This is a genomic window from Comamonas sp. SY3 (assembly GCF_041730275.1).
In the GTDB taxonomy this organism is placed as follows: Bacteria; Pseudomonadota; Gammaproteobacteria; order Burkholderiales; family Burkholderiaceae_C; genus Comamonas; species Comamonas sediminis.
The window spans coordinates 1-56575 of record NZ_JBGTYN010000016.1; the positions used below are offsets into that span (position 1 = coordinate 1).

Genomic DNA, 56575 nt, shown 5'->3' on the forward strand with positions numbered 1-56575 from the left:
AACCGATGACCTCTTGCATGCCATGCAAGCGCTCTCCCAGCTGAGCTATACCCCCGTATCGGCAAGTTTTACAATTACTTGTTGCTGCTCACCGAAGACTCGAATTATAGGGCGTATTTCAGCGCTTTTGCAGTCTTTCGATAATTTTTTCACGACCGAGTAATGCAAGCACTGCGTCCACCGACGGCGTATGGGCGGTACCCACCGCCAAAACACGCACCGGCATCGCCAGTTGGGGCATCTTCATGCCGTGTGTCTTGAGCACTTGCTTGAAGCCGGCGCTGATCGCTTCCTTGCTCCAATCACCTGCTTGCAGCACCTGCAGCAGCTCGTCGATCACCGGAATGATCTCGGGCGTTACATGGGCAGCCAGGTCTTCCGCACTGGGCTGCACGTCCTTGTAGAACACTTGGGCCCATTGCGCCAGGTCTACCAGGGTGTCGCAGCGGTCTTTGAACAATGCACAGATGCGTGGCAGGCGGCCATCACCGACGGTGATGCTGTCCAGGCCCAGGTTCTTCAGGAACGGGGTCAGCATGGCTGCCAGTTCGTCATCGGGCGTCAGCTTCATGTGCTGGGCATTGACCCAGCGCAGCTTGGCCTCGTCGAACTGGCCCGCGCTGCGGCCCAGGTGGTCGAGGTTGAACCATTCCAGGAACTGCTGGCGCGAGAAGATTTCGTCATCGCCGTGGCTCCAGCCCAGGCGTGCCAGGTAGTTCACCATGGCATCGGCCAGGTAGCCTTCGTCGCGGTACTGGGTGACGGCCTTGGCGCCATTGCGCTTGCTCATCTTCTCGCCTTGCTCATTGAGCACGGTGGGCAGGTGGGCAAACACCGGCACATCGGCGCCCAGCGCTTCGAAGATGTGGATCTGGCGGGGCGTGTTGTTGACATGGTCGTCACCCCGGATCACGTGGGTGATGGCCATGTCCATGTCATCGACGCAGACGCAGAAGTTATAGGTCGGCGTGCCATCGGGACGGGCGATGACCAGGTCATCCAGCTCCGAGTTCTGGAACTCGATGCGGCCCTTGCACTTGTCTTCCCAGGCGACCACGCCAGTCAGCGGCGTCTTGAAGCGCAGCACGGGCTTGACGCCTTCGGGTACCGGCGGCAGCACCTTGCCCTCTTCGGGGCGCCAGGTGCCGTCATAGCGGGGCTTTTCCTTGTTGGCCATCTGCTTTTCACGCAGCGCGTCCAGCTCTTCCATGCTCATGTAGCAAGGGTAGACGGCGCCCTTCTCTTGCAGGGTGGCCAGCACTTCCTTGTAGCGGTCCATGCGCTGCATCTGGTAGAACGGGCCCTCGTTGGGGTCCAGCTGCAGCCAGGCCATGCCTTCCAGAATCACATCGACGGAGGCCTGGTTGGAACGCTCCAGGTCGGTGTCTTCGATGCGCAGGATGAAATCACCCTGGTTGGCGCGTGCGAAGGCCCAGGGGTAGAGGGCCGAGCGGATGTTGCCCAGATGGATAAAGCCTGTCGGCGATGGGGCAAAACGGGTACGTACTTTGGTGCTCATGTCAGGGTATCCAGGCCGCGCAACAGGTCGGCTTTCAAATCATCCAGGTGTTCCAGGCCAACGGAAATGCGGATCAGGCCCTGGCCCACGCCTGCGGACTGGCGCTGCTCTTCAGTGAGGCGGCCATGCGAGGTGCTGGCCGGATGGGTGATCGTGGTCTTCACATCACCCAGGTTGGCCGTGATCGAGCACAGCAAGGTGCTGTCGATCACATGGAAGGCTTGGGCGCGCAGCTGCTCCGCACCCTCACCCACCACATCAAAGGCCAGTACCGCCCCGCCCATGCCGTTTTGCTGGCGCATCGCCAGCGCATGCTGCGGGTGGCTTTCCAAGCCAGGGTAGTACACCCGGGCGACCTTGGGATGCGACTCCAGCCAGCGTGCCAGCTCCAGCGCTGCGGCGCTTTCCGCCCTCACCCGCAGGGCCAGGGTCTCCAGCCCCTTCATCACCACCCAGGCGTTGAACGGAGAAAGGTTCAGTCCCCCGCTGCGCAGGAAGGTGCCCATGACCTTGTCGACCAGCGCGACAGTGCCGCAGACGGCGCCTGCCATCACGCGGCCCTGGCCATCGAGGAACTTGGTGCCCGAATGCACCACCAGATCAGCGCCCAGCTTGGCCGGTTGCTGCAGCACGGGCGTGGCAAAGCTGTTGTCCACCGCGAGCAATGCGCCATGCGCATGGGCGATCTCGGCCAGCGCGGCGATGTCGCACAGGTCGGTCAGCGGGTTGGTCGGCGTCTCGGCAAACAGCATGCGCGTATTGGGCCGGATCGCCGCCTTCCAGGCCTGCACATCGGTTTGCGGCACAAAGCTGGTCTCCACGCCAAAGCGGGCCATCTCGGTACCCAGCAGCTTGATCGTCGATCCGAACATGGACTGCGAGCAGATCACATGGTCGCCCGTCTTCAGCACGGTCAGGGCCACCAGCAAGATGGCGGACATGCCGGTCGAGGTGGCGATCGCACACTCGGTACCTTCCATCGCCGCCAGGCGGCGCTCAAAGCTGGTCACCGTCGGGTTGCCGGTGCGGGTGTAGGTGTAGCCTTCTTCGAGCGCGGCAAAGCGGCGCGCGGCCGTCTCGGCATTGGGTTGCACAAAGCTGCTGGCCAGGTACAGGGCTTCACTGTGTTCGCCCCACTGGCTGCGCTCGATCGCCTCACGGACCGCCAAGGTATCGGGGTGCAGGCCTGGCGGCAATTTCTTTTCAGTCATTCTTCTTCCCTAGCAGTGCGCAGACCGCCATCAAGCCGCATCGGTCACATCGGCATTGCGCAGCGACAGACGCGAGGTATCGAGATCGTCCTCTTCGGTGGTGACACGGCCTTCATTGACCTGCGAGATGCCTTCAGGCGTGATGCCGGTCACATAGATGCCATCGAAACACGAAGCCTCGAAGCCATGCACGCCGGTATTGAGCTTGCCCACGGCGTTCTTCATGCCATCGACGTCCTGGTAGATCAGCGCATCGCAGCCGATGTACTGGCGGATCTCTTCGAGGCTGCGGTCATGGGCCACCAGCTCCTTGGCGGTAGGCATGTCGATGCCGTAGACGTTCGGGAAACGCACCGGTGGCGCAGCGCTGGCCAGATAGACCTTGTTGGCACCGGCGTCGCGCGCCATCTGCACGATTTCCTTGGAGGTCGTACCACGCACGATGGAGTCATCGACCAGCAGCACATTGCGCCCCTGGAACTCGCTGCCGATGGCATTGAGCTTCTGGCGCACCGATTTCTTGCGCGCACCCTGGCCCGGCATGATGAAGGTACGGCCCACATAGCGGTTCTTGACGAAGCCTTCGCGGTAGGGCTTGCCCAGCAGCTGGGCCAGCTGCATGGCGCTGGGGCGGCTCGATTCAGGGATCGGGATCACCGCATCGATTTCGTTGGGCGGCACCATCGAGATCACGCGCTTGGCCAGCGTCTCACCCAGGTTCAGACGTGCCTGGTAGACCGACATGCCATCGAGCACCGAATCCGGGCGGGCCAGGTAGACAAACTCGAAGATGCAGGGGTGCAGGCTGGGGTTTTCGGCGCACTGCTCAAAAGTCAGCGAGCCATCGTCGCCGATGAACACGGCTTCGCCCGGCGCAATATCACGGTCGAGCTGCTGCATCGTGCCTTCCAGCGCCACCGATTCGCTGGCCACCATGACCGTGCCATCGGCGCCACGGCCAATGCACAGCGGGCGGATGCCATTCGGATCGCGGAAAGCCACCACGCCGTGACCGGCAATCAGTGCGATCACGGCATAGGAGCCCTGCACACGCTTGTGCACCGCACGGATGGCGTTGAACACATCCTGCTTTTGCAGCGGGATGCCATGCGTGGCGCGCTCGAGCTCATGGGCGAACACGTTGAGCAACACTTCCGAATCGCTCTCGGTATTGGTGTGGCGGTGGTCGGTGGAGAACAGCTCCTTGCGCAGCTGCACGGCATTGGTCAGATTGCCGTTGTGCACCAGCACGATGCCAAACGGTGCATTGACGTAGAAAGGCTGGGCTTCCTCTTCGCTGTAGGCATTGCCTGCGGTGGGGTAGCGCACCTGGCCCAGGCCGACATTGCCCGGCAATGCCCGCATATTGCGGGTACGGAACACATCCTTGACCATGCCTTTGGCCTTGTGCATGAAGAACTTGCGCCCCTGCTGGGTTGCAATGCCTGCTGCATCCTGTCCACGGTGTTGCAGCAGCAACAGCGCGTCATAGATCAATTGATTGACCGGCGTGCTACTGACGACTCCGACGATTCCACACATATTGAGCGTTCCAAAAACGTTAACGCGGCTCAGCCGCGATGCGTGCACCAGCCTCGGTGAGCTGGTCCACCAGTGAAGACCAATGTCTTCCCATTTCCTGCGGCATCCATGGCCGCAACACTGACACTGCCGACACCAGATGCGGTGCGAAGACTGAAGTGTTCCAGATTTGCGATTCCCGCATCGATGTCAGCATGAAAACCAGAGCGATCAACACAAGTAGTAACACCCCACGCAAGGCACCGAAAAGCGCGCCCAGCGTGCGGTCAAAGGGCCGCAAACCCACTATCTGAACCAGCTTGCCGATGATGCGGATCACCAGACCCAAGCTGAAGATGGCGGCAACAAAGACGATCACAAGGCCTGCAGCTATGCGCACGCCCTCGTCCATCTCCTGCATCGGCAACCACATGCCGACCTGTGCGCCCCACAGCCGTGCGGCAAAAAATGCCAGCACCCAGCTGATCAGCGACAGCACCTCGAACACCAGACCGCGCAACGCACCGATCAGCACCGATCCCACCAGAATCAAGACAAACACCCAGTCCAGTGCCGACATGTCAATGCTCCGTCCAAAAGGACCCGGGCGCGGCGGCCAAGGCCGGCACCCGGCAAAGGGTGCTGGGCGATGGCCAGGCGCGGTAGAAAAGTGTCACAACGGAACGCAGAGGCCAGCAGCGCCAGCCTTACAGCGGCAGCAGCGCAGCTGGCAGGCCCTGGGCACGCACCTTGGCTGCGGCACTGTCGGCCTCTTCCTTGCTGTTGAAAGGACCCACGCGCACACGGATGCGGGTGCCCGATGCCGTCTTCACCGACTGGGTAAACGCGGGCACGCCGGCCATCTGCAGCTTGGCACGCACCTCGGCAGCCTTGCTCTCTTCGGCAAACGCGCCCACCTGGATCGCGTAGCGGCTGGTGGCTGCTGCCGGCTTGGCTGCGGGCGCAGCCGCTGGTGCTGCTGCAGGCGCGCTGGCGGTTCGGCCCTCCATCATCGCACGCACCCGGTCGGCCTCGTCATCGCGCTTGGGCTTGGCGGGTTCTGCCGGCTTGGGCTTGGGCTCTTCCTTGGGCTTGGCCTCAGGTTTGGGCTCGGGCTTGGGAGCCGGCTTGGGCTCTGGCTTGGGTTCTGGTTTGGCTGCAGGCTCTGGCTTCGCTGCTGGCTCGGGTTTGGCAGCCGCCGCAGGCTTGTCAGCGGGCTTGCTGGCAGCAGCGGTGGCAGCTGCTGCTGCCGCAGCGGCAGTAGCGCCCGCTGCTGCCGGAGCCGTGGCGGCCTGGCTGGCCGCATTGCTTCTCGCACCAACGATTTCCTCGCCCGCATCCAGGCCATTGTCATTGCCCGAATGGCTGCCATGCGGCGCTGCAGCGTTCGACGCGGGCGGCACAGCCAGCGCAGCGACACGCTCGCGGTCCGGAATCTCAATCGAGGCATTGACCGGCACAGGGCGTGGCTGCGTGTCAAACAGCATCGGAAAACCGATGATGGCCGCCAGCACCAGCACCGTGGCACCGATCAGGCGATGGCGCGCGCGGCGCCGCATGGCCTCCACGCTTTCGGCAGGATTGCTGCGCGGCGCACGAATGACGCGCGGGCTCTCCGCTTCCTGTTGCTTTTTACCGGGCCATCGAAGATTGAAAATTGCCATGGACGATTGGAGGTCGAGCTTGAAAAATGCGGCTGCGGAGCGCCCCACCTGGGGCCGCCATCAGTTCAGGTGCTTGGCATCGAGCCGTGGCACCCCATCCTTCAACACCCCGCCTACCGTGTAGAACGAGCCGAAAACGACGATTCTATCAGCGGGCCCCGCCGCTTCGACAGCCGCCTGGAATGCGGCCATCGGGTCAGGGTAACAAGCTGTAGCCACTTCGCGGCGCTGGTCCGACAGCAGGTGCACCGCATTCCATTTGGACTGCAGATCCACCGCCTTCTCGGCGCGGTCGGTGGGCAGGTCGCAGAAATACCAGCGGTCCACCAGGGGGCCAACCTTGCGCAGCATCGGCGTCAGGTCCTTGTCATGCATCGCGCCAAAGACGGCATGGGTGGTGGGGAAGTAGCCCATCGCATCGAGGTTGGCGGTCAGCGCAGCGATCGCATGCGGATTGTGCGCCACATCCAGCACCAGGGCCGGCTGGCCGGGCACGATCTGGAAGCGGCCTGGCAGCTCGACCATCGCCAGGCCATTGCGCACGGCCTGTGCGGTGACCGGCAGCACCTGGCGCAGCGCCTCATAGGCGGCCAACACGCCGGAGGCATTGACCAGCTGGTTGGCCCCGCGCAGCGCCGGGTAGGCCATGCCTGCATAGCGGCGGCCCCGCCCTGCCCAGCTCCACTGCTGCTTGTCGCCTTCATAGTTGAAATCGCGGCCAAAGCGCCACAGGTCTGCGCCAATGCTTTGCGCATAGTCGATCACGCTTTGCGGCGGCACCGGGTCGCTGACGATGGCCGGTTTGCCCGGGCGCATGATGCCGGCTTTTTCGCGGCCAATCGATTCGCGGTCAGGGCCCAGCAGGTCCATATGGTCCAGATCGATGCTGGTGATGATCGCGCAGTCCGTGTCGATCATATTGGTGGCGTCGAGCCGGCCGCCCAGGCCGACCTCCAGAATCGCCACATCCAGCCTGGCCTGGCTCAGCAGGCGCAGGATCGCCAAGGTGGTGAACTCGAAATAGCTCAGCGAGATCTCGGGCGCCTGCAGGCGGACCGCTTCGACCGCCTCGAAATGCGGCAGCAGATCGGCCGCGGAGACAATCTCGCCATGCACACGGCAGCGCTCTTCGAAATGCACCAGGTGCGGCGAGGTGAACACGCCAGGGCGGTAGCCGGCCTCCAGCGCCACCGCTTCCAGCATGGCGCAGGTCGACCCCTTGCCGTTGGTGCCCGCCACCGTGATCACCGGGCAGGCAAAGCGCAGCGCCAGGCGCTCGGCCACCGCCTTGACGCGGGTCAGCCCCATGTCAATGGTTTTAGGATGAATCTGCTCGCAGTGGCTCAGCCACTGGTCCAAGGTATCGAAACGGGTTTGCATGGGACCAGATTGTCGCGTAATTGCGGCTGTGTCATCATTGTTGCCCATGAGTAACCACACCATCGCCGTCTACGGCATTCCCAACTGCAGCACCGTCAAAAAAGCCCGCACCTGGCTCGATGCGCACGGCGTTGCTTACCAGTTCCACGATTTCAAGAAAGCCGGCGTACCGGCCAGCCATTTGCCCGACTGGATCGCGAAGGCCAGCTGGGAAAAATTGGTCAACCGCCAAGGCACCACCTGGCGCAAGCTGGAACCTGCGGTGCAGCAGACCGTGGCAGATGCCGAAAGCGCCAGTGCGCTGATGATTGCCAATCCCAGCGTCATCAAGCGCCCCGTGGTGGAATGGGGCGATGGCTCCGTCACCGTGGGCTTTGATGAGGCGGTCTGGAGCAGCAAGATCGCGTAGCGGATGCAGATGGGGACTGTGGCCGCGTTGACGGGCGCTTTACGCTGCGACATGGCGCAGATACACAGCAGGGGCAGCATCTGCGCATGCTGAACTAAATGCCTGCGGCGCAGTCTTAGATATTTGTGCATGTGGTGTAAAGCGTGTCGCCGAGTCCTGGCACTCGCGCGTTGAGCACCCAGCTACTTATTGCTTTTTTGGAGGCATTCATGCCACATCTGCTCTCGGCCCGCCTGCTTGTGCTGGCTGCCCTGTCCACCATGGCGGCAGCCAGCCCGTCGGTCTGGGCCCAAAATTACGCGCCTTCGCCTGATCCCTTCTTGCCCCAGCAAGCGCCTGGCGCTCAGCCACCGCTGCCTGCGGGCGAGCAGCCTTATGGCCGCGTGCTGTCGGTCACGCCAGCCTACCGCCAGGTCAATACGCCGCAAACCGTCTGCAATGACCAGCAGGTGTATGCGGGCCAACGCACCTCCGGCGTTGGCGCCATCACCGGCGCCGTCGTTGGCGGCCTGCTGGGCAATGGCATTGGCCATGGCTTTGGCCGCGCTGCGGCCACCGGCGCGGGCGTGATCGCCGGCTCGGCCATTGGCAACCAGCTCGAAGGCGGCACCCCCAGCTACCAAACGGTACGTCAATGCGCCAACCAGTACACCACGCAAAACCAGCCCGATGGCTACAACGTGGAGTATGAATACGCAGGCCGCCGCTACAGCACCCGCACGGACACGGCGCCTGGCGAATGGCTGCCGCTGAGCGTGCAGCCGGCCGCAGCAGCCTACGACAACCCGCCGCCCCAGGACTATGGCTATGCGGCACCGGAGCGCGGCGTCGTCGTCAGCAGCCAGCCGGTCTACCAGCAGCCGGTGTATGTGGCGCCGCCTCCTGTCTATGTGGCACCGGCGCCTGTCTACTACGCGCCACCCCCCGTCCTGCTGCAGCCCTCGGTGCAGATTGGCGTGGGCGGCTACTGGGGCGGCCATCGCGGCCACTGGCGCTGAGCGGGCGCGCTGCAGCGCAGCTGCCACCCGGCCCCCCGGCCCGAACTCACCACCCACTACCAGCAGCAGTGCAGACGCCCTGCTGCTTTTTTATGCCTGCCATGCCGCTCAACTGCCCCACCATGTTCCAGAGACGGGCAAAGGCCTCGCCTACAATGGCGGTTTTCCTCCTTTTACCTGTTGTCCTCCATGATCACTGAGAGCATTGACGGCGTACGCCTCACCACCAAGGCCAATGTTTATTTTGATGGCAAGTGCGTCAGCCACAGCTACCAGCTGGCCGATGGCACCAAGCAATCGGTCGGTGTGGTGCTTGCAGCCACCTTGACCTTTGGCACGGCCGCCGCCGAGATCATGGAGTGTGTGGCCGGCGCCTGCGAGTACAAGCTCGACGGCAGCGACGCATGGCAAAAATCCGGCCCTGGCGAGAAGTTCAGCGTTCCGGCCAACAGCAAGTTCGACATCCGCGTGGCCGAGGCCTACCACTACATCTGCCACTACGCCTGATTTTTGGGGGCCGGCGCCGTGCTACCGAGCGCATGCCTCCCACTGCACGGCGCTGGCCGGGCTGACCGCTGAACCAGCCCATACCCGGACAGCACCGCAGCAGCGCCTGTTTTTAGAGAAAAGCCACACCATGGAAACCATCCTGCAACATGTTCCCGTCGGCCAGAAGGTCGGCATCGCCTTTTCCGGCGGCCTCGACACCAGCGCAGCGCTGCGCTGGATGAAGAACAAGGGCGCCCTGCCCTATGCCTACACGGCCAACCTGGGCCAGCCCGATGAGTCCGATTACGACGAAATCCCGCGCAAGGCCATGGAATACGGTGCCGAGAAGGCCCGCCTGATCGACTGCCGCAGTCAGCTGGCCAACGAAGGTATCGCCGCCATCCAGGCCGGCGCCTTCCACATCTCCACCGGTGGCATCACCTACTTCAATACTACGCCGCTGGGCCGTGCCGTGACCGGCACCATGCTGGTGGCCGCGATGAAGGAAGACGACGTCAACATCTGGGGCGATGGCTCGACCTTCAAGGGCAATGACATCGAGCGTTTCTACCGCTACGGCCTGCTCACCAACCCCGCGCTGAAGATCTACAAGCCCTGGCTGGACCAGACCTTCATCGACGAGCTGGGCGGTCGCGCCGAGATGTCGGCCTTCATGACCAAGGAAGGTTTTGGCTACAAGATGAGCGCGGAGAAGGCCTACTCGACCGACTCCAACATGCTGGGCGCCACCCATGAAGCCAAGGACCTGGAGTTCTTGAACAGCGGCATCCGCATCGTCAACCCCATCATGGGCGTGGCGTTCTGGAAGCCCGAAGTCGAAGTCAAGGCCGAGGAAGTCTCCGTCACCTTCGAAGAAGGCCGCCCTGTGGCCCTGAACGGCCAGCGCATCGAAGACCCTGTGGCTTTCTTCCTGGAAGCCAACCGCATCGGCGGCCGCCACGGCCTGGGCATGAGCGACCAGATCGAGAACCGCATCATCGAAGCCAAGAGCCGCGGCATCTACGAAGCCCCCGGCATGGCACTGCTGCACATCGCCTATGAGCGCCTGGTGACCGGCATCCACAACGAAGACACCATCGAGCAATACCGCATCAACGGTCTGCGCCTGGGCCGTCTGCTGTACCAGGGCCGCTGGTTCGATCCACAGGCCATCATGCTGCGCGAAACCGCCCAGCGCTGGGTAGCCCGCGCCATCACCGGCACGGTGACCCTGGAGCTGCGCCGTGGCAATGACTACTCGCTGCTGAACACCGAATCCGCCAACCTGACCTACAAGCCCGAGCGCCTGTCGATGGAAAAGGTCGAGGATGCGCCATTCAGCCCTGCCGACCGCATTGGCCAGCTGACCATGCGCAATCTGGACCTGATGGACACCCGCGACAAGCTGGCCATCTACACCCAGACCGGCCTGCTGACCGCCAGCGGCAGCCACGCGCTGCCGCAGCTGGGCAACGACAAGAAGTAATTCCCCCGGCGGAGTACTTCCCATCAGCAAAACCGCTGTGCGCCTGCCAAGGCCACAGCGGTTTTTTTATCGTCTGAATGCGCGGGGGAAGAACGGCGCTCAGGCCTCGGCCACCAGGTAGACCTTCTTCACAAAGTGATCCACCTCCCAGTGGCCGGTCCAGCCCTCGGGCATGATGAAATGGTCGCCCACGCCAAAGCGGTGCACGGTGCCATCTGGGTCGACCAGGCGGCAGTCGCCTTCGACAATGAAGCAAAACTCGATATAGCCCTGCACATTGGAGCTGAAGTGGCCGGCGCTGGACTGCCAGGTGCCCGAGCTCACCCTGCCGCCCAGGCCCTCAAATACGTTCATCGTCTGGTATTCGGTAGTGCCGCTGATCGGGCGGCTGGGCTTGCCGATGACGGGATTGACCAGGGTCTTGGCGGGCCAATGGATGATGGAGATCTTGGAGTCGGCAGAGGTGGGGTGGGACATGGCGGAAATCGGGGAGCTGGGCAAATGCGCAGGCAGGCATTATCTGGCAGCGCGGCGGCGCAGCGCCTTGCGCCTGATGAAAAGCCCAGGAAAAGGCGGCTCCGTTGGAGCCGCCTCGTTGCATCTGCTGCGCCTGCAGGCCGTTGCGCCTGCAGAGGCCGCCAGGTCGAAGCTCAGTGGAACTGCTCTTCTTCGGTCGAGCCGGTCAGCGCCTTGACGCTGGACGAGCCGCCCTGGATCACCGTGGTCACATCGTCGAAGTAGCCTGCGCCCACTTCCTGCTGGTGCGACACAAAGGTGTAGCCTTGCTCACGGGCAGCGAATTCGGGCTCCTGGATCATCTCCACATAGTGCTTCATGCCTTCGCCACGGGCATAGGCATGGGCAAACTTGAAGGTGTTGTACCAGTTGCTGTGGATGCCGGCCAAGGTGATGAACTGGTACTTGTAGCCCAGCGCTGCCAGCTCGTCCTGGAACTTGGCAATCGTTGCATCGTCAAGGTTCTTCTTCCAGTTGAAGGACGGCGAGCAGTTGTAGCTCAGCAGCTTGCCGGGGCTTGCGGCATGCACCGCCTGGGCGAACTCACGGGCAAAGCCCAGGTCCGGCGTGCCGGTCTCGCACCACACCAGATCGGCATAGGGGGCATAGGCCACGCCACGGCTAATCGCCTGCTCCAGACCGTTCTTGACGCGGTAGAAGCCTTCCTGCGTGCGCTCGCCCACCAGGAAGGGCTTGTCATTGGCATCGTGGTCGCTGGTGATCAGGTTGGCCGCTTCGGCGTCGGTGCGGGCCAGCACGATGGTGGGCACGCCCATCACGTCAGCTGCAAAACGCGCGGCAATCAGCTTCTCGCAGGCTTCATGGGTGGGCACCAGCACCTTGCCGCCCATGTGTCCGCACTTCTTGACGGCTGCGAGCTGGTCCTCGAAGTGCACGCCGGCGGCGCCCGAGGCAATCATGTTCTTCATCAGCTCGAAGGCATTGAGCACGCCGCCAAAGCCCGCTTCTGCATCGGCCACGATCGGCAGGAAGTAGTCGATGAATTCCTTGTCGCCGGGATTCACACCCTTGGCCCACTGGATTTCGTCAGCGCGCTTGAAGGTGTTGTTGATGCGTCGCACCATGGTCGGCACCGAGTCGTAGGCGTAGAGCGATTGGTCGGGATACATGGTCTCGGACGTGTTGCCGTCGGCAGCCACCTGCCAGCCCGACAGGTAGACCGCTTCCAGACCCGCCTTGGCCTGCTGCATGGCCTGGCCGGCGGTGATCGCGCCGAAGGCATTCACATAGCCCTTCTTGGCCCCCCCATTGATCTTGTCCCACAGCACCTGGGCACCGCGCTGGGCCAGGGTGTACTCCGGCTGCACGCTGCCACGCAGACGCACCACATCAGCGGCCGAGTAACCGCGCTTGACGCCCTTCCAGCGGGGGTTTTGCGCCCAATCCAGTTCAAGGGCGGCAATTTGCTGTTCGCGGCTGAGTTGCTGGTTCAGTTTCTGGGACATGGGAAGCTCCTGTGGTCAAGTTGGATGAACTAACGGATCGAAAACCGGTGGACAGATACCGTCTGTCCATGGCTTTAACTGTACGCCCGTGCCAGCGAATTTTTTTGTCTTATGTCTTATATAAGACTAATTTTTTATTATTTAAAATCAACAATATTTCTTACACATTCCGCATTAAGAAAAGACATTTCTCATATTGAGAAATATTGATGCACTGCAATAATCGCATATTTCACAATATGAGAATTCATTTTCACAGAGAGCATGGCCACCGCGTCGGCCCGCTCTGCGCCAACCAGGGGCCAATTGCGGCATGATGCAGCAGGCCCATTGTGCAAAGCGGATGTGACAGCTTTCTTGCGCAGGGGGCCGAGTGACCGGCTCACCGTTTCATCGCCTTGCTCCCCATGCGCATCCATAGCAAACCCCTCGCTTTTTTCTATCTGGCACTCAGCATGTCGCTGGTGGGTGCCTATGTGGCGTTGTCCAAACCCCTGGCAGCCACCTTTCCTGTCTTGCTGCTGGCCTGGCTGCGTTTTGGCATCGGCGGGGTGGCTATGCTCGGGTGGATCAGGCGGCCAGCAGCAGAGCCGCCGTTGCCCGCGCGAGCCAAAGGCCTGCTGTTTCTGGAGTCCTTTTTTGGCAACTTTCTCTTCACGCTGTGCATGATCACGGGGGTGTCGTTGACCAGCGCCGTCACCGCCAGCGTGACGATGGCCACGATCCCCGCAGCCATTGCGCTGCTGAGTTGGCTGGTGCTCAAGGAGCGCATCAGCCTGCGGGTGATGATCGCGATCAGCCTGGCGGTGCTGGGCATTGTGCTGCTGGCTTTTGCCAAACCGGAGGCCAGCGCGCACCCCGGCGCGGCGGCATCGGCAGATCCCGTCAGGCATGGGCTGGGCCAGTTGCTGCTCGTGGGCGCGGTGCTGTGCGAAGCGATCTATGCCGTCATCGGTAAAAAACTGACCAGCAGCCTGAGTCCCAAGCGGATTGCGGCACTGATCAACCTGTGGGGCTTTGTGCTCACCCTGCCTTTCGGGCTGTACCTGGCCTGGCATTTCGACTTTGCGCAGGTACCGGTGGCCACCTGGCTGCTGCTGGTGGGCTACGCGCTGGCGGCCTGCATGGTCACCGTCTGGTTGTGGATGACGGGCCTTCAGGTGGTCCCCGCATCGCAAAGCGCCGTGTTCACCGTGATGCTGCCGCTGTCTACCGCGCTGGTGGGCGTGGTCTTCCTGGGCGAAACCCTCAACGGCCTGCAGATGCTGGCCTTTGCGATTGCCGTCTCCAGTCTGGCCCTGGCGACCTTGCCCCTGCCCCAGCGTGGCAGAGGGCAGACAGTTTTGCAACGCGACGCGGATTGACACCGCTCCGCGAGGCAGTACCATGCGTCGAGGGGCGCAAGCTCCAAACTGACAAGAATCAACGCGCTACGCTGCTTGCTGATAGCTTTGATCCATCAACAAAGGTTAGCAAAGCTAAAACAAGCAACATTTCGAGGCAAAAAAATGCGCCTCTCCCTTGGAAAGCCGATTTTTTGCCGTTAGCATGGCTGTAACCAGCGGAGCACAGCTCTGGCTGGCATAGAGATATTGACACAAGGAAACCAAAACATGGCAACCGCATCCAAGACCGCAGCGCCTGCAAAGAAGCGCACCCCGAACGCAGCTTTCATGAAGCCTCTGACCCCTAGCGCCGAACTGGGCGCTGTGGTGGGCACCGCTCCGCTGCCACGCACCGAGATCATCAGCAAGCTGTGGGTCTACATCAAGGCCCACAACCTGCAAGACGCTGCCAACAAGCGCATGATCAACGCCGATGACAAGCTCAAGAAAGTGTTCGGCAAGCCCCAGGTGTCGATGTTCGAGATGGCGGGTCTGATCGGCAAGCACGTCAAGTAAGCCAGCCCGGTATTTTGCAGCGCCGCTCCTGGCGCCGCACGAAGAACCAGCATCTCCCATGCTGGTTTTTTTACGTCTGTCCGCAGGCATCGCACAGGAGTCCATCGCAGCGTCCCTGACGCTCAGGTATCGGCCCCAGCGGCACTGGCCCGCCAGCGCAGACCACGGCGCGGCAAACACCGCCCCCGCCCATCGCATTCGCGGCTCCGTCACGCGTCTGGAGTTCACCATCTGGCGGCGCCATGCCCCAAGACCCAGGTTACCGAACGGCGCTGCTGCCGATTTGTCACCAGACCTTTCTGAATGAACAGTTTTCACCCGGCCCTCAGAACATTGATCTATAACAATAAATTCGTTCAATGGGGCAAAAAACCATAGGCTATCAGCAGGCTGCCGCACACAGCACCCCTATTGCGGTCAGGAGATTATTGCGAATGCGACAAATTCTTATTTATAATTCCCTTCAATTATTCACTAGCCAGCCACCACGCTGTTCATCTGACCATGATCGTTTGTGTATGCCGCAGAGTCTCGGACAAAGAGATCGCTCGCCACGCGCATGCGGGGATGTCTTTCGATGAGATCCAGTTCGAACTGGGTGTTGGACTGCAATGCGGCTGCTGCGAAGGTTGTGCCCGCGATGTGGTCGAACAGTGCAGCGCGTCGCGTCCGGTTGCAGCCCTGCGCAATGAAGCTGCAGTGCACCCGGTCCAGCTTGCCACCCCCATCCTGGAAAGCAAAGCATGGAACTCTTCGCCGCTGTCTTCGGTAGCCTGATTCTGGTTGCCGCCTCTCTCTGGTGGGTCTTTCGGAAATAAGCCACCAACGCATTGATATGCCGTGCTGCGGCTCCAGGCTGCAGCATTTTTTATTGCCCTTATGCTTTCACCAGACCCTTACAGCCCCGCCAACAAACTGGGGCGCAATATCGTGGTTACGGGTTCGGTGCTGGCAGCGCACGTCGCAGGTCTTTGGGCCTTGCAGGCGGGCCTGCTCAAGAGTGCGGCCATCGAGATGCCCAAGCCCGAGCCGGTCATGGTGCAGCTGATTGCGCCCGAGCCCATGCCCGTGGTTGCGCCGCCGCCTCCTCCGACACCCAAGCCGCCGCCCCCGGCGCCGGCACCACCGCCAAAACCCACGCCCAAGCCCGTGCCCAAACCTGCACCCAAGCCACAGGCGATCAAGGATCCGACGCCTGCGCCCAATGCAGTGACCGGCACGACGGAGGCCCAGCCACCGGCACCGCCCATTGAGGCGCCGCCGCCCGCTCCGCCCTCGCCTCCCCCGGCTCCGCCCGCACCGCCAGCGCCCCCACCTCCACCGGTGATACAGCTGCCGTCGAGCAACGCCGCCTACCTGAACAATCCCGCCCCGCAGTACCCGGCCATCAGCCGCCGCATGGGCGAGACGGGGACAACGATCGTTCGCGCCTACATTGATGAAGAAGGCAAGCCCCAGGAGCTGCAGCTCAAGCAGTCCAGCGGGTATGACCGCCTTGACCAGGCCGCGCTCGATACGGTGCGCAAATGGCGCTTCAAGGCAGGCACCTCCAACGGAACTCCCCGGCCCATGTGGGTCAACGTGCCCATCAAGTGGGAACTCAATTAAATCGTACGGAAATAGGATCAGTTATGGACTCGCAATTCGGCATCGCCCACGTCTGGGCTCAGGGAGATTTCGTGACCAAGACGGTCGCAGTCATTCTGGTGGCCATGTCTCTCGCCTCCTGGATCGTGATCGTCATCAAGGCGCTCGATATCATGCGTTTCAAGAAGTACGCCCGCAATGCCCAGGATTTCTGGCACAGCGCAGACTTCGCCGCCGGCCTGAGCAAGCTTGGCGAGCAAGGTGACAACCCGTTCCGCCAGCTGGCTATTGAAGGCCGCGAAGCCACCGCCCACCACCGCAAAACTGCCGAGCACCTGCATGACTCGCTGGATGTCAGCGACTGGATCACACGCTGCCTGCGCAATGGCATCGATGAGTTCACGGCCCGCGCCCAGTCGGGTCTGGCCGTGCTCGCATCGGTGGGCTCCACCGCTCCCTTCATCGGTCTGTTCGGCACCGTCTGGGGCATCTACCATGCACTGGTCGCCATCGGCATGTCGGGCCAGTCTTCGATCGACAAGGTCGCCGGCCCCATCGGCGAGGCACTGATCATGACCGCACTGGGCCTGGCCGTTGCGATTCCCGCCGTGCTGGGTTACAACGCGCTGGTGCGTGGCAACAAGTCGGTGCTCAACCGCCTCAACAGTTTCGCCCATGACCTGCATGCCTTCTTCGTCACCGGCACGCGCCTGAACGTCGATGCCAGCAAGCCCGGTGCCGTCGTCACGCCGCTGAAGAAAGGTGCCTGATCATGGCTTTTGGAACGCAAGACGATGCCGATGAGGTCATGAATGAGATCAACATGACGCCGCTGGTCGACGTCATGCTGGTGCTGCTCATCATCTTCATCATCACCGTGCCGGTGATGAAGCACTCGGTCAACATCGACCTGCCGCGCGCCGTCAACACGCCCGAAGATGCCAAGCCGGACACCATCCAGCTGGCCATCCTGCCCGACGGCAGCTACAACTGGAATGGCAAGGCCGTGACCGACGCCGAGCTGGAAGCCAACATGCAGACCGAGGCCAGCAAGGAGCCCCAGCCGGAACTGCACATCCGCGGCGCGCGCGATGTGAAGTACGAGAAGGTGGCCCAGGCCATGGCTGCGGCCCAGCGCAGCAACCTCAAGAAGATCGGTTTCATCACCGACCAGGTGGGCGAATAAACAGCGCCCTTCCTCTCCCCCCAAGGGCTCCGGCAGGAGCCCTTTTTGCTGCCCGAACGCCGGCCCGGCGCCGCTCCCGGTTTACCCGCAGTGACACCTCAGCGACGCGACAACGCTGCCGGCCCTGCCTAAACTGGACCGCAGGACAAGCGCCGTGGCGACCTGTACTGGCCGAAGCAGCGGCGGGCAAACCGACCATCACCAGCGCCTCCCCCAACTATCCATAGTGAGGAGACACCGATTGATGCAGACGTCCCGCAACCCGACATTTCCCGCCTCTTTGCGCCGGCGCCACATGCTGCGCCTGGCCGTCGCCAGCGCCGCTGCCAGCGGACTGCCGCTGGCCTCCGTCGCCCATGCGGCCAGCGACAAGGCGGCCTTCCCGACCAAGGCCCTGCGCGTGGTCGTTCCCTTTGCGCCGGGGGGTGCCACCGATGTGCTGGCGCGCAGCGTCAGCGACCGGCTCGGCCAGCAGCTGGGACAGCCGGCCATCGTGGACAACCGCCCAGGCGCGGCGGGTTTGCTCGCCTGCGATGCGGTCGCCAAGGCAGCGGCCGATGGCCATACGCTCACACTGGGCACGACCAGCACCATGCTGTCGAACCAGTTCATGTTCAAAAAGCTCTCCTATGATCCGCAAAAGGACCTGGTGCCCGTCATGCGCATCTGCTGGGCACCCATTGTGCTGGTGACCAATGCCCAGATTCCGGTGCGCAATCTGCAGGAGCTGATGGCCTATATCAGCGCCAACAAAGGCAAGCTCTCGTATGGCAGTTATGGCATTGGCTCGCAGGGCCATCTGGTGCTGGCCAGTTTGAGCAACCTGACCCAGGCCGACATGAGCCACATCGCCTACAAGGGCGAGGCGCCGATGGTGCAGGACCTCGTCGGTGGCCAGTTGATGATGGGTATTGGCAGCATCCTCTCACTCAAGCAGCATATCGACAGCGGCAAGCTGCGCGCGATCAGCTTTACCGGGCCCAACCGCGTGCCCGCGCTGCCCGACGTGCCCACCTTCGCCGAGCAGGGCCACCGGGAAGATGCATTCACGATCTCTGGCTGGCTCGGCATAGCGGCCACTGGTGGCACTCCGGCCCCTGTCGTCGAGCAGCTGGGTGCCGAGGTACGCAAGGCGCTGCTGACCCGCGAGGTGAATGCCCGGGTGTTGGTGGCGGGCTTTGTGCCCTTCACCGACGACAGCCCCGCACGCTTTCAGGCCGATTGGAAGCGGGAGCTGCCGATCTGGAAAAAGCTGCTCGCCGATGCCGGCGTACAGCCCACCTGAGCCCCGCTGCGGCTCCGGCTCCGCACACACCAGGGCGCGCAACCACGGCACAGTGCTTCTGTGCCGTGGTTTTTTGCCTTTTACCACGGCAAATTTCAAATTAACACTGGACTTCACGAATACGAATCGTTATCATTTGCTTCAGTTTTATCCCTGTGAGCACCGCCATGCAAACCATCGCCCGACCCGCCACCCCGCTCGCCGCCGCCAGCAAGAGTGCCAGTGCGTCCCAAGGCCATGCCACGCCATCGGCCGCGCTGGAAAGCAGTACGCTGCTGCAAGGCGCCAAAGCGGTGTCCATCGTTCACAACGGCGCCATCTACCGTCTGCAGACCACCAAGCTCGGCAAGCTGATCCTGACGAAATAGGCCCCAGGCTCTGGCAGCCGCTTGCCGCGCTGCCCGCTTGCGCGCCAGCGCAAGGCTCCGCGCCCGGCAAAAAGCCAACTTCTTGAAGTTGGCTTTTTTATGCCTGTGGGGATGGGGCGCCGGGGGCTTGCTACACACCCAGCGGCAAATCCGCATGCTTGAGGGTGCGCAGCACAAAGCTCGACTGGCTGTGGCGTATGCCTTTGATCTTGTAGAGCTTCTCGCGCAGCAGGCGCTCATAGTCGCGGGTGTCCTTGACGACAACGCGCAGCAGGTAATCGTACTCGCCAGAGACCAGATGCGCCTCCACCACCTCCGGGATAGTGGCCAGCAACTCCCCAAATTTCTCCAGCGTGTTGTCACTGTGGCTGTCGAGCGTGACCATCACCAGCACCGTATCGCCCAGCCCCAGCGCCTGCGGCGACAGCCGCACCGAATAGCCCTGGATGACCCCGGCCTCTTCCATCTTCTTGATGCGGCCCCAGCACGGTGACGCGCTCAGTCCCACCGCCTGGCCAATCTCCTGCAGGCTGGCGCGGCTGTTGTGTTGCAGCTGGCGCAGAATTTTGCGGTCTAGCGTGTCAAGAAGCATGATTTTCTGCCAGAGTGTTAAATATGGAATATTTTTCTATATTAATGGGTTAATAACAGAAAAACAAAATATTTATTGCAATGCAAACCCGCATACTTTCTGCATCGAAACACTTTTACCGAAGCCTCTTTCTGGCAGAGCCTGCTTACCGGCAGCCCCTCTCTCCATCAGCCCCCAGGCGGTTACCGCTGCCATGGGGGCTGTTGCATTGCGCCGCCGGCTCGCCCTTTATGTAACAAAACTATTGCATTTGTGCCTCCGCTCCTATGCATGCCCTGGACCTGCGCCATGGCATAGTGGCGCCCTGGAACAACGACAACAGACCGCCCGCCATGCGTTGAAGAGTTGGGAAATCAGCGCGTGCCAATGGTCAATAAGCAGCTATGTTTAAGCGACTCAACGAACTGTCTGAAAGCCATGGCGCCCTGCGTGCTGGTAAGGGCATGGTGGCCGGCGTCATTGCACTGATCCTGGCCGCCCTGTGCTTTTTGGGCGTGCTGGCTTTTCATTTTCCGCAGTACCTGACCACGCCCGAGCTGCGCCGCAGCTACAACGTCGATGTCATGCGCCAGCTGCTGTTTTGGAGCATGGTGATCGCAGGCGGCCTGTCCGTGGCCCTGATGGTGCTCGGCCGGGTGCGCTGGCTGGCGGCATCCGCCTTTGGCCTGGTGCTGCTGTCGGCGCTGCTCGGTGGCCACAAGGTGCCGGTCGGCAGCTTCGCCACCGATACGCCCTATATCGGTCTGGATTGGTTCATCCTCGATCTGCTGGGCAGCGCGCTGATTTTCATCTTTATCGAGAAGCTGTTTGCGTTGCGCAAGGACCAGCCCGTCTTCCGCCCCGAATGGCAAACCGATTTCCACCACTTTCTGGTCAACCACATGGTGGTGGGCTTTGTGCTGCTGGCCACCAACCTGATGGTGCACCAGTTCTTTGGCTGGGCGGCCAATGACGGCATCCGGGGCTGGGTGGCCAACCTGAACTTCTGGGTCGCGCTGTTCCTGATCATCCTGGTGGCCGATCTGGTGCAGTACTGGACGCACCGCGCCTACCATGAAGTGCCGTTGCTGTGGCGCATCCACGCGGTGCACCACAGCGTCAAGAGCATGGACTGGCTGGCCGGCTCGCGCCAGCACATTCTGGAGCTGCTGATCACCCGAACCCTGGTGCTCGCTCCGATCTACGTGCTGGGATTCAGCAAGGAAGTGATCGATGCCTACATCATCATCGTCGGCTTCCAGGCGGTCTTCAACCACGCCAACGTCAGCGTGCGCCTGGGTCCGCTGCGCTATGTCATCGTTACACCCAACTTCCACCACTGGCACCACAGCCAGGATGCCGAGGCGCTCGACAAGAACTACGCCGCGCATTTTGCATTTCTGGACTACCTGTTTGGCACCGCCGTCAAAAGCGACAAGCTCTGGCCCACCAACTATGGTGTGCTCGGTGACTATGTGCCCAATGGCTTTTTCAAGCAGCTGAAGTTTCCCTTCACCTGGAAAGGCTGAGCGCCGCTTGTGCCGCCGGGATGCCCTGCTCTATCGCTTTGATCAACCATGTCACTTCCTTCTGATTTTCGCGCCCAGGCGATGGTGCTGGCCGCTGGCCGTGGCGAGCGCATGCGGCCCCTGACGGACCACACCCCCAAGCCACTGCTTCCCGTGCAAGGCAAGCCGCTGATGCAGCACAGCATGGAGCAACTGGCCCGCGCCGGCGTCCAGCGCCTGCTCATCAATACCGGCTGGCTGGGCCAGCAGGTAGCCGACGCCTGGCCGGCTGCGCCTGCGCTGGCCCAGTTGGGCGGCGAGCAGTTGCAGATTGTCTATTCCCGCGAGGACCTGGATTTCGGCGGCGGCATCGAGACCAGCGGCGCCATCAGCCGCGCACTGCCGGCGCTCGACGATGCGTTCTGGCTGGTCTCGGGCGATGTCTTCATTCCCGGCTTTCCCTTTGATGAGGCCTTGCGCCAGCGCTTTGCCGACAGCGGCGACCTGGCCCATCTGTGGCTGGTGCCCAATGCACCCCACCACCCCCGGGGAGACTTTGTACTGACGGCCGAAGGCCGGGCCGAGAACCCGGCTGCGGACGACCCGCGCCCGCGCCTGACCTACTGCTCGGTCGCGCTGCTCAAAAGGGACTTGTTCCACGCGCCCTACTGCGATATTCCAGCTGGCAACCCGCAGGGCACGAAGATGCCGCTGGTGCAGCAACTGCGTGCGGCGATGCAGGCGGGCCACTGCAGCGCCAGCCGCTATGACGGCCACTGGGTCGATGTAGGCACGGTGGAGCGCCTGCAAATGCTCAACCCCTGAGCCGCAGGAGCAGCACCAGGGCCCAGGCCGGCCCTGACGCCACGCCCTGGCAGAGAGGCGGGGATTGCAGCCAGCCCCACTACTCTGTCGACACGGTGACAGAGGCGGCGACATTGGCGAATGATCTTACTCGCCAACATGATTTATTTATCAATCACTTAGATATAAATCCACCAAGAAGGGCAAGGCCTGAACGTCCGACATCATAAAAACCCCAATACCGAATCACCCCGGCTTGCCCACAATGCAAGGCGCAAGCGGGCATCCGCAGGCGCCTATAAAACCATTCGGCACAGCCGGGGAGACAAGTCATGCAGATGAAAAAATTGGCCTGGGGTATGGGGTTGGCAATGGGCCTGGTGGCCGCAGGCCCCGTGTTGGCGCAGACGACGATGCGCATCAGCATCTCCGTGGCCCAGAACTCGCACCAGGGCGTGGCCATTGACACCTTTGCCAAAGAGGTTGAGCAGCGCACCGGCGGCCGCTACAAGATCCAGACTTTCTACAACGGCGCGCTGGGCGGCGAGCGCGAATCGATCGAAGCAGTGCAATTGGGCACGCAGGAGCTGGCCTTCAGCTCCAGCGGCCCGGTGCCCAATTTTGTGCCCGAGACCAAGATCCTCGATGTGCCCTTTCTGTTCCGCGACAAGGCGCATGCGCGTGCGGTGCTCGATGGGCCCATCGGCAACGAACTGCTGGCCAAGTTCGACAGCAAGGGCTTCAAGGCACTGGCCTGGGCGGAGAACGGCTTCCGCCATATGACGAACTCCAAGCGCGCGATCAACAGCCCCGACGACACCAAGGGCCTGAAGATGCGCACGATGGAGAACCCGGTGCACATCCAGGCCTACAAGGCGCTGGGCATCATCACCACGCCGATGGCCTTCCCCGAGGTGTTCACCGCACTGCAGCAGGGCACGGTCGATGGCCAGGAGAACCCACTGCCCGTCATCACCTCAGCCAAGTTTGACCAGGTGCAAAAACACCTGAGCCTGACCGGTCACGTGTACTCGCCCTGCATTCTGGTGATGAACAAGGCCGCCTACGACAAGCTCAGCGCCGACGACAAGACCGCCTTTGTGCAAGCCGCCCAGGCCGCCACCAAGGCCAACCGCGCCCGTGTGGACCTGGATGACACCAATGGCGTGGCCGAGCTGCGCGCCAAGGGCATGCAGGTGGTGGAGAACGTCGACAAGGCCAAGTTTGTAGCGACCTTGACGAAGACCAATGCCGACTTCGAGAAGCAGTTCGGCAAGGCCAACCTCGACCGCATCCGCAACTTCCAATAAGTGCTGCACCCGGAAAGCTGCCTGCAGCTTTCCATCGCAGCCTCCCCTCGCCTCCCGCCTCACTGCTGACGCCCACCCGGCGCCAGCAGTTGCTGTGTCAACCCGCGCAAGGACGGTGGCGCCAGGCGGCATTGCATGCGCCTGCCCACCCCGGTCACCATGAAAAACGCATTTCTTGCTTTCGAGCGCTGGACATCAGGCATCGCCATGGCCGGCGCCTGCCTGATGCTGGCCATCGCATCCACACTGGGCATGTTCCAGATCATCACCCGCTTTGTGCTCGAAGAGCCCGCCGAATGGACGGAGGTGCTGATCCGCTTCAGCCTGATCTGGATGGTGTTCCTCGCGATTCCGATGGCTTTCCGCCAAGGCGCGATGGTCAGCGTCGATGTGCTCAAGCGCTGGGCACCGCCGGCGATGCGCCGCCTGCTCAGCGGCTTTGTCTGCATCGCCACGCTGGCGCTGCTGGCCGTGCTGATCTGGTGGGGCTGGGACTATGCCCGCCGTGGCGGCGTGCAGACCATGGCCGGGTTGGAATCGCTGTCCATGTTCTGGGCCTACCTGGCCGTCCCCGTGGGTGCACTGTTTGCCGTGTTTGGCGTCATCGGCAACCTGCTCGAACCCCAAAATACCGAACTGGAGAACGCGCAATGACCGCCGTGATGCTTTCCACGATGGTGCTGTGCTTTGCGCTCACCGTCTCTGTCGCCGTTTCCATCGGCCTGGCCTCGGTCCTGGGCATCCAGGCCAGCAATGCCAACATGCTCATCTCGGTCAAGGAGATGTTTGGTGCGATCAACAAATTCCCGCTCGCGGCCATCCCGTTTTTCATTCTGGCCGGCAACCTGATGGAGACCGGTGGTATCTCGCGCCGCCTGGTCGAGTTTGCCAAGAGCATTGTGGGCGGCGTCCAGGGCGGCCTGCCGATGACCTGCGTGCTGACTTGCATGATCTTTGCCGCCGTCTCCGGCTCCTCGGTGGCCACCACCTTTGCGATTGGCGCCATCTTGATTCCGGCGCTGATCAAGCATGGCTACCCCAAGAGCTATGCGGCCGCGCTGCAAGCGACCAGCGCCGAGCTGGGGGTCATCATTCCGCCATCTATTCCGATGATTCTCTATGGCGTCAGCGCCGAGGTGTCGATTGGTGAGCTGTTCATTGCCGGCTTTGGCCCCGGGCTGCTGATCAGTGCGGCGCTGATGGTCTTTGTCTGGGCCTACTGCAAGTACAAGGGCTGGGGCAAGAACGATGGCGAAGGCCGGCTGGGCTTTGGCAAAGCCTTTCTGCAGGCAGGCTGGGCACTGTTGATGCCGGTGATCATCCTGGGCGGCATTTACGGCGGTGTGTTCACCCCGACCGAGGCCTCGGCCGTGGCCGTGTTCTATGCACTGATCGTGGGCATGCTGATCTACCGCGAGATCCGGATCCGGGACCTGTATGCGATTCTCCGCAAATCGGCGATCTCCTCGTCGATCATCATGTTCATCATTGCCAATGCGGGTCTGTTCGCGTTCCTGATCACCCGCGCCGGTGTGCCCGATGCCATCGGCCACTGGCTGGAACAGGTGCTGCAGAGCCCGGCCATGTTCCTGCTGGGCGTGAACGCGGCGCTGTTCATCATCGGCATGTTCATCGAGACCAGCGCGGCGATCATCGTGCTGGCCCCGATCCTGGCGCCGGTGGCGATGCACTTTGGCATCGACCCGGTGCATTTCGGGCTGATCATGGTGGTGAACCTGGCGCTGGGCATGATCACACCGCCGTTTGGCGTCAACCTGTTTGCCGCCTGCACGGTGGCCCGCATATCGCTGGACCAGATCATCAAACACCTGCTGCCCTTTGTCGGGGTGATCTTGCTGTGCCTGATGGTGATCACCTATGTGCCGGGCATCTCGCTGGGGCTGCGGGATCTGGTCTATCGCTGATCCGGTTTTCCCCGTTTGCATCGCTGAGCCACCGCCCGCCGGTGGCTTTTTTGCGTGTTGGCCAACCCTTTTGCGGGCGCAAGCGGCAAGTTGCCGCTAAAATCGCCGCAGTCAGGAGAGAGTCGCCCCCGTTGTACCCCAACGCGCAGCGCGGCCGCCGAAGGCGCAGGCTACTGCAGATGCAGCTGCTGAACGCTCAGGCAAAAGGACTGGCCCCGCCGCGCAGCTTAGGCCTGCCGGCGTTCCCAGCTGGAGAGAGGTGGCGCCTGGACGCCATCCACCGAAGGAGCAAGCCCCCAGGCCTCACAGCGGCGGGTGAATCTCTCAGGTAAAGCGGACAGCAGGGCAAACAGCATGCAACCGGCAACGGCTGCATGCCTTGATATTTGCCCTGGAGAGTCCATGTCCGCCAACGCATCCGCCCTGCTGTCCACCCCTTTGAACGCGCTGCACATCGCGCTCGGCGCCCGCATGGTGCCCTTTGCCGGCTATTCCATGCCCGTGCAGTACCCGCAGGGCCTGATGGCCGAACACAGGCACACCCGCACGGCAGCGGGCCTCTTTGATGTCTCCCACATGGGCCAGCTGCGCCTGGTCGGCCCCGACGCCGCAGCCGCCTTTGAAACCCTGGTGCCCGTCGATGTGGTGGACCTGGCCATTGGCAAGCAGCGCTATGGCCTGCTGCTCAATGACGACGGCGGCATTGTCGATGACCTGATGTTCTTCCGCGTCTCGGAGCAGGAGCTGTTCGTCATCGTCAACGGCGCCTGCAAGGTGGCCGATATTGCGCTGATCCGCGAACGCATCGGCCAGCGCTGCCAGGTGCTGCCGCTGCCCGACCAGGGCCTGCTGGCATTGCAGGGCCCCCAGGCCGCTACCGCGCTGGCCCGCCTGGCGCCCGGTGTCGATAAGCTGGTGTTCATGACCGGTGGCGATTTTGATGTTGACGGCATCGCCTGCTTCATCACCCGCAGCGGCTATACCGGCGAAGACGGCTTCGAGATTTCGGTGGCCGGCCACGAGGCCGAGGCGCTGGCACGCAAGCTGCTGGCCCAGCCCGAAGTGCAGCCCATTGGCCTGGGCGCGCGCAACTCGCTGCGCCTGGAAGCCGGTCTGTGCCTCTACGGCAGTGACCTCGATGCCACCACCACCCCACCCGAAGCCGGCCTGAACTGGGCCATCCAGAAGGTGCGCCGCACCGGCGGCGCGCGCGCAGGCGGTTTTCCCGGTGCCGACAAGGTGCTCTCTCAGATCGACAACCCCGCCACCCTGACCCGCAAGCGGGTTGGCCTGGTGGCGCAAGAGCGCATTCCGGTGCGCGAGCAGGTCGAGATCCGCAACCTCGATGGCCAGGTCGTCGGCGTGACCACCAGCGGCCTGCTGGCCCCAACCATCGACAAGCCGATTGCCATGGCCTATGTGGAGCCCGCTTTGGCGGCCATCGGCACGCAGCTGCATGCGATGGTGCGCGGCAAAGCAGTGCCCGTCGAGGTGGTGGCCATGCCTTTTGTCCCTCCCCGCTATTTCCGCGGCTAAAGTAGCTGCTGGGTGCGGCTGTCCGCACCCGCCTGAGCACAATTCACGCCTACAAAACTGGAGTATTCCTATGACGATCAAGTTCTCCCGCGACCACGAATGGATCAACAGCGCCGACACCAATGCCGCCATCGTCGGCATCACCGTCCACGCGCAAGACGCGCTGGGCGATGTGGTGTTTGTCGATCTGCCTGAAGTCGGCGCCTCCTTCAACCAGGGCGATGTCGCCGGTGTGGTGGAGTCCGTCAAGGCCGCCGCTGACGTCTTCATGCCCGTGACCGGCGAGATCGTCGAAGTCAACGAAGCATTGCGCAACGACCCGTCGCTGGCCAACTCCGACCCGCTCAACGCCGGCTGGTTCTTCAAGGTCAAGCTCAGCGATGTGGCCCAGCTCGACGCGCTGCTGGACGAGACCGCCTATAACGACTTCGCCGCCAACGCCTGATGGCCCGACCCTGCTACTGGCCTGCCACTGCTGATTGTGTAGGCCACCAGCAGGATTGACAGGCCCAGGAGGCCCCGGCCTCCTCCCCTTTTTTCCTTTTCCTCGCTGCCAGCGCTCTTTGATACCGCGCCAGCCCCAACCCCTCCATTTACACCGATCCGGACCATGCTGATGCCCTCCAAAGAGCCCCTTGCCGCGCTGGAAAACGCCAGTGAATTCATCGCCCGCCACATTGGACCGGACCCCGCCGATGAGGCCCGGATGCTGGCGGCGCTGGACCTGCCCTCGCTCGATGCGCTGATCGACAAGGTGCTGCCCGCCTCCATCGTGCGCAGCAAGCCGATGGACCTGCCCGAGCCGGTGAGCGAGGCGGCTGCGCTGGCCGAGCTCAAGGCCCTGGCCAGCAAGAACCAGGTGCTCAAGAGCTTTATCGGCCAGGGCTACTACGGCACCCTCACGCCCGGCGTGATTCTGCGCAACATCCTCGAGAACCCCGCCTGGTACACCGCCTACACGCCTTACCAGGCCGAAATCTCGCAAGGCCGCATGGAGGCGCTGGTCAACTTCCAGACCATGGTCTGCGACCTGACCGGCATGCCCATCGCCAACGCCTCGATGCTGGACGAAGCCACGGCCGCTGCCGAGGCCATGACCCTGGCCAAGCGCTCGGTCAAGTCCAAGAGCAACCGCATTGTGCTGGCAGGCGATCTGCATCCCCAGACCATTGAAGTCATCCAGACCCGCGCCCAGCCGCTGGGCCTGGAGGTACTGGTGGCCAACAGCCAGGACGCATGGGAATCTGCACTGGCGGGTGAACTGTTTGCCGCCGTCATCCAGTACCCGGCTTCGAGCGGCTGGATCGTGGACTGGAAGGCCGACGTCGATGCCATCCATGCCAAGCAGGCTGCGGCCATCGTGGCGACCGACCTGCTGGCGCTGACCCTGATCACGCCCCCTGGCGAATGGGGTGCCGACATCGTCGTGGGCAACAGCCAGCGCTTTGGCATGCCCATGGGCGCCGGCGGCCCGCACGCCGCCTTCATGGCCTGCCGCGATGACTACAAGCGTTCTCTGCCAGGCCGTCTGGTCGGCGTCAGCGTCGATGTGCATGGCAACCCGGCCTACCGCCTGGCACTGCAAACGCGCGAGCAACACATCCGCCGCGAAAAAGCCACCTCCAACATCTGCACCGCCCAGGTGCTGCCGGCCGTGATCGCCAGCATGTACGCGGTCTACCATGGCCCCGCCGGCCTCAAGCGCATTGCCCAGCGCGTGGCACGCCTCACCGCCATCCTGAGCCGTGGCCTGGCGCAGCTGGGCTTTACCGCCCGCCACCATGACAGCGCCTTCGATACCTTGTCGCTGCACACCAAGGACGCCACCGACGCCATCCTGGCCCGTGCGCTGGCCCAGAGCGTCAACCTGCGCAGGGCCTGGAACGAGTATCTGTGCATCAGCCTGGATGAAACCTCCAGCCGCGCCGATGTGGAACTGCTGTGGAGCATCTTCGCCCAGCCCGGCCAGGCACTGCCCAATATCGAGGCGATGGACGAAGGCAGCACCTCGCTGATCCCCGAAGGCCTGCAGCGCAGCAGCGCCTACCTGACCCACCCGGTGTTCAACACCCACCATTCCGAAACCGCGATGCTGCGCTACATCCGCAGCCTGTCCGACAAGGACCTGGCGCTGGACCGCAGCATGATCCCGCTGGGCAGTTGCACGATGAAGCTCAACGCGACCAGCGAGATGATCCCCATCACCTGGCCCGAGTTTGCCAACATGCACCCCTTTGCCCCGGCCGACCAGCTGCAAGGCTATGCGCTGCTCGATGCCCAGCTGCGCGAATGGCTGTGCCAGGCCACCGGCTACGCCGGCATCAGCCTGCAGCCTAATGCCGGCTCGCAAGGTGAATACGCCGGCCTGCTGGCCATCAAGGCCTACCACGCCTCCAAGGGCGAGTCGCACCGCAATATCTGCCTGATCCCCAGCAGCGCCCACGGCACCAACCCGGCCAGCGCGCAGATGGTGGGACTGCAGGTGGTCGTCACCAAGTGCGATGAGAACGGCAATGTGGACATGGCCGACCTGAAGCTGGCCTGCGAAAAGCACAGCGCCAACCTGGCCTGCATCATGATCACCTACCCCAGCACGCACGGCGTGTTCGAGACCCAGGTGAAGGAGCTGTGCCAGCTGGTGCACAGCCATGGCGGCCGCGTCTATGTGGACGGCGCCAACATGAACGCCCAGGTCGGCCTGGCCGCACCGGGCGAGTTCGGCGGCGATGTCAGCCACCTGAACCTGCACAAGACCTTCTGCATCCCCCACGGCGGTGGCGGCCCTGGTGTCGGCCCCGTCTGCGTGGTCGAGGACCTGGTGCCCTTCCTGCCCGGCCATGCCACCGCTGGCGTGCCCGGCAAGGTGGGCGCGGTCAGCGCCGCGCCGCTGGGCAATGCCGCCGTGCTGCCGATCAGCTGGATGTACATCCGCATGATGGGCGAGCCCGGTCTCAAGCGCGCCACCGAGACGGCGATCCTGAACGCCAACTACATCAGCAAGCGCCTGGAACCTCACTTCCCGACCCTGTACGCCGGTGAGCACGGCCATGTCGCACACGAGTGCATTCTGGACCTGCGCCACTTCAAGGACAGCTGCGGCGTGATGGCTGAAGACGTCGCCAAGCGCCTGATCGACTATGGCTTCCATGCGCCGACCTTGTCGTTCCCGGTGCCCAACACCTTGATGGTGGAGCCCACCGAGAGCGAGAGCCTGTACGAACTGGACCGCTTCATCGATGCAATGATCGCCATCCGTGGCGAGATCGCCGAGATCGAAGCGGGCCGTGCGGCGCAGGATGACAACCTGCTCAAGAACGCGCCCCACACGGCCGAAACCCTGCTGGCCAGCGAGTGGAGCCATGGCTACAGCCGCGAGGCTGCCGCCTACCCCGTGCCTGCGCTGCGCCGCGCCAAGTACTGGAGCCCCGTGGGCCGTGTCGACAACGTCTATGGCGACCGCAACCTGTTTTGCAGCTGCGTGCCGCTGGAGAGCTACGGCACCTCGGCTTAGGTCTTAAGATAGCCTTCGGGCTTCTTCCGAAGCGACCCACCGGGTCGCTTTTTTACGCCTTGGCAACTATCAGCAAAAATCAGCCCGGGACTGCACCCGAGCCCGGAGACTTCTCGGCATGGACACCCTTCTCATCATCGCCATCGGCGCGGCCCTTGCCGGCTTTGTGCAGGGCCTCTCGGGCTTTGGCTACAGCATGACCGCCATGGCCCTGTGGGCCTGGACTCTGGAGCCGACACTGGCGGCGGTGCTCGCCGTGTTTGGCGGTCTGTGCGGGCAGCTCATCCAGGCGTTCAAGGTGCGGCGTGGCTTTGACTGGCGCATGCTCTGGCCCTTCCTGCTGGGGGGGCTGTGCGGCCTGCCGCTGGGCTTGCGGCTGCTGCCGATGCTCGATACCCAGCTGTTCAAGACGGTGCTGGGCGCGATGCTGGTCATCTTCTGCCCGCTGATGGCCTTCTCCCACCGGCTGGGCGGCATCGCGTCCGGGCCGCTGAGCCAGGGGCCTGGGCGCTCGCTGGCCAATGGCCTGGCGGGCCTGGCCGGTGGCGCCATGGCAGCGCTGGGCGGGTTCTCGGGCGTGGTTCCCACGTTGTGGTGCCAGATCACCGGCATGGCCCGGGACACCCAGCGCCAGGTGATCCAGAACTGAAACCTCACGATGCTGGCCGTCACCTTTGCCAGCTATGTGGGCACGGGCCTGGTGAGCCAGCACATGCTGCCGCAGCTGGCGGTCGCACTGCCCGCCATGGTGCTGCCCTCGCTGTGGGGCGCACGGCTCTATGAGCGCATCAGCGATGTGGCCTTCAAACGCGTCGTGCTAGGCCTGCTGACCCTGGCCGGCCTGGCCATGCTGGCCTCCAGCTGGGCTGGAGCTGTTGCATCGAGGTGACAGTCGCACCCGGGTGTCCGGGAGACGCACAGACCCACTCCTATAACAATTGTCAGAGTGTCTCCGTTGCGCTGAGAATCCCCCCCGCCAGCCCCCGATAATCCAGTCGGCCCCTTTCCCGCCCAGGCAGCCCCAATCCCTGCGCACCCGGCCGTGCGCCTGGAACCGGGCACACCTCTGCCCATGCCCGCACCGCACACCCAGACCCTTTTGCCCGCTGAAGGACTGGACTCCAATGGCCCTGCCCTGGAGTCCATGGCTGCGGGTGCGCGCGGGCTCAGTACCTACCTGGTGATGCTGATGCTGGCAGCAGCCCTGCCGATTCTGGCCGCTGGCATCTACACGGTGCAGCATGTCGCGCAGTCCTACCGGGACAGCAGCCTCAACCGCATGCTCGACATCACCAGCAACCTGGGCCAGGCAGCCGAGTCGGACCTGTTGGGCCGGGCAGCGATGCTGCAATCGTTTGCAGCGGACGGCAACTTCTCTTCTGCGCAGAGCCTGGACCGGTGGTTGCACCTGACAGGCATGGGCACGGCCAGCAGCCTGGCGCTGCTGCGCGAAGGCCAGGCCCAGCCGGTCTTGGCGTCCTCCGGAGCGCCAGCGCCCCTGCCGGCCCAGCAAGCGCTGGCCGAGCGGGCCCTGCACAGCAGTGCACCGGTGTTCTCGCAACTCTTCTTTCAGAACGGCATGCCCGCCGTATCGATGGCCGTGCGCGCCGGACCCGCCTCTGCCCAGGTGCTGGTGCTGACCATGCCACCGGCCGAGGCGGTGAGCATCGCCCCCAGCCAGACCAGCGACGGTGTGCTGATCGCCATCACCGATGGTGAAGGCCGGATTCTGGCGCGCTCGGCGCAGGCAGAGCGGTTTATCGGCACCACCGTTCCGGACTGGGCGCGGCTGCAGGCCGTCCATGCCCGCCGCGGCAGCTTCGAAGCCCAGCGTGCCGACGGCGGAGAAGTGATCTTCAGCTTTTACCAATTGCCCAGGACGCCGGGCTGGGTGGTCGTTGCCGGTGAGCCGCTGGAGGACTTCAATGCCCGCTGGCAAACGCCAGTCACCCACATCGTGCTGGCCAGTCTGATGGCGCTGGCCATTGCCGGCCTGCTATGCGCCTGGGTCTCGCGCCAGCTGCTGCGCCCCATCCGGCAGCTGACGGTCAGCACGCGCACCGGCGCCTCCTACGCTGCCGCGACCGGCGGTGGCCAGGTACTGGTGGTGCAGGAATACGAAATCCTGCGCCAGAGTCTCAGCCGTGCGCGTGCGCGTCTGGAATCGGCACTGGCCGCACAAAAGCAGGTGGCAGCCGCGCTGGCCGCCAGCGAGCAGCGGGCCCGCACCTTGGCCCATGCCGGCGCCTCGGTACAGTGGAGCCTGGATGCCAAGGGCCGTGCGCTGTCGATCGTCGGCTGGGAGGCGCTGGGTGGCGCGCCCGATGCACAAGCACTGCAACTGGGCTGGCTGCGCCAGGTCCACCCCGAGGATGCCGAGCAGCTGCAGCGCCAGGCAGCGCAACTGCTGACGGACCATGGCCACACCTTGGATGTGGAGCTGCGTTTGCGCACCCGCGATGGCACCTGGCGCTGGATGCGCGCACGGGGAGCGGCGATCCTGGATCCGCAGCAGCGCATCAGCGAATGGCTGGGCGTGCTGGAAGACGTCGACGACCGCAAGCGTGCGCAGGCCGAAGTGGCCTATCTGGCGCTGCACGACCCGCTCACCGGTCTGCCCAACCGCAGCCTGCTGCAAAAGCCGATCCGCACCCAAGGTGGCACGGCAGGGGCCTTGCTCTACCTGGACCTGGACCGCTTCAAGCAGGTCAACGACACGCTCGGCCACGCCACCGGAGACGCACTGCTCTGCGCAGTGGCAGAGCGCCTGCGCGAGCTGCTGCGTGACACCGACCTGGTGGTGCGCATGGGTGGTGATGAATTCTGCATCGTGCAAAACGCCTCGTCGGCGCAGGCGGCCGCAGGCCTGGCGCAGCGTGTCATTGACCGGCTCAGCGCCGACTATGAGATCGAGGGACAGCGGGTGAGCATCGGCGTGTCCGTGGGCATTGCCTTGTTGACCCAGCCTTCTGACACCCAGGATCCCGACAGCCTGCTGCGCAAGGCGGACATGGCGCTCTACCAGGCCAAGCAGCAGGGCCGGGGCCGCTATGCGTTCTACACCGACGCGCTGGGCAGCGGCAGCCGATAACACGCCCGCCCTCTGCGCGCTGAAACGAAAAAGCCAGCACTGCGGCTGGCTTCTCAGTGCAATGCGCGCAGACTACCGGCCTCGGATATAGGTGTTCACCGCGCGGTTGTGTTCATCCAGGCTCTCGCTGAAGTGGCTGCTGCCATCGCCCCTGGCCACAAAGTACAGCGCCTTGGTGTTTTCCGGCTGGATGGCGGCCATCAGCGAGGCCTTGCCGGGCATCGCGATGGGAGTGGGCGGCAGGCCCACGCGGGTGTAGGTGTTCCAGGGCGTATCGGTCTGCAGATCGCGCTTGCGCAGATTGCCGTCGAATTTCTCACCCAGGCCGTAGATGACGGTGGGATCGGTCTGCAGCAGCATGCCGATGCGCAGCCGGTTGATGAACACCCCTGCCACCATCGCCCGGTCTTCGGCCTTGCCGGTTTCCTTCTCGACAATGCTCGCCAGGGTCAGCAGGTCCTGCGGCGTTTTGAGAGGGCTGTCGGGCGGGTTCAGCGACCAGACCGCTTCGAGCCGCTTGTCCATCGCCAGCATCGCGCGGCGCATCAGCGCCAGATCGCTGCTGCCTTTCGAAAATGCATAGGTGTCCGGGAAAAACCGGCCTTCGGCGGGCAGATCGGGGCGGCCCAGCGCAGCCATGATCTCCTCGGGCGTCATCGCGGCACTGTCGTGGCGCAGATGCTCTTCCCTGGCGATGGCCGCGCGCATCTGGCGCAGGTTCCAGCCCTCGACAATGGTCAGCACGCGCTGGCTGTCTTCGCCGCGCACCAGGCGTGCGAGCAGGCTGCGCGGTGAGGTGCCGGCAGGTATCTCATAGTTGCCGGCGCGGATCTTGCGGTCCTGGCCCGAAAGGCGGAACCACCAGTACAGCAGATCGGGGTTGACCTCGATGCCCACCGCTTGCACCGCCTGGGCCACCGCACGCGGCGAGGTGCCGGGCTCAATCTCCAGCTCTACCGTCTGGCCGCCCTTGCCCAGCACCAGCGGCTGGTTCAACCAGAAATAGGCAGCGCCCGCTGTCGCCAGCACCACCACCACGATCAATGTCAATAAACGCTTCACAACCCTACCGCCTCCGTGCCATGGATCGAGCATCATAATTCACCCCATGACTCAAGCATTACAGGGACACCTTTCGCTGCAGCATTTGGGCGTGATCCGCGCCGAGGGCGCCGATGCTGCCAGCTTTTTGCAGGGCCAGCTCAGCCATGATGTGCAGTTGCTGCCCGTGGGCCAGGCCCGGCTGGCGGCCTTTCTGTCGGCCAAGGGCCGCATGCAGGCCAGCTTCATCGTCATCAAGCGCAGCGCCGAAGAGTTCTGGCTCATCACCAGCCGAGATGTGCTGCCCGCCACGCTCAAGCGCCTGTCGATGTTTGTGCTGCGCGCCAAGTGCAAGCTCAGCGATGCCACCGAGGCCGTGCAACTGCTGGGCCTGGCCGGCGATGCCGTTCCCGCCGAGGCACGCAAGCTGGCGCCCTGGCAAGTGCTGGCGCTGGACGATGCCTCCATCGTGCGGCTTTACGCCGCCGAAGGCGAAAGCCGCGCTTTGCTCGCGGCGCCCGCAGCCAGCGCCCTGCCCGCACAGATCACCGGCAGCCCCACGATCACCGCTGCGGCCTGGCAACTGTCCATCGTGCAAGCCGGCGTGCCGCTGATCACAGCGCCCGTGGTCGATGCCTTTGTGCCGCAGATGCTGAACTTTGAATCGGTCGATGGCGTGAGTTTCAAGAAGGGCTGCTACCCCGGCCAGGAAGTGGTGGCACGCAGCCAGTTCAGAGGTACGCTCAAGCGCCGCATGTACCGCCTGGCCTCGGCTGCGCAGCCCGAGCCCGGCCAGGAGGTCTTTGCCGCCAACGACGACAGCCAGCCGGTGGGCACCGTGGTGCAATCGGCCGCCAGCGCATCGGGCTTTGAGGCGCTGGTGTCGATGCAGATTGCGGCGGCCAGCGCGCCTCTGCACCTGGGAAGCAGCACCGGCGCGGCTTTGCAGCTGCTCAGCCTGCCTTATGCGCTCAAGGAAGACATCTGATTTGTGATCGCTTATGACAGCGGTAACCGTCTGCTTCATCACAAATACGACAATTTCTCAGGCAAAAACGCCGCCACTGCAGCCGTTACAGAATTTTTATGGCATTTGCGCCGTAATTTGCTAAAATTGCGTGACTTTGCGAGCAGGAGCCTTCCAAAAAGCCCTGTGAGCCTGACGGAACAACTACTCAAGCGCATCTTGACCATCACACTTGCCGGGTCTGGGAAACCAGACCCGGCTTTTTATTGGCCAAGTTATCAGGCCTCTGCATAGGGCCATTGGCACTATGCAGGGATCGGTCCGTCAGCGCAGGGTTTTCTGCATCGAGATGTGGGCAATGCCCGCTTCCTCATAAGGCTCGCCCACCACACTGAATCCCGCACGCAGGTAGAAGCTCTCGGCCGTGCGCTGCGCATGCAGCTCGACCTGCCGCTTGCCCTGGCGATCGGCGGCATCCACCAAGGCATCGAGCACCTGGCGGCCCAGGCGGCCACCGCGCAGCGGCTTGGCCACGGCCATGCGGCCAATGCGCATCACATCGGCACGGTGTTCGTTCTGCGCGCTGGGCAACATGCGGCCGGTGGCCACGCACATGTCCAGACCATTGAGCGCCACCGCATGCAACGCGCTGACATCAAAGGCATCGGCCTCGATCTCGGCGGGAATGCCCTGCTCTCGCACAAAGACCTGCATGCGCAGGCGCATCGCCTCCTGGCCCAGCACATTCCAGCTGCCGGTTTTCAGCGTCACCATGTCCTCGCCCGCTTCAAAGCGCTGCACCATGCTGCGGTAAGCCTGGGGCAGTGGCTGGGGCTGCTGCGCAGCATCGGCAAACACATAGACCATGGTCGCCGTGGCCAGCAGCTTGTGGGCGCAATAGATCGCCGCCTCGTACTGCACCGAGGTGTGGCCCAGCTTGGCCACGCGCAGGCCGATGTCGATCACATCATCCAGACGGGCCGAGGCATGGAATTCGAGTTGCGTGGCACGCAGGAACAGCTCGCCACCCAGGCGCTGCATCCCTTCCTCGTAGGGCACGGCCAGCTGGCGCCAGTACTCGGACATCGCAATGTCCACATAGCTCAGGTAGTGGGCGTTGAAGACCACCTTCTGCAGATCGACCTCGGACCAGCGCACGCGCTGGCGGCTGCGGCAGCGAAAATCGGAAAGGCTTCGGGCGGGGGTCTCGAACAGGATCTGGGAAGAGGAGCTCATGGTCTTTTCTGGATTCAACATAGGGGCAATCTGGCGGCGGTCTGGCAGCGGTCCTGCTCAGTCAAACGCAGCCCGCAGCGCCTGGGCCATCTGCGCATGGCAGGCCCGCGCTTCCTTGAGCGCGCGGCCCATTTTCACAAACTCATGGGCCACGCCGGCATAGGTGTGCAGGTCCACCTCGATGCCGGCTGCGCGCAAGCGATCGGCATACATGACGCCCTCATCCACCAGCGAATCGCATTGCGCCAGGTGGATGCTGGCAGGCGCCAGGCCGCGCAGATCCGGCGCCAGCAACGGCGCAAAGCGCCAATCTTCGCGGTCGGCGAGCGAGCGCAGGTAGTTGCTGAACATCCAGCTGATCATCGGCTTGGTCAGGATCGGGCCCTCGCTGTAGCGGGCGTGCGAAGGCGTATCTTGGTGGGCTGCGCAACCGGGATAGATCAGCAGCTGCAAGGCCAGGTCGATACCGGCATCGCGTGCCAGGATCGCGTTGACCGCCGCCAGGGTGCCACCTGCACTGTCGCCCCCCACCGCCACACGGCCGGTATCGGCCCCCAGCGCCATGCCTTCGGCCACCAGCCACTGCAAGGCATCCCAGGCATCGTTGCTGGCGGTGGGAAAGCGGTGCTCGGGCGCCAGGCGGTAGTCCACCGAGACGACCATGCAGCCCGCTTGGTGCGCCAACTCGCGGCACAGCGTGTCATGCGTGTCCACGCTGCCGATCGTGAAACCGCCACCATGGGTGAACAGCAGCACCGGTTGCAGCGGATCCCAGCTGGCGGCATAGAGCCGCGCAGGTATCTGAAAACCATCGCGCGCAGGGATGTGCAGATCCTCGACGCGCGCCAGCGCGGGCTTGGCAATCTCCAGCACCCCGGCGCCGATGCCATAGGCCTGGCGCGCCTGCTCCACCGTCATCTCCCACAGGGGGGTGTGCTGGGCGCGGGCCATGCGCTCGACCACGCTGCGCATCGTGGGGGTCAGCTCTGCGACCACATCGGCAGGCATCGGCAGTTCGGCGGGAAGATGGGCTTTGGAGCGAGGTGAAGCGTCAGACATACATCGTTGCCCGGCCAGCAGGCAAGGGCGCAATTCAGGGACAAGGCCGGCTGATTATCGGCCATCGCCCATTCACGACGGGGCATCTCGGTCACCCATGTTGTAAGGCCCTGCCAACGCGGCAGAGCCCTGCTTCACCGCTGCCCAAGGCTGCCCAGGTTTACTCGAAACGCAGCTCCACCGGCTGCGCCCCCTCCAAGCCCTTGTACTCCACCCGGATCTGCTGGCCGGGCTGCGGCGGCAGCAGCGCCGAATAGGACCCCAGGCTGATCCAGTCGCCCACCTTGAGCCGCTGGCCTTCGGCCTGAAGGGCCTGCGCCAGCCAGACCACGGCGTTGAGCGGCTGGCCCATCAGATCGCCGCCACGCCCGCCCCCCAGCCGCGCGCCGCTCTGGTCGGTGATGTCGACCTGCATGCTCTGCAGCGCATTCAACAGCGCGTAACGCTCGGCCCGGAATTGCGGCACCGCCAGTGCCTGGCCCATCACGCCCATGCGCGCACCCACGTTGATGGCCTCAACGGCCGCGCCATCGAGCTGGGCGGGGTTCTCCACCACCAGGTCAGGCAGCTCCACAAACGGGACGATGCGGTCAATGTGGTTGAGCACCTGCAGCGGCGTTGTCGCGCGGTTGATGGCGCTGCTGGAGACGCGTACCAGCATGTCCGCCTCAAACATCGGCCGCGCGCCAAAGGCGGCGGGCACCGCACTGCGGTTGGGCAGCAAGGCGCCCTCGTACAGCACACCCCATACCGGCTTGTCGGTCTGAAAGCGTTTTTGCATGGCCGCGCTGGTCAGCCCCGCCTTGTAGCCAATGGGCTTCTTGCCCTGGGCTGCCCAGGCGGCATGGAGCTTGTTGCGGCTGCATTTGCCATCGGCCTCGGTCATCGCACCCGCCGACGGCACGGGCTGTTTGGCCTCATAGGCCTGCAGCCACTGCGCGACCTGTGCGTCATCCAGGCAAGCGGCCTGGGCCAGGCTGCTGCAGGCAGCCAGGCAGGCGGCCAGCCAAAGTGGGGAGCGGCGAATACGCAAAGCTGGGTGCATCATCCAAAGTCTCCTGTTCCAAGAACCTGTTCCGAATGCGGTTTTGTAGACCGCCCCGGGCACCAACATACCACCCGCATCGACCGGACTGACTAGGGAAAGCGCGCAGCCTGCGCGGCCCACCGACCCTCCGCCTGCTTTTGCTTGATGCAGGTCATGCCGCCATAGCCACAAAGCAACAGACGCTATAGTATTTGCATAACCACCCGGCGACAGGAGACCCAAGATGCGCAGCGTGTATGAGCCCGCCAATGCCGTGCAAGCCCATGTTCTGCAGGACGTGCTGCGCCAGCACGGCATCGCCAGTTTTGTCAGCGGTGAACATCTGCAAGGCGCAATCGGCGAGCTGCCAGCGGGCAGCCTGCTGCGTTTGTGGGTCGATGAGGCCGACTGGTCCGCTGCTCGCCGCGCGCTGGAGGAGTGGGAGCGTGCCCCGCTGATCGATGACGCCGAACTGGCCCGCGCCGACCCCAGCCTGGGTGAGCAGCCGCCGTCTGCGCCCGCGCACGATGGTCGCTTTGATTCGCGCTTTGACCTGGCCTGCGACCCAGGTGTGCGTGCCGCTTCGCAGCGGGACGGCGAACAAGAAGCCTACAGCGACGCCCGGCGCTGGTATCCCTGCTGGTGGGCCGGCGGCGCGGCGCTGTTGGCGCTGTGTCTGCACTACCTGCTCGGCGGCGTGCCTCAGGCGGATACCACGGGCGATGCGGGTGCTACGGAGCAGACCCGGCAAGCCCCCGATACCGCATCCGCCCACAGTGAACGCGGGCAAGCAGCACCCACAGGCAGCCGATGAACGGCAGCGGTTGCGATGCGCCTCAAGCGGGCTATTCCGGCCTCCGCTGACGTTGCAAAGTATCAAATACCGATACCAATCCGGCGTAAAAACCTAGCAAGCAACCAAATATTGGCATCTGCTGCAGCGCGATGCCGACAATCGCGCCATCGCAAATCGCAGCAAGCCCGCATGCATTCTGGCCACCAATGGCCAAAACGGCAGCGCGCCAATGCGATGATGACGACCGAGGAGAACGAGAGAGATATGACCGCCCCCATTCCAGCGCCCCTGGCCCCTGAGTTCAGCGCCCTGTCCACGCTGCCGGACTTGTTTGCCTACCGTTGCAACAACACCCCCGAGCGCGAAGCCTACCGCTGGTTCGATACCGCGACGAATGCCTGGCAATCCTTCAGCTGGGCCGATATGCAAGCCGAGGTGGCCCTGTGGAGCCAGGCGCTGCACGGCCTGCAGCTGGCGCGTGGCGCACGCATCGCCACCTTGCTGACCCACAGCGTCCATGCCATCTGCATCGACCAGGCCGGTATGGCCCAGGCCTGCGCCACCGTGCCGCTGCATGCCAATGACAACCCCGGCAATATCGCCTTTATCCTGGCCGATGCCGGCGCCTCGCTGCTGCTCATCAACCGCCTGGAGACCTGGGAGCAGATCGTGGCCACCGGCACGCCGCTGCCGGCGCTGCGCTGCGTGGTGATCGACGACCCCGAGCAAGCAGCCATCCCCGTCCAGGCCGGCAGCGATGGCCTGGCGCGCGTGGTGCGCTTGCAGGACTGGCTGGCCGAGGCCGATGGCAGCAGCCCTCGCGCGCAGGCCCAACAGGCACCCCAGGCTGAGGACATGGCTGCCATCGTCTACACCAGCGGCACCACCGGTAAGCCCAAAGGGGTGATGCTCAGCCACCGCAATGTGCTGAGCGACGTCAAAGCCGTGCTGGGCCGTGTGGTGCCCACGCAGGACGATGTCTTTCTGTCCTTTCTGCCGGTGTCGCACACCTTCGAGCGCAGCTGCGGCTACTACCTGCCGATGGCAGTCGCCAGCACGGTGGTCTATGCCCGCTCGGTTGCGCTGCTGGCCGAGGACATGCTCAGCATCCGCCCGACCATCCTTGTGTCGGTGCCCCGCATCTACGAACGCATCTACGCGAAGATCCAGGAAAAGCTGGCCAAGTCGGCCTTCAAGCGCGCGCTGTTTGCGGCCGCCGTGTCCAAAGGCTGGGCCCGCCACTGCGCGGCCCATGGTCTGGTGAACACCGATCCCCCGCAAGGCGGTTGGGCGCGCTGGCTGCCCTGGCCGCTGCTGCAGAAAAAAGTGGCCCAACCCATCCTCGATTTGTTTGGCGGCCGGCTGCGCATCGCGGTGACGGGAGGCGCGGCCATTCCCTCGGTGGTATCGCACAGCTTTTTGGGCCTGGGGCTGAATGTGCTGCAAGGCTTTGGCATGACCGAAACCTCGCCGGTGCTGACCGCCAACTCGTTGCAGCACAACGACCCCTCCACCGTGGGCAAGCCGCTCGACGGTATGGAAGTGCGCATTGGCGAGAACAAGGAGCTGCAGGCACGCGGCCCCAACATCATGATGGGCTACTGGGGCCGTCCGGAAGACACACGCCAGGCCTTCACCGGCGATGGCTGGCTGCGCACCGGTGACCAGGCTGAGCTGGTCGGTGGCGAGGTGCGCATTGTGGGCCGTATCAAGGAGATCATCGTCACCGCTACCGGCGAGAAGGTGCCGCCCTCGGACATCGAGCAGGCGCTTTGCGCCGACCCGCTGTTCGAACAGAGCTTTGTCGTCGGTGAGCACCAGCCCTTTATCGCCTGTGTGGCCGTGGTCAACCGCGAAGAATGGAAGCAAATGGCCGGAAGCCTCGGCCTGGACCCGGACAACAGCGTCAGCCTGCAGGCCAGCGCCGTGCGCAAGATCGCGCTCGAGCGCATTGCTGCGCAATGCCAGGGCCTGGCCAAATATGCGGTGCCGCGTGCGGTCTACCTGGTCACCGAGCCCTGGACCATCGACAACGGCCTGATGACCCCGACCCTGAAGCTGCGCCGCCCCCAGCTGATGCAGAAGTTCGCCATCGAGATCGCAAACCTCTACGCGAAGTAAATCGCAGCGCCGAAATGCAAAACCGCCGATGCCCTCTGCAGGCATTGGCGGTTTTTGTATCTCTGCTGCAGAGGGGTCGGGGTTGCAGAGCTGCTGGTACGGTCCGGCGCTTACTTCTTGGGGAAGTAGTAGTTCAGCAATGCGCCGGCACCATCGACACCTGCCTTGGACGACCATTCACGGGCGAACTTCTCGCCCATCAGATCCAGCGCGCGGCGCAGTTCGTAGGAAGGCTGGCTGATCTTGGTGCCATGCTCGACCAGCACCTTCTGCGCCGCATCGTCGGCATCCTTGGCCAACTGCCAGCCGCGCGCTTCGGCCTGTTTGGCGGCAGTGTCCAGCGCCGTCTTGGCGCTGTCGGACAAGCCCGTCCAGCTCTTCTCGCTCATCAGGATCAGGTTCTTCGGAATCCAGGCGCGCATGTCGATGAAAATGCCCATCGCGTTCCAGGACTGGCTGTCCACGCCGGTGGTACTGGATGTCAGCATCACATCGACCTTGCCTGCCTGGATGGCCTTGGCCAGATCGTTGGCAGGGGTGTCCACCGGGGTTGCGCCCGCCACCTCCGCGATGTACTTGGAGGCAACATTGTTGACGCGGAATTTCTGGCCCTTGACGTCTTCGAGCTTGTTCACCGGCGCGCGCGAGAACAGGCCCTGGCCCGGCCATGGCGCGGTGTAGAGCAGGCGAATGCCTTGCTTTTTCAGCAGCGCCTCGATCGGTTCACGCGTGGCTGCCCACAGGCGCTTGGCATCGTCAAAGCTGCGCACGATAAACGGCAGCGAATCGATCGCGAAAGCCGGGTACTGGTCGCTGAAGTTCGACATGAAGATCTCACCGATCGCCAGATCACCCTTGCTGAGCGCAGGCATCACCTGGTTCATCGGCATCAGCTTGGCGTTGGTGACCACCTCGATCTGCAGCCCGCCCTGGCTCAGGCCATTGGCTTCACGGGCGAACTGTGTCAGGTTGCGGGTGTGGAACAACGCGTCGGTGTAGGCGCCAGCGCATTTGAGCGGCGTGGCAGCCGCTCTGGCCATATGGGGAAGCGACCCAACCAGCCCGGAGCCTGCCGCCAGGCCCATGCGGGCGAGCACTTTGCGCCGGGACGGACTGGCAAGCGTTTCGTTGGTGTTGTGATCTGCCATATGACGATTCCTTGGTATCTGAGCCAGGCATCCCCCATTCCCGGTGGATGCTGCAGGCCGCATGTGTACTGAAAAGCCCCACAAAGAGCAAACGCTGCCCGCAGCCCCATGGCGAGCCATGCGACGCATTCAGCAACCGTGCCATTCGATTTATTTGGTCACTAACGTCACAAATTTTGTGAGGAGGCGACGCAATCTATCTTGGCCTGCGCAACAAAGCAATCACTATTGATCACCGGTGAGACATTGCTTGATGCAAGTCAGTTGTTGCCGCGCCAGAAGTTGGCGATGACTAGCATTTAGTCACAGCACACACTTTCTGAAACTACAAAAATAATAGCTGCTTTCCTCCCCTCCGAGGGACGAAAGCAGCCATTTTTTAGCGGATAGATGTATGCGCCCCACAGCGGGACTTCAACGGCAGCGGCCGCTCTGTGCATCGCCACCCCGGCAGGTTGGCAGCTGCTCGCCTGCCGCGCCGCGAGGCATGCGGCTCAGGCTTCAGGCTGCCAGCGCGGCATTCAGATCCTGGGCGCGGTAGTACTGGCCAAAGCGGTTGGCGATGAAGTCGGACAGCGCGATCGATTCTTGCGCAATGAAGCCCTTCTGTGGCAGCACCCCGCTCGCGACCAGATCGAGCGCGCAGCAGATACCGGCAGCGGTAGTCAGCTGGATGGCAGTGAGTGCATGGCCGGCCACCGTGGTGCCCACAATACGGGCCGAGTAGGACTCCTGCATCAGCCGCTCACCCTTGTAGCCCGTGGCGCTGGCAAAGATCACGATCACATCCTGGCGCGTGGCAGCAATCGCGTTGTCAAAAATCTCGTTGAGCAGTTCGCGCTTGTCGCGCAGCTTGAGCTCGTTGAGCAGGATCTTCAGGATCGCGCAGTGGCCGGGGTAGCGGATGGACTTGTAGTCCACATTGCGCGCCTTGCCGGCCCAGGTTTCCGTCAAGGTGCCCAGGCCGCCGCTGGTGTTGAAGGCTTCGTACTCGATGCCATCCAGCGCAAAGGTCTCCAGCCCTTCGAGGGCATGCACCGTCAAAGGCTGGCCATCGACCAGCGCCTCGCAGGGGTTGATGTACTCGTTGATCAGGCCCTCGGTGCTCCAGGTCAGGTTGTAGCGCAGGCTGCCTTGCGGATAACGGGGCAGCGCACCGACGCGCATCTTCAGGTCATGCAAGGTGTCGAAATGCTTGGCCACGTCGTTGCCCACAATGCCGATAAAGCCAGGAGCCAGGCCGCACTGGGGCATCAGCACGCTGCCGGCCTTGGCGGCAATCTTGCGGATCGCATGGGTGGACTGCACATCTTCGGTCAGGTCAAAGTAATGCACGCCATGTGCAGCGGCAACGCCGGCGACCTCGATCGCCATGTGGAAGGGCAGCGCATTGAGCACCGCGAACTGGCCTTGCACGGCCGGCAGCAGGTCACCGCCCTTGCCGATCTGCACAGTCTCCAGACCCAACGCGGCAGCGGCCTTGAGCTGTGCCTTGGACTGGTCGGCAATGCGCAGCTGGTAGCCGCCCGCCGCCTGCAGCAGCACGGCCATCGCAAAGCCGATTTTGCCGGCGCCCAGGATGGTCACTTTCTTGTCGGCGGCGGCCTTGGTGGAATTGGCTTGGACGGACTTTTTGCTGGTTTTGTCGTTCATGGTTGGCTCTCTGATCAGGGTGAATGATGGAGAAATGTTACAACCAGGAATTGTCAAAATGAACATATTAAAGCGTCATATTATTTGTTTTTGCTAGCCATTTCGGCAATATTTCACGACACATCAACCAAAATAATGGTTAACCCGTAGGTTAATGTGTCGCAAATCAGGGGTTTCGTTGCCCCAGGCACAATGGGCGGCTCGCACTCACTCCATCCTCTTTTTCCGCTATCCGTATCCAAACCATGGCCGATTCCGCATCCAACAAAGTTCTTCGTTTTCTGCTGGCACGCGACATCCTCAAGGGCAAGTCGCGCGAAGATCTGTTGGCCAAGCTGGAGGCTGCCGGTTTCAATGGCGAACATGCCGAGCTGTTCATCGCCCAGGCAGAAAAGCGTGTGCTGTCACGTAACCGGCGTTGCGCCGTCATTTCGGCGGTGGTCGTGGCCGTGTTGCTGGGCCGCGTGGTCTGGGGGCCTTATGCCAACAACCCCGACATGCAGCTGCTGCTGGGCGTGATGGCCGCCATCTTTGCGGCGGCCGGTTTTTACTTTTGGTTTGTCGCGCGCTGGCAGGCGCCGCTGCCCAAGGCCAGCACCTCCTGAGCACCGGCTCTGCGTCCATGCAGTGACAGCATCGGCGCACCTGAGCGTCGTGGGTGGACGACCCGGCGCCGACGGCAAGACCCCGCCCGCCCGGGGGCCCGTGGGTCTGGACGTGCAGCGGATCAAGGCCGACCCAGCCGATGCGGGCGCCAAGCCCGGCGGCAACGAAGCCGCTGCGACCACCAAGCCGGCCGCACTGGACGGCGCGCGCTACGTGATCAACGCCAAGGCAAACCAGCGAACCGCAGCAAAATCCGGTGTTCTCAGCCTTCCACCATGCCACGCATCCAGGCGGGCAGATCCACCGCCTTCTGGCGCGCAAAATCCACCCACAGCACGGTGGCGCCGCCGCTGGCGTAGACCTCGCCGGGCGCGTCCTGCTTTTCGATCTGGTACCAGGTCTCGAACGCGGTGCGCGCCGCGTCGCTGACATACATCTTCACCACCAGCCGGGCCGGGTACTCGATCTGCCGCAGGTAGTTGCAAAAGCAGTTCACCACCACCGGGCCCTGCCCCGCGCCATGGGGGGTGTCGCGTGTCGAGCGCAGCCACTCCACCCGCGCGCTTTCCATGTAGCGAAAATACACCGTGTTATTGACATGGCCCAGACTGTCCATATCCCCCCAGCGAACATCCATCAGCGAGTCATGAACCCAGCGTTTGTGGTCAGGCAGCAAGATTTTCATAGACTGGCATATTACGGCCAAGCAGCGGGCGCCAGCGGCCAGGCCTTGTCGCCGACTTTCACTGGCACAAAGCCCCTGTCTCAGAAATCAGAGCGAAGATCGCCGCAAATCTAGGGCTAACCCTAGGATCAAGGCGGTTACCGCACTGCAACATCGCCCTAAAATCCATGGCACTGCATGCAACCCAGACACAGATCTGCCACATGCCTGCCCATCGCTTGAAAAGAATTTGTACGGAGCCCCGATGACCAACGAAGAAATACTGGCCCAATATGGCCCCCGCGAGTCAATGGAATACGACGTTGTCATCGTTGGCGGCGGCCCAGGCGGGCTGGCCACGGCCATCCGTTTGAAGCAGCTGGCAGCGGAAAAAGGCAGCGATGTCTCCGTCGTCGTGCTGGAAAAAGGCTCCGAGCCGGGCGCGCACACCTTGTCGGGCGCCATCATGGATCCCCGCGCGCTGACCGAGCTGATCCCCGACTGGAAAGCCAAGGGCGCACCTTTGACCCAGCCGGTGACCGAGGACGCGATGGTCTTCCTGAGCGAAAAATCCGGTCTGCGCACCCCCAACTGGCTGCTGCCGCCCTGCTTCCACAACGAAGGCAACTACATCGTGCAACTGGGCTTTGTCGTCAAATGGCTGGCCGAGCAGGCCGAGGCCCTGGGCGTCGAGATTTTCCCCGGCTTTGCCGCCGCGGAAGTGGTCTACCACGAAGACGGCTCGGTCAAGGGCGTGGCCACCGGCAACATGGGCGTTGGCAAGAACGGCGAACCCACCGGCGAGTTCCAGCTCGGCATGGAACTGCACGGCAAGTACACGATCTTTGCCGAAGGCTCGCGTGGCAACCTGGGCAAGCAGCTGATCGCCAAGTTCAAGCTCGACGAAGGCAAGGATCCGCAGACCTACGGCCTGGGTGTGAAGGAGCTGTGGGAGATCGATCCCCAGCGCCACCAGCCCGGCTTTGTGATGCATACCGCCGGCTGGCCGATGAACAACGACACCTACGGTGGCGCCTTTCTCTACCACCTGGACGACAACAAGGTCACCCTGGGCTTCATCACCGGTCTGGATTATTCCAACCCCTACCTGTCTCCGTTCGAGGAGATGCAGCGCTGGAAGACCCACCCCAACATCCGCTACTACCTGGAAGGCGACGAGTCCAAAGGCATCAAGCCGGCCAAGCGCATCGGTTATGGCGCCCGCGCGATCACTGCCGGTGGCCTGATGAGCCTGCCCAAGACCGTGTTCCCCGGTGGCGCGCTGGTGGGCTGCGATGCCGGTTTCCTGAACGTCAGCCGCATCAAGGGCAGCCACGCGGCCATCAAGACCGGCATGCTGGCCGCAGAAGCCGCCTTTGAAGCGATTGCCGCTGGCCGCCAGGGTGATGAGCTCAGCGCCTACCCCGCCGCGTTTGAGAAGAGTTGGCTCTACGAAGAGCTCAACAAGAGCCGCAACTTCAAGAGCTGGTTCAAGAAGGGCCTGGTGACCGCCTCGATCATGAACGGCCTGGAGCAGTTCGTGCTGCGCGGCAACATGCCCTGGACCCTGCACCGCGACAAGCCGGACCACGCCTACCTCAAGCCCGCGTCGGAATGCAAACCCATCCAGTACCCCAAGCCCGATGGCAAGCTGACGTTTGACCGGCTCTCCAGCGTCTTCATCAGCGGTACCAACCATGCCGAAGACCAGCCTGCCCACCTGACCTTGAAAGATGCCAGCGTCCCGGTGCAGATCAACCTGGCCAAGTACGCCGGCCCTGAGCAGCGCTACTGTCCAGCGGGAGTCTACGAGTTCGTGGCGGACGAAAGCCAGAGCGGGGATGCCCAGCGCCTGCAGATCAATGCGCAAAACTGCGTGCACTGCAAAACCTGTGACATCAAGGATCCGACCCAGAACATTGTCTGGGTGACGCCGGAAGGCGGTGGCGGACCGAACTACACCGGCATGTAAGCAAGCGGCGCCGGTTCGGGAATCGATGCCAGGGCAAACACCGGTTGCCCGGCCATGGATTGCCGAATTTGGCCGACAAGCGCACGCCTGCAGGCGTGCAGACAATGGCCCATGTTTGTCTGGTTTTGCCTCCCACGCCATTCCGCCCGAGCCCTGGCTGGCAACGCCTGTGCTCCGGTCCGGAGTGCCCGTGCCCACCTGTACCGCCAGTGGCTGTGTGTGCTACTGGGCATGCTGCTGGGTGCAAGCGCGGCTTTGGCAACCCCTGCCACGCTGCCCAAACGCGGCAAGCGCGCAGCCGCGCCCGTGGCTGCCAAGCCAGCAGATGCAGTTCCTGCTGCGGCCCCTGCGCCGTTGAGCTCAGCCACCTCTCTCGATCTCGAGCGCTTCATGGGCCTGTGGTACAAGGTCGCCAAGGTCGATGAGCCGCAGGATGCGCTACGCACCCGTGAGCGCTATGAGTTCCTGCAACGCTACGACGGCGGCGTGCGCGTGATTGCCACGTCCTACGACCCGCTCTCCAACCGCTGGGACCGACGGCAGGACTACATGGCCCCGGTGGACGCGAAAGGCGCGGCATTGGCGAGCCATTACCAGCTCACAATGCCCGTGCATTTCAGCATCAGCCGCTTCGGGCCTTTCGGGGTCAGTTACTACGTCGTGGCACTCGACCCCTACTACCAATGGGCCGTAGTGGCCGGGCCCGGGCCGAAATCGCTTTTCATCCTGAGCCGCCGCAGCGATCTGGAGCCGGAGTTGCGCGCATCGCTGGAGCAGTTGGCCAGCAGCACCAACCGCCTGAAGGCACCGCTGCACTGGGCCGCACCGGACCAGGATCCGCCACCTCGGTAGATACCCGAGGTAGGCGCGATCAGCCTTCCCATGCAGGGCATCGAGGCCCGGGCAGCGCGCACAGTTTTATTGTCACAGCGCTGCAAAATTCTCGGCTGCGCACAGCTTTTTTGACCAAAAAGACTATTCAAAGAAATATTATTGTGAGACCGCGCCCACTTGCGCAACCCAACACAGGTTTCGCGATGGCAGGGCAACTAGGGCAATCCCATAGATCACAAATGTGTCATCCCGTGGGTAGTGGGGTGTAGACTGCTGCTACCTGTTTGCCACCTGTTGTTACAGGGCATACAACGCAGCAGTTCTGCTGACGCTATTCAACAAACCTGGCGGAGATATACGCATGAAGAAATTGGCTTGGGCCCCTCTGGGCGCTGTGGCACTGGCAATCGCGGCGATTGCGCCCGCGCAGGCTGCAGACCAGAAGTCTGTGGCAGTGACGGCCATCGTGGAACACCCTGCGCTGGATGCAGTGCGCGACGGCGTCAAGGCGGCACTGAAGGCCGAAGGCTTTGAAGACGGCAAGAACCTGAAGTGGCAGTACCAGAGTGCCCAGGGCAACCCTGGCACCGCCGCGCAGATCGCCCGCAAGTTTGTCGGTGACAAGCCCGATGCCATCGTCGCCATTGCTACGCCATCGGCGCAGGCCGTGGTGGCTGCCACCAAGACCGTGCCGGTGGTCTTCTCTGCCGTGACCGATCCGGTGGCCGCCAAGCTGGTACCCAGCTGGGAGCCATCGAAGAACAACGTGACCGGCGTGTCCGACCTGCTGGCGCTCGACAAGCAGATGGAACTGCTGAAGAAAGTCGTGCCCAACGCCAAGCGCGTGGGTATGGTCTACAACCCCGGCGAGGCCAACTCCGCCGTGGTCGTCAAGGAACTCAAGGAACTGCTGCCCAAGCTGGGCATGACCCTGGTCGAAGCCGCTGCCCCGCGCTCGGTGGACGTCTCCAGCGCAGCGCGCTCGCTGGTGGGCAAGGCCGATGTGATCTACACCAACACCGACAACAACGTCGTGTCGTCCTATGAAGCGCTCGTCAAGGTCGGCCAGGACTCCAAGCTGCCGCTGGTCGCATCGGACACCGACTCGGTGGCCCGTGGTGCCGTGGCTGCGCTGGGCATCAACTACCGCGACCTGGGCGAGCAGACCGGCCGCATGGTGGCACGCATCCTCAAGGGTGAAAAGCCGGGCGACATCAAGACCGAAGTCTCGACCAAGATGGAGCTGTACGTGAATCCCGGTGCCGCTGAGAAGCAAGGCATCAAGCTGTCCGACGAGCTGGTCAAGTCGGCTGCCAAAGTCATTCAGTGATGGATGCCGCCTCGCCTGCTGCTGTGCAACCCGCGCAGCGCAGGGGGTGACAAGACGCAGCCCCGCCAGAAGCGGGGCTTGTTTGTTATCCGGACTACCTCTGACAAGAAAACTCCATGACCTTATTTTCCTTTTTGGGAGCCATCGAGATCGGCCTGATCTTTGCGCTGGTGGCGCTCGGTGTGTTCATCTCCTTTCGCTTGCTGCGCTTTCCTGACCTCACGGTCGACGGCAGCTTTCCGTTGGGCGCTGCCGTCTGCGCGGTGCTGATCACCCATGGCTACAGCCCCTTTGTCGCCACCATTGGCGCCACGCTCGCAGGTGCCGTTGCTGGCCTGATCACCGGCTGGCTCAATGTCAAGCTCAAGATCATGGACCTGCTTGCCTCGATCCTGATGATGATCGCGCTGTACTCGATCAATCTGCGCATCATGGGTGGCCCCAACATTCCGCTGATCAACGACCCCACGCTTTTCAACCAGTTGCAGCCCGCAGGCATGGAAGACTATGTGTTCCGTCCGTTGCTGATGTGCGCCATCGTGGTGCTCGCCAAGCTGGCGATGGACTGGTTCTTCCTGACCGAGCGTGGCCTGGCCATCCGTGCCACCGGCACCAACGCCCGCATGGCGCGCGCTCAGGGCGTCAACACCGGCGGCATGATCCTGCTGGGCATGGCCGTATCGAACGCGCTGGTGGGTCTGGCCGGTGCGCTGTTTGCACAAACCCAGGGCGGCGCCGACAGCTCGATGGGCATAGGCACCATCGTGATCGGCCTGGCTGCGGTGATTGTTGGTGAGTCCATCCTGCCGTCGCGCAGGCTGATTCTGGCGACCTTGGCCGTGGTCATCGGCGCCATCGTCTACCGCTTCTTCATTGCGCTGGCGCTGAATGTGGATTTCATCGGCCTCAAAGCCCAGGACCTGAACCTGGTCACCGCGTTGCTGGTCACGATCGCGCTGGTCATCCCCCAGCTCAAACGTCGTTTTGCGAAAAAGCACTGACAAGGAGAGAGACATGCTGAGCGCAAAAGACCTCAAGATCACCTTCAATCCCGGCACCCCGATCGAAACCCGCGCGCTGCGCGGCATGGCGCTGGATATTCCCGCAGGCCAGTTCGTCACCGTGATCGGCTCCAACGGCGCGGGCAAATCAACCTTTTTGAACGCGATCTCCGGCGACCTGATGGTCGACTCGGGCAGCATCGTTATCGATGGGGAAGACATGACCCGCAAGCCTGTGTGGGACCGTGCGCACAAGGTGGCCCGCGTGTTCCAGGACCCGATGGCTGGCACCTGCGAAGACCTGTCCATCGAGGAGAACATGGCCCTGGCGCATGAGCGCGGCAATTTTCGCGGCCTGTCCAAGGCCGTCAAAAACGCCAACCGCGCGCTGTACCGCGAGAAACTCGCCACCCTGGGCCTGGGCCTGGAAAACCGCCTCAGCGACCGTATCGGCCTGCTGTCGGGCGGGCAGCGCCAGGCCGTCAGCCTGCTGATGGCAGCGCTGCAGCCTTCGCGCATCCTGCTGCTCGATGAGCATACCGCCGCGCTCGATCCCCGCACCGCCGATTTCGTGCTCAAGCTCACCGCCCGCATCGTTGACGAAGGCAAGCTCACGACGATGATGGTCACCCACAGCATGCGCCAGGCGCTGGATGTAGGCGACCGTACGGTGATGCTGCACCAGGGCCAGGTGGTGCTCGACGTCAGCGGTGAGGAGCGCGCCCGGATGGACGTGCCCGATCTGCTGCAGATGTTCGAGAAGGTGCGTGGTGAAAAGCTTGCCGATGATGCGTTGCTGCTGAGCTGAGCCGCACCGGTCTCAACCCCAAAGACAGCGGAGCCACCGAGGTGGCATCCGCTGTTTTTTTAGGCCTGCTGCCATCAGCCGCGCAAAAAGCGCCGCAGCGACCAGGCCGCCAGTGCGGGGAACAGCGCAAACACCGCAAACAGCCAGAGCGCCGAGCGGCCCAGCGTTGCCGGGTCGGACAGCGCGGTCAGCCCCAGTGCATTGGCTACCAGGCCGACCAGCGCGGCACCGACGGCCATGCCGTAGAGCTGCACAGTCGTGATGCCCGAGGCAGCACTGTCGGCCTCCTGCGCACTGGCGCTGTGCATGATCGCGTTGAGCACATGGGGCCAGGCCATGCCCACGCCCAGGCCCAGCAGCGCCAGCGCCAGGCCACAGACCACCAGGGCTGCCCTCCCCTGCCAGGGCATCGCCAGCGCCAACGCCAGCAAGCCCAAGGTGCACAGCACGGGGCCGATCAGCATCAGCGCCCGGCCCGCCCGGCCGCTTTTGCCAGAGAACAGTACCGAGGCCACCGACCAGCCACCCGCGAGCAAGGCCGTCACATAGCCCGCCGTCAAAGGCTGCAGGCCATGCAGGTGTTGCAGCAGATAGGGCACAAACACCTCCGTCATCGTCCCCATCAGCAGCAAGGCCACAGCGGCATACAGCATCCCCAGTGGTTGGCCCAAGGCCGTGCCGCCCTGGGGCAGCAAGCGGCGGCTGGCGCGGCGTTCATGGCGAACCGCCGCCGCACCGGCCAGCAAGCCTGCCGCGCCCAGCCCCCATTGCCAAAGCGGCTCCGTCACCACGCTGGCGGCTGCCACCAACAGCACCGACAGCGCCAGCATCGCGATCTGTGGGCCGGCAATGCCGCTGTCCTGCGCCGGCGTGCTGCGCAGCAGGCGCTGCGGCGCCAGCTGGCGGTGCACCAGCAGCATTTGCAGCAGCAGCAAGGGCAGCAGCGCCCCAAAGGCCAGCCGCCAATGGCCGGCCTGGGCAAACAGGCCGCCTACCGCCGGGCCGCTCAGGGTGGCCACGCCCCACATCGCCGAGATCAGCCCAATCGCACGCGGCCACAGCGCGGGCGGAAACACCAGCCGGATCAAGGTGTAGCTCAGCGCACCCACTGCCCCGCCCCCCAGGCCCTGAACTGCCCGGCCCAGCAGCAGCATCGGCATGGACGGCGCCATCGCGCACAGCAGGCTGCCCAGGCTGAAAACCAGCAGGCCTGCGAGCATGGCACCCCGCGCGCCCCAACCGGCCAGCATGCGCACCGCCAGTGCAGCACCGATGATGGAGGCCACGACGAACAAGGTGGTGCTCCAGGCATACCAGGCCAGGCCACCGATCTCCTGCACCACCGAAGGCAGGATCGTGGTGACGATGTGCACATTGATCGCATGCATGGCGACTGCGCCCGTCAGTGCCAGCGCCTTGAGGCCATGGGGACGGCCCAGCAGCTGGGCCCAGCCTGCAGGGGGTTCTGCCATCGGCACTGCGGCCGTAGTCGTGGGTGATGAAGAGGACGATGCCATGCCATTCCTTGTTGTGAAATAATGCAAGCATTGTCTTTGATAATTCCCCCACCCAAGGAATAAAACAAGCTATTGCTTGTATAAATAAATGCCATCGCCCTCCCTCGATCACTCGGCCACCACGCGCATGCTAGAGGCACTCAAGCGCCAGGCACCCGCCAGCACCGCCGATCTGGCGCGCGCGCTGCAGATGACGGCCGAGGCCGCCCGCCAGCAGATCAACAAGCTGGCCGACCAGGGCCTCGTGCAGGCCGATCTGCAAAAGCCGGCGGGCGCGGGCCGGCCGCGCCAGTTGTGGACCTTGACTGCCGCCGGGCAGCGTTATTTTCCTGATGCCCATGCCCAGCTCACGGTGCAGCTGATTGGCGCGATCGAAAAGCTGTTTGGCCAGCAAGGCATGGACGGCCTGATCAGCGAGCGCGAAGCGCAATCTCGCAGCCGCTACCGCCAGGCCTGCACCGCCCCCGGCCTGCCTGAGCGCCTGGCCCAGTTGGCCCAGGTCCGCACCCAGGAGGGCTATATGGCCCATGTCGAGCCCCACCCGCAAGGCTGGCTGCTGGTGGAGCACCACTGCCCCATCTGCGCAGCTGCGCAAAGCTGCCGGGGCTTTTGCCGTTCCGAGCAAGCACTGTTCCAGGAGGTGGTCCGGGATCTGGCCACGTTGGAGCGCAGCGAGTACCTGCTTGACGGCGGCCAGCGCTGCGTCTACCTGGTACAGCCGCTATAGCAGCTCAGGGCCCGCTCAGACGGAGACGCCACGGCCTTCGCCCACCGGCGGGGTATCCGTACGCGACAGGGCCTGCGGCCTGGCCATGCGCAGGCAGACCAGCCAGGCCAGCAAGGCCAGGCCCGCCGCGCCCCATTGCGCATGCTGCAGACCCTGGGCATTGGCCTGGCGCAGGGTCTCGGCGCTGGCTCCCTCCAGGCCGGCCAGCGGCGCGGCCGCCAGCATCACCAGCAAGGCCAGGCCCAGCGCGGCACCCACCTGCTGCGCGGTCGCCGCCACCCCCGATGCCACGCCCTGGCGCGCCGGCGCAATGCCCTGTCCCACGAGGACCCACATGCCAGTCCAGCTCGCGCCCTGGCCCAGGCTCATCACCACAAAGCCGGGTACCAGCCAGGCATAGTTGCCGGCCAGCGGCAGCACGGCTGCAATCCAGACCATGCCCAGCACACCGGCCGCCCAGCCCCGCAGAAGCACGCTGCGTGTACCTTGCTGTGCCAGGCCGCGTTCGGCCAGCCGGATGCCCCAGGTGCAGACGGCCGTCGGCAGCACAAAGGCCATGCCGGCCTGCAGCGGGCTCCAACCCAGCACCTGCTGAAAATACAGGCCCAGAAAGTAGTACTGCACGCCGTAGCTGCTCATAAACAGCATGGCCAGCAGCATGCTGGTCTGCAAGCTGCCCACCCGCAGCATGGCCAGCGGCATCAAGGGCGCTGCCACCCGCGCCTCGGTGCGCCAGAACAGGCCCAGCGCCGCCAGCGCCAGCAGCAACAGGCTGGCGGTGCGCAGATCGCCCCACCCCCATTGCGGGCCCTGCACCAGCACGGCCACCAGGGCGCTGGCGCCCACGGTCACGCTGATACAGCCGAGCAAGTCAAAACGGCGCTGCGCTACAGGCACGGCAGGCATCGCCGGCAGGTAGCGGCCTGCGGCCAGCGCGCAGGGCCAGGCAATCGGCACCAGCACCCAGAGCACCCAGTTCCAGCCCAGGGTCTGGGTCAGCAGGCCACCCAGCAAGGCGCCAGCCGCCAGCCCGCCGGCACTGGCCATGCTCCAGACGGCCAGCGCGCGGTTGCGCTCGGCGCCGGCGGCGTACAAGGTATTGATCATCGACAAGGTGGCCGGGAACAGCAGCGCCGCTGCAACGCCCTGCCCGGCGCGCGCCGCCACCAACTGCCAGGGCAGATGCGCAAAGCCGCCAGCCAAGGAGGCCAGGCCAAACAGCGCCATCGCCGCCACATACATGCGGCGCTGGCCCAGCAGATCAGCGCAGCGCCCGCCCAACAGCAGGCAGCCGCCAAAGGCCACGCTGTAGCCGCTGATGACCCATTGCAGGTGGCGGGCATCGAGCTGCAGCTGCTGGCCCATGGCATCCAGCGCGACAAAGACAATCGTGGCATCAAGCGCAATCAGCAGTTGCGCCAACGACAGCAGCGCCAGCGCGGCGCGCGGATGGCGCAGCACCCCAGCGGGGTGCACAGGTTTCTCAAGGGTCACTTCATCACTCCAAAACATACGAACCTGCAAGTGCTGGGGCAGCGCCTGCAGGCGGGTGATGACCGGTCATGGCGACATGGTATTCAAACCAATAACGAAGATAAACAGAAAAAATATCTTTTACTTATGCAAAAATGAATCAATAGTGGGGCAGGAGCAGCCGATGGATTTGAACGCGGTCAACATGCTGATCAAGGTGGCCGAACACAAGAGCTTTACCCAGGCCGCCCACAGCCTGGGCACGACGCAGTCGCGCATCTCCCGCGCCATTGCGCAGTTGGAAGCTGATCTGGGCACCCGCCTGCTCCACCGCAATACCCGCAATGTGTCGCTGACCCCCGATGGCTGCCTGCTGGTGGACCGCAGTGCCGACTTGATTGCCGGGCTGGACGATGCCAGGCAGCAGCTGCTGGACCGGCGCTGCGAGCCTACCGGCGTGCTGCGCATGACGGCGCCATCAGTGCTGGGCCGGGTGGTGCTGACGCCCTTGCTGGGCCAGCTGCTGCAGCAGCACCCGGGCCTGCAGATCGAGGCCAGCTTCACCGATCGGCTGGTGGACATGGTGGACGAGGGTTTTGACGCTGCAGTGCGCATCGGCCCCTTGCTCGACAGCCGGATGATCGGCCGGCCGCTGCCGCCGCTGCACTGGGTGACGGTCGCCTCGCCCGCCTATACGGCCCGCCACGGCCGGCCGCAAAACCTGCAAGAGCTGGCCACGCACCGCTGCCTGTCGGTCTACAACCACTACCGGGGATTTGCCGTGCCCTGGCAGTTTCGCCACCCCGACGGCAGCACCATCGACTGGCCGGCGCCCCACGCCATCCGGTTCGACAGTGGTGACCCGTTGATCGAAGGCGCGATCGCCGGCCTGGGCGTGGCCCAGGTGATGGGGTTTGCGGTGCGGGATGCGCTGGCCGACGGCCGGCTGGAGCGGCTGCTGCCCGCGCTGGAAGGCCGCAGCCGTGCGCTCTCCCTGGTCTACCCGCGCACGCGCCATGCCTCACCCAAGGTGCAGGCGCTGTGCCAGCTGCTCTTGGCGCGCAGCGCCTGGTGATCGCACCAGCCCAGGAAGGCTCTGGCGCGCCATGCTGGCTGGCGGCGATTGTTCAAATCCATGCAACGCTGCGTTCAAACCCGGGGCACCCCAAACAGGCGCAGACGCCCTACAGTAGATCCAGGCGCTAAGAACGGATCGCATACCGGTTCTGGAGACGCTCCCACCGCTGTAGCGGTCCCTCTTCATAGACAAAGGAAATATTCACCATGGCTAAAGTTCTGGTTCTCTACCATTCCATGTACGGTCACATCGAGACCATGGCCGGCAAGATCGCC

Annotated in this window: 52 protein-coding genes, 1 pseudogene and 2 riboswitches (1 of these 55 cut by a window edge); of the genes and pseudogenes, 35 read left to right on the top strand and 18 right to left on the bottom strand. The window is 63.6% G+C overall.

The annotated features are described in order from the left end of the window. Positions 1–118 precede the first annotated feature (118 nt). The 6 genes from gltX to folC form a co-directional block, all read right to left on the bottom strand. Entirely contained in the window at positions 119–1519 is a 1401-nt protein-coding gene (gene gltX / locus ACCQ08_RS17895; protein ID WP_312524796.1) for a glutamate--tRNA ligase, read from the bottom strand. Continuing rightward, positions 1516–2730 carry an O-succinylhomoserine sulfhydrylase gene (locus ACCQ08_RS17900; RefSeq protein ID WP_312408822.1) on the bottom strand — a complete coding sequence of 405 codons (1215 nt, stop codon included), beginning with the start codon at positions 2728–2730 and terminating at the stop codon, positions 1516–1518. Before ACCQ08_RS17900 ends, gltX begins: the two co-directional genes overlap by 4 nt. A 30-nt stretch (positions 2731–2760) precedes the next feature. After that, the gene (purF, locus tag ACCQ08_RS17905; protein ID WP_239811680.1) at positions 2761–4272 is read right to left on the bottom strand and encodes an amidophosphoribosyltransferase; all 1512 of its coding nucleotides are present in this window, start codon (positions 4270–4272) and stop codon (positions 2761–2763) included. Positions 4273–4291: 19 nt separating this feature from the next. Beyond that, positions 4292–4831 (bottom strand): CvpA family protein, encoded by a 540-nt coding sequence (locus ACCQ08_RS17910; RefSeq protein WP_239811679.1) that lies wholly within the window; start codon positions 4829–4831, stop codon positions 4292–4294. A 127-nt stretch (positions 4832–4958) separates the two neighbouring features. Continuing rightward, positions 4959–5915 carry an SPOR domain-containing protein gene (locus ACCQ08_RS17915; protein WP_373450563.1) on the bottom strand — a complete coding sequence of 319 codons (957 nt, stop codon included), beginning with the start codon at positions 5913–5915 and terminating at the stop codon, positions 4959–4961. Positions 5916–5975: 60 nt separating this feature from the next. After that, positions 5976–7295, bottom strand: coding sequence for a bifunctional tetrahydrofolate synthase/dihydrofolate synthase (folC, locus tag ACCQ08_RS17920; protein WP_369458636.1), 1320 nt, complete (start codon positions 7293–7295; stop codon positions 5976–5978). Between the two features lie 46 nt (positions 7296–7341). Here folC and ACCQ08_RS17925 point away from each other — a divergent pair, with 46 nt between their 5' ends. The 4 genes from ACCQ08_RS17925 (at position 7342) to argG (ending at position 10677) form a co-directional block, all read left to right on the top strand. Next, a complete protein-coding gene (locus ACCQ08_RS17925) occupies positions 7342–7704 on the top strand; it encodes an ArsC family reductase (RefSeq protein ID WP_373450564.1) in 363 nt (120 codons plus the stop codon). Positions 7705–7913: 209 nt separating this feature from the next. Continuing rightward, positions 7914–8702 (top strand): glycine zipper 2TM domain-containing protein, encoded by a 789-nt coding sequence (locus ACCQ08_RS17930; protein WP_312462685.1) that lies wholly within the window; start codon positions 7914–7916, stop codon positions 8700–8702. 189 nt (positions 8703–8891) lie between these two features. Then, positions 8892–9209 (top strand): pyrimidine/purine nucleoside phosphorylase, encoded by a 318-nt coding sequence (locus tag ACCQ08_RS17935; protein ID WP_230776163.1) that lies wholly within the window; start codon positions 8892–8894, stop codon positions 9207–9209. A gap of 130 nt (positions 9210–9339) precedes the next feature. After that, entirely contained in the window at positions 9340–10677 is a 1338-nt protein-coding gene (gene argG / locus ACCQ08_RS17940) for an argininosuccinate synthase (RefSeq protein WP_239811673.1), read from the top strand. 99 nt (positions 10678–10776) lie between these two features. Here the strand turns inward: argG and ACCQ08_RS17945 are convergent, their stop codons facing one another. Continuing rightward, the gene (locus ACCQ08_RS17945) at positions 10777–11154 is read right to left on the bottom strand and encodes a cupin domain-containing protein (RefSeq protein ID WP_373450565.1); all 378 of its coding nucleotides are present in this window, start codon (positions 11152–11154) and stop codon (positions 10777–10779) included. Between the two features lie 173 nt (positions 11155–11327). Beyond that, positions 11328–12659 (bottom strand): isocitrate lyase, encoded by a 1332-nt coding sequence (gene aceA, locus ACCQ08_RS17950; protein WP_116924135.1) that lies wholly within the window; start codon positions 12657–12659, stop codon positions 11328–11330. Between the two features lie 407 nt (positions 12660–13066). On the opposite strand from aceA, the gene ACCQ08_RS17955 reads away from it, so the two are divergent. The 8 genes from ACCQ08_RS17955 to hemP all read left to right on the top strand — a co-directional run bounded on the left by ACCQ08_RS17955 (position 13067) and on the right by hemP (position 18986). After that, entirely contained in the window at positions 13067–14023 is a 957-nt protein-coding gene (locus ACCQ08_RS17955) for a DMT family transporter (protein WP_373450566.1), read from the top strand. A gap of 249 nt (positions 14024–14272) precedes the next feature. After that, the gene (locus ACCQ08_RS17960) at positions 14273–14560 is read left to right on the top strand and encodes an SWIB/MDM2 domain-containing protein (protein WP_133855525.1); all 288 of its coding nucleotides are present in this window, start codon (positions 14273–14275) and stop codon (positions 14558–14560) included. Positions 14561–15064: 504 nt separating this feature from the next. Then, positions 15065–15337, top strand: a complete 273-nt coding sequence (locus tag ACCQ08_RS17965; protein ID WP_239811670.1) for a bacterioferritin-associated ferredoxin — start codon at positions 15065–15067, stop codon at positions 15335–15337. 102 nt (positions 15338–15439) lie between these two features. Further along, entirely contained in the window at positions 15440–16168 is a 729-nt protein-coding gene (locus ACCQ08_RS17970) for an energy transducer TonB (RefSeq protein WP_239811669.1), read from the top strand. 23 nt (positions 16169–16191) lie between these two features. Next, positions 16192–16917: a MotA/TolQ/ExbB proton channel family protein gene (locus ACCQ08_RS17975; protein ID WP_239811668.1), complete on the top strand. Its 726-nt coding sequence runs from the start codon at positions 16192–16194 to the stop codon at positions 16915–16917. A gap of 2 nt (positions 16918–16919) precedes the next feature. Then, on the top strand, positions 16920–17333 hold the full coding sequence (locus ACCQ08_RS17980; RefSeq protein WP_239811667.1) for a biopolymer transporter ExbD: 414 nt from the start codon (positions 16920–16922) through the stop codon (positions 17331–17333). 244 nt (positions 17334–17577) lie between these two features. Continuing rightward, the gene (locus ACCQ08_RS17985; RefSeq protein ID WP_312409387.1) at positions 17578–18618 is read left to right on the top strand and encodes a tripartite tricarboxylate transporter substrate binding protein; all 1041 of its coding nucleotides are present in this window, start codon (positions 17578–17580) and stop codon (positions 18616–18618) included. A 167-nt stretch (positions 18619–18785) separates the two neighbouring features. Continuing rightward, entirely contained in the window at positions 18786–18986 is a 201-nt protein-coding gene (gene hemP / locus ACCQ08_RS17990; RefSeq protein ID WP_239811665.1) for a hemin uptake protein HemP, read from the top strand. Positions 18987–19116: 130 nt separating this feature from the next. Here the strand turns inward: hemP and ACCQ08_RS17995 are convergent, their stop codons facing one another. Then, a complete protein-coding gene (locus ACCQ08_RS17995; protein WP_043341700.1) occupies positions 19117–19578 on the bottom strand; it encodes an Lrp/AsnC family transcriptional regulator in 462 nt (153 codons plus the stop codon). A gap of 383 nt (positions 19579–19961) precedes the next feature. Between ACCQ08_RS17995 and ACCQ08_RS18000 the strand changes: the two genes are divergently transcribed. The 10 genes and pseudogenes from ACCQ08_RS18000 to ACCQ08_RS18045 all read left to right on the top strand — a co-directional run bounded on the left by ACCQ08_RS18000 (position 19962) and on the right by ACCQ08_RS18045 (position 33242). After that, positions 19962–21086 (top strand): sterol desaturase family protein, encoded by a 1125-nt coding sequence (locus ACCQ08_RS18000; RefSeq protein ID WP_239811664.1) that lies wholly within the window; start codon positions 19962–19964, stop codon positions 21084–21086. A gap of 48 nt (positions 21087–21134) precedes the next feature. Continuing rightward, positions 21135–21890 carry an NDP-sugar synthase gene (locus ACCQ08_RS18005; protein WP_373450567.1) on the top strand — a complete coding sequence of 252 codons (756 nt, stop codon included), beginning with the start codon at positions 21135–21137 and terminating at the stop codon, positions 21888–21890. Between the two features lie 311 nt (positions 21891–22201). Beyond that, complete coding sequence (locus ACCQ08_RS18010) at positions 22202–23179, top strand: TRAP transporter substrate-binding protein (RefSeq protein WP_369458644.1); 978 nt, start codon at positions 22202–22204, stop codon at positions 23177–23179. 159 nt (positions 23180–23338) lie between these two features. Further along, complete coding sequence (locus tag ACCQ08_RS18015; protein ID WP_239811661.1) at positions 23339–23833, top strand: TRAP transporter small permease; 495 nt, start codon at positions 23339–23341, stop codon at positions 23831–23833. After that, positions 23830–25104, top strand: coding sequence for a TRAP transporter large permease (locus ACCQ08_RS18020; protein ID WP_239811660.1), 1275 nt, complete (start codon positions 23830–23832; stop codon positions 25102–25104). Before ACCQ08_RS18015 ends, ACCQ08_RS18020 begins: the two co-directional genes overlap by 4 nt. Positions 25105–25206: 102 nt before the next feature. Beyond that, positions 25207–25326, top strand: a riboswitch (glycine riboswitch). Between the two features lie 17 nt (positions 25327–25343). Further along, positions 25344–25455: riboswitch (glycine riboswitch) on the top strand. A 51-nt stretch (positions 25456–25506) separates the two neighbouring features. Then, positions 25507–26640 (top strand): glycine cleavage system aminomethyltransferase GcvT, encoded by a 1134-nt coding sequence (gcvT, locus tag ACCQ08_RS18025; protein WP_312807296.1) that lies wholly within the window; start codon positions 25507–25509, stop codon positions 26638–26640. 70 nt (positions 26641–26710) lie between these two features. Then, the gene (gcvH, locus tag ACCQ08_RS18030; RefSeq protein ID WP_373450568.1) at positions 26711–27085 is read left to right on the top strand and encodes a glycine cleavage system protein GcvH; all 375 of its coding nucleotides are present in this window, start codon (positions 26711–26713) and stop codon (positions 27083–27085) included. A 165-nt stretch (positions 27086–27250) separates the two neighbouring features. After that, positions 27251–30151, top strand: a complete 2901-nt coding sequence (gene gcvP, locus ACCQ08_RS18035) for an aminomethyl-transferring glycine dehydrogenase (protein ID WP_373450569.1) — start codon at positions 27251–27253, stop codon at positions 30149–30151. A 118-nt stretch (positions 30152–30269) separates the two neighbouring features. Further along, positions 30270–31040: pseudogene (locus ACCQ08_RS18040) on the top strand (sulfite exporter TauE/SafE family protein). A gap of 255 nt (positions 31041–31295) precedes the next feature. Next, positions 31296–33242 carry a diguanylate cyclase domain-containing protein gene (locus tag ACCQ08_RS18045; protein ID WP_373450570.1) on the top strand — a complete coding sequence of 649 codons (1947 nt, stop codon included), beginning with the start codon at positions 31296–31298 and terminating at the stop codon, positions 33240–33242. Positions 33243–33314: 72 nt separating this feature from the next. Here the strand turns inward: ACCQ08_RS18045 and mltG are convergent, their stop codons facing one another. Then, entirely contained in the window at positions 33315–34340 is a 1026-nt protein-coding gene (gene mltG, locus ACCQ08_RS18050; RefSeq protein ID WP_239811654.1) for an endolytic transglycosylase MltG, read from the bottom strand. Positions 34341–34350: 10 nt separating this feature from the next. Between mltG and ACCQ08_RS18055 the strand changes: the two genes are divergently transcribed. After that, on the top strand, positions 34351–35271 hold the full coding sequence (locus ACCQ08_RS18055; protein ID WP_312454911.1) for a folate-binding protein: 921 nt from the start codon (positions 34351–34353) through the stop codon (positions 35269–35271). A 3-nt stretch (positions 35272–35274) separates the two neighbouring features. After that, the gene (locus ACCQ08_RS18060; RefSeq protein WP_312408771.1) at positions 35275–35544 is read left to right on the top strand and encodes a hypothetical protein; all 270 of its coding nucleotides are present in this window, start codon (positions 35275–35277) and stop codon (positions 35542–35544) included. A 30-nt stretch (positions 35545–35574) separates the two neighbouring features. Here ACCQ08_RS18060 and ACCQ08_RS18065 read toward each other — a convergent pair whose 3' ends face one another. The 3 genes from ACCQ08_RS18065 to ACCQ08_RS18075 form a co-directional block, all read right to left on the bottom strand. After that, positions 35575–36486 carry a YbgC/FadM family acyl-CoA thioesterase gene (locus tag ACCQ08_RS18065; protein WP_373450571.1) on the bottom strand — a complete coding sequence of 304 codons (912 nt, stop codon included), beginning with the start codon at positions 36484–36486 and terminating at the stop codon, positions 35575–35577. A gap of 57 nt (positions 36487–36543) precedes the next feature. Then, entirely contained in the window at positions 36544–37458 is a 915-nt protein-coding gene (locus ACCQ08_RS18070) for an alpha/beta hydrolase (protein ID WP_312834542.1), read from the bottom strand. A 247-nt stretch (positions 37459–37705) separates the two neighbouring features. Next, positions 37706–38593, bottom strand: coding sequence for a 2-keto-4-pentenoate hydratase (locus ACCQ08_RS18075; RefSeq protein WP_373450572.1), 888 nt, complete (start codon positions 38591–38593; stop codon positions 37706–37708). A 223-nt stretch (positions 38594–38816) separates the two neighbouring features. Between ACCQ08_RS18075 and ACCQ08_RS18080 the strand changes: the two genes are divergently transcribed. After that, positions 38817–39386: a DUF2007 domain-containing protein gene (locus tag ACCQ08_RS18080; RefSeq protein ID WP_239811649.1), complete on the top strand. Its 570-nt coding sequence runs from the start codon at positions 38817–38819 to the stop codon at positions 39384–39386. A 246-nt stretch (positions 39387–39632) separates the two neighbouring features. Further along, a complete protein-coding gene (locus ACCQ08_RS18085; RefSeq protein ID WP_373450573.1) occupies positions 39633–41489 on the top strand; it encodes a long-chain fatty acid--CoA ligase in 1857 nt (618 codons plus the stop codon). Positions 41490–41599: 110 nt separating this feature from the next. On the opposite strand, the gene ACCQ08_RS18090 is transcribed toward ACCQ08_RS18085, so the two are convergent. Beyond that, complete coding sequence (locus tag ACCQ08_RS18090; protein ID WP_239811647.1) at positions 41600–42637, bottom strand: TRAP transporter substrate-binding protein; 1038 nt, start codon at positions 42635–42637, stop codon at positions 41600–41602. 501 nt (positions 42638–43138) lie between these two features. After that, the gene (locus ACCQ08_RS18095) at positions 43139–44290 is read right to left on the bottom strand and encodes a saccharopine dehydrogenase family protein (protein WP_369458655.1); all 1152 of its coding nucleotides are present in this window, start codon (positions 44288–44290) and stop codon (positions 43139–43141) included. Between the two features lie 245 nt (positions 44291–44535). Here ACCQ08_RS18095 and ACCQ08_RS18100 point away from each other — a divergent pair, with 245 nt between their 5' ends. Next, complete coding sequence (locus tag ACCQ08_RS18100; RefSeq protein WP_312408758.1) at positions 44536–44895, top strand: hypothetical protein; 360 nt, start codon at positions 44536–44538, stop codon at positions 44893–44895. 263 nt (positions 44896–45158) lie between these two features. On the opposite strand, the gene ACCQ08_RS18105 is transcribed toward ACCQ08_RS18100, so the two are convergent. After that, positions 45159–45581 (bottom strand): acyl-CoA thioesterase, encoded by a 423-nt coding sequence (locus ACCQ08_RS18105; RefSeq protein ID WP_312454984.1) that lies wholly within the window; start codon positions 45579–45581, stop codon positions 45159–45161. Between the two features lie 244 nt (positions 45582–45825). On the opposite strand from ACCQ08_RS18105, the gene ACCQ08_RS18110 reads away from it, so the two are divergent. From ACCQ08_RS18110 to ACCQ08_RS18130, 5 genes are all read left to right on the top strand, one after another. Further along, entirely contained in the window at positions 45826–47532 is a 1707-nt protein-coding gene (locus ACCQ08_RS18110) for an electron transfer flavoprotein-ubiquinone oxidoreductase (RefSeq protein WP_373450574.1), read from the top strand. Positions 47533–47787: 255 nt separating this feature from the next. After that, positions 47788–48384, top strand: a complete 597-nt coding sequence (locus ACCQ08_RS18115) for a lipocalin family protein (RefSeq protein WP_312408752.1) — start codon at positions 47788–47790, stop codon at positions 48382–48384. 343 nt (positions 48385–48727) lie between these two features. After that, the gene (locus ACCQ08_RS18120) at positions 48728–49696 is read left to right on the top strand and encodes an ABC transporter substrate-binding protein (RefSeq protein ID WP_239811641.1); all 969 of its coding nucleotides are present in this window, start codon (positions 48728–48730) and stop codon (positions 49694–49696) included. A 116-nt stretch (positions 49697–49812) separates the two neighbouring features. Then, on the top strand, positions 49813–50697 hold the full coding sequence (locus ACCQ08_RS18125) for an ABC transporter permease (protein ID WP_239811640.1): 885 nt from the start codon (positions 49813–49815) through the stop codon (positions 50695–50697). A 13-nt stretch (positions 50698–50710) separates the two neighbouring features. Next, positions 50711–51505, top strand: coding sequence for an ABC transporter ATP-binding protein (locus tag ACCQ08_RS18130; protein ID WP_239811639.1), 795 nt, complete (start codon positions 50711–50713; stop codon positions 51503–51505). A 74-nt stretch (positions 51506–51579) separates the two neighbouring features. On the opposite strand, the gene ACCQ08_RS18135 is transcribed toward ACCQ08_RS18130, so the two are convergent. Continuing rightward, on the bottom strand, positions 51580–53022 hold the full coding sequence (locus ACCQ08_RS18135; RefSeq protein WP_312408747.1) for an MFS transporter: 1443 nt from the start codon (positions 53020–53022) through the stop codon (positions 51580–51582). Between the two features lie 88 nt (positions 53023–53110). Between ACCQ08_RS18135 and ACCQ08_RS18140 the strand changes: the two genes are divergently transcribed. After that, positions 53111–53749, top strand: a complete 639-nt coding sequence (locus ACCQ08_RS18140; protein WP_373450575.1) for a helix-turn-helix transcriptional regulator — start codon at positions 53111–53113, stop codon at positions 53747–53749. A 15-nt stretch (positions 53750–53764) separates the two neighbouring features. Here the strand turns inward: ACCQ08_RS18140 and ACCQ08_RS18145 are convergent, their stop codons facing one another. Next, positions 53765–55243 carry an MFS transporter gene (locus tag ACCQ08_RS18145; RefSeq protein WP_373450576.1) on the bottom strand — a complete coding sequence of 493 codons (1479 nt, stop codon included), beginning with the start codon at positions 55241–55243 and terminating at the stop codon, positions 53765–53767. Positions 55244–55406: 163 nt separating this feature from the next. Between ACCQ08_RS18145 and ACCQ08_RS18150 the strand changes: the two genes are divergently transcribed. Both ACCQ08_RS18150 and wrbA read left to right on the top strand, forming a co-directional pair. Beyond that, positions 55407–56297, top strand: a complete 891-nt coding sequence (locus ACCQ08_RS18150; protein WP_239811635.1) for a LysR family transcriptional regulator — start codon at positions 55407–55409, stop codon at positions 56295–56297. Positions 56298–56506: 209 nt separating this feature from the next. After that, positions 56507–56575, top strand: partial view of an NAD(P)H:quinone oxidoreductase gene (wrbA, locus tag ACCQ08_RS18155; RefSeq protein WP_373450577.1) — the start only. Its footprint extends 531 nt past the window's final position; 69 of the gene's 600 nt are visible here — the first part of the coding sequence; its start codon is at positions 56507–56509; the stop codon falls past the right edge of the window.

Coding starts and splice junctions, on each gene's coding strand:
- gltX (WP_312524796.1), bottom strand. CDS start 1,519: ATGAGCACCAAAGTACGTACCCGTTTTGCCCCATCGCCGACAGGCTTT.
- ACCQ08_RS17900 (WP_312408822.1), bottom strand. CDS start 2,730: ATGACTGAAAAGAAATTGCCGCCAGGCCTGCACCCCGATACCTTGGCG.
- purF (WP_239811680.1), bottom strand. CDS start 4,272: ATGTGTGGAATCGTCGGAGTCGTCAGTAGCACGCCGGTCAATCAATTG.
- ACCQ08_RS17910 (WP_239811679.1), bottom strand. CDS start 4,831: ATGTCGGCACTGGACTGGGTGTTTGTCTTGATTCTGGTGGGATCGGTG.
- ACCQ08_RS17915 (WP_373450563.1), bottom strand. CDS start 5,915: ATGGCAATTTTCAATCTTCGATGGCCCGGTAAAAAGCAACAGGAAGCG.
- folC (WP_369458636.1), bottom strand. CDS start 7,295: ATGCAAACCCGTTTCGATACCTTGGACCAGTGGCTGAGCCACTGCGAG.
- ACCQ08_RS17925 (WP_373450564.1), top strand. CDS start 7,342: ATGAGTAACCACACCATCGCCGTCTACGGCATTCCCAACTGCAGCACC.
- ACCQ08_RS17930 (WP_312462685.1), top strand. CDS start 7,914: ATGCCACATCTGCTCTCGGCCCGCCTGCTTGTGCTGGCTGCCCTGTCC.
- ACCQ08_RS17935 (WP_230776163.1), top strand. CDS start 8,892: ATGATCACTGAGAGCATTGACGGCGTACGCCTCACCACCAAGGCCAAT.
- argG (WP_239811673.1), top strand. CDS start 9,340: ATGGAAACCATCCTGCAACATGTTCCCGTCGGCCAGAAGGTCGGCATC.
- ACCQ08_RS17945 (WP_373450565.1), bottom strand. CDS start 11,154: ATGTCCCACCCCACCTCTGCCGACTCCAAGATCTCCATCATCCATTGG.
- aceA (WP_116924135.1), bottom strand. CDS start 12,659: ATGTCCCAGAAACTGAACCAGCAACTCAGCCGCGAACAGCAAATTGCC.
- ACCQ08_RS17955 (WP_373450566.1), top strand. CDS start 13,067: ATGCGCATCCATAGCAAACCCCTCGCTTTTTTCTATCTGGCACTCAGC.
- ACCQ08_RS17960 (WP_133855525.1), top strand. CDS start 14,273: ATGGCAACCGCATCCAAGACCGCAGCGCCTGCAAAGAAGCGCACCCCG.
- ACCQ08_RS17965 (WP_239811670.1), top strand. CDS start 15,065: ATGATCGTTTGTGTATGCCGCAGAGTCTCGGACAAAGAGATCGCTCGC.
- ACCQ08_RS17970 (WP_239811669.1), top strand. CDS start 15,440: ATGCTTTCACCAGACCCTTACAGCCCCGCCAACAAACTGGGGCGCAAT.
- ACCQ08_RS17975 (WP_239811668.1), top strand. CDS start 16,192: ATGGACTCGCAATTCGGCATCGCCCACGTCTGGGCTCAGGGAGATTTC.
- ACCQ08_RS17980 (WP_239811667.1), top strand. CDS start 16,920: ATGGCTTTTGGAACGCAAGACGATGCCGATGAGGTCATGAATGAGATC.
- ACCQ08_RS17985 (WP_312409387.1), top strand. CDS start 17,578: ATGCAGACGTCCCGCAACCCGACATTTCCCGCCTCTTTGCGCCGGCGC.
- hemP (WP_239811665.1), top strand. CDS start 18,786: ATGCAAACCATCGCCCGACCCGCCACCCCGCTCGCCGCCGCCAGCAAG.
- ACCQ08_RS17995 (WP_043341700.1), bottom strand. CDS start 19,578: ATGCTTCTTGACACGCTAGACCGCAAAATTCTGCGCCAGCTGCAACAC.
- ACCQ08_RS18000 (WP_239811664.1), top strand. CDS start 19,962: ATGTTTAAGCGACTCAACGAACTGTCTGAAAGCCATGGCGCCCTGCGT.
- ACCQ08_RS18005 (WP_373450567.1), top strand. CDS start 21,135: ATGTCACTTCCTTCTGATTTTCGCGCCCAGGCGATGGTGCTGGCCGCT.
- ACCQ08_RS18010 (WP_369458644.1), top strand. CDS start 22,202: ATGCAGATGAAAAAATTGGCCTGGGGTATGGGGTTGGCAATGGGCCTG.
- ACCQ08_RS18015 (WP_239811661.1), top strand. CDS start 23,339: ATGAAAAACGCATTTCTTGCTTTCGAGCGCTGGACATCAGGCATCGCC.
- ACCQ08_RS18020 (WP_239811660.1), top strand. CDS start 23,830: ATGACCGCCGTGATGCTTTCCACGATGGTGCTGTGCTTTGCGCTCACC.
- gcvT (WP_312807296.1), top strand. CDS start 25,507: ATGTCCGCCAACGCATCCGCCCTGCTGTCCACCCCTTTGAACGCGCTG.
- gcvH (WP_373450568.1), top strand. CDS start 26,711: ATGACGATCAAGTTCTCCCGCGACCACGAATGGATCAACAGCGCCGAC.
- gcvP (WP_373450569.1), top strand. CDS start 27,251: ATGCTGATGCCCTCCAAAGAGCCCCTTGCCGCGCTGGAAAACGCCAGT.
- ACCQ08_RS18045 (WP_373450570.1), top strand. CDS start 31,296: ATGGCTGCGGGTGCGCGCGGGCTCAGTACCTACCTGGTGATGCTGATG.
- mltG (WP_239811654.1), bottom strand. CDS start 34,340: ATGATGCTCGATCCATGGCACGGAGGCGGTAGGGTTGTGAAGCGTTTA.
- ACCQ08_RS18055 (WP_312454911.1), top strand. CDS start 34,351: ATGACTCAAGCATTACAGGGACACCTTTCGCTGCAGCATTTGGGCGTG.
- ACCQ08_RS18065 (WP_373450571.1), bottom strand. CDS start 36,486: ATGAGCTCCTCTTCCCAGATCCTGTTCGAGACCCCCGCCCGAAGCCTT.
- ACCQ08_RS18070 (WP_312834542.1), bottom strand. CDS start 37,458: ATGCGCAGCGTGGTCGAGCGCATGGCCCGCGCCCAGCACACCCCCCTG.
- ACCQ08_RS18075 (WP_373450572.1), bottom strand. CDS start 38,593: ATGATGCACCCAGCTTTGCGTATTCGCCGCTCCCCACTTTGGCTGGCC.
- ACCQ08_RS18080 (WP_239811649.1), top strand. CDS start 38,817: ATGCGCAGCGTGTATGAGCCCGCCAATGCCGTGCAAGCCCATGTTCTG.
- ACCQ08_RS18085 (WP_373450573.1), top strand. CDS start 39,633: ATGACCGCCCCCATTCCAGCGCCCCTGGCCCCTGAGTTCAGCGCCCTG.
- ACCQ08_RS18090 (WP_239811647.1), bottom strand. CDS start 42,637: ATGGCAGATCACAACACCAACGAAACGCTTGCCAGTCCGTCCCGGCGC.
- ACCQ08_RS18095 (WP_369458655.1), bottom strand. CDS start 44,290: ATGAACGACAAAACCAGCAAAAAGTCCGTCCAAGCCAATTCCACCAAG.
- ACCQ08_RS18100 (WP_312408758.1), top strand. CDS start 44,536: ATGGCCGATTCCGCATCCAACAAAGTTCTTCGTTTTCTGCTGGCACGC.
- ACCQ08_RS18105 (WP_312454984.1), bottom strand. CDS start 45,581: ATGAAAATCTTGCTGCCTGACCACAAACGCTGGGTTCATGACTCGCTG.
- ACCQ08_RS18110 (WP_373450574.1), top strand. CDS start 45,826: ATGACCAACGAAGAAATACTGGCCCAATATGGCCCCCGCGAGTCAATG.
- ACCQ08_RS18120 (WP_239811641.1), top strand. CDS start 48,728: ATGAAGAAATTGGCTTGGGCCCCTCTGGGCGCTGTGGCACTGGCAATC.
- ACCQ08_RS18125 (WP_239811640.1), top strand. CDS start 49,813: ATGACCTTATTTTCCTTTTTGGGAGCCATCGAGATCGGCCTGATCTTT.
- ACCQ08_RS18130 (WP_239811639.1), top strand. CDS start 50,711: ATGCTGAGCGCAAAAGACCTCAAGATCACCTTCAATCCCGGCACCCCG.
- ACCQ08_RS18135 (WP_312408747.1), bottom strand. CDS start 53,022: ATGGCATCGTCCTCTTCATCACCCACGACTACGGCCGCAGTGCCGATG.
- ACCQ08_RS18140 (WP_373450575.1), top strand. CDS start 53,111: ATGCCATCGCCCTCCCTCGATCACTCGGCCACCACGCGCATGCTAGAG.
- ACCQ08_RS18150 (WP_239811635.1), top strand. CDS start 55,407: ATGGATTTGAACGCGGTCAACATGCTGATCAAGGTGGCCGAACACAAG.